The sequence below is a fragment of the Nocardia sp. NPDC102475 genome (assembly GCF_055584605.1).
This window is the reverse complement of record NZ_JBVJLS010000009.1, coordinates 112,269-167,223: the sequence shown is the minus strand read 5'-3', so window position 1 is coordinate 167,223 and position 54,955 is coordinate 112,269. Positions and strand designations below refer to the sequence as shown.

60 protein-coding genes and 4 tRNA genes (2 of these 64 only partly in view) are annotated in these 54,955 nt (G+C 65.6%); 24 read left to right on the top strand and 40 right to left on the bottom strand.

The genetic code is table 11. From position 1 onward, the window contains the following. The 8 genes from ACZ60G_RS18590 to rplJ form a co-directional block, all read right to left on the bottom strand. A protein-coding gene (locus tag ACZ60G_RS18590) for an MCE family protein (protein ID WP_433524645.1) crosses the window boundary here: on the bottom strand, positions 1-316 show its 5' portion. 695 nt of this gene lie to the left of the window's left edge; the window shows 316 of its 1,011 coding nt (coding positions 1-316); the start codon lies at positions 314-316; the stop codon falls past the left edge of the window. Then, entirely contained in the window at positions 316-1,383 is a 1,068-nt protein-coding gene (locus ACZ60G_RS18585) for an MCE family protein (RefSeq protein ID WP_465811386.1), read from the bottom strand. Before ACZ60G_RS18585 ends, ACZ60G_RS18590 begins: the two co-directional genes overlap by 1 nt. A gap of 8 nt (positions 1,384-1,391) precedes the next feature. Further along, on the bottom strand, positions 1,392-2,744 hold the full coding sequence (locus ACZ60G_RS18580) for an MCE family protein (RefSeq protein ID WP_465811295.1): 1,353 nt from the start codon (positions 2,742-2,744) through the stop codon (positions 1,392-1,394). 42 nt (positions 2,745-2,786) lie between these two features. Continuing rightward, positions 2,787-3,587: an MlaE family ABC transporter permease gene (locus tag ACZ60G_RS18575; protein WP_433208158.1), complete on the bottom strand. Its 801-nt coding sequence runs from the start codon at positions 3,585-3,587 to the stop codon at positions 2,787-2,789. 69 nt (positions 3,588-3,656) lie between these two features. Beyond that, positions 3,657-4,418, bottom strand: a complete 762-nt coding sequence (locus ACZ60G_RS18570; RefSeq protein ID WP_063045457.1) for an MlaE family ABC transporter permease — start codon at positions 4,416-4,418, stop codon at positions 3,657-3,659. A gap of 44 nt (positions 4,419-4,462) precedes the next feature. After that, entirely contained in the window at positions 4,463-5,539 is a 1,077-nt protein-coding gene (locus ACZ60G_RS18565; RefSeq protein WP_465811294.1) for an ABC transporter ATP-binding protein, read from the bottom strand. A gap of 240 nt (positions 5,540-5,779) precedes the next feature. Further along, entirely contained in the window at positions 5,780-6,160 is a 381-nt protein-coding gene (gene rplL, locus ACZ60G_RS18560) for a 50S ribosomal protein L7/L12 (protein WP_043698929.1), read from the bottom strand. A 67-nt stretch (positions 6,161-6,227) separates the two neighbouring features. Further along, entirely contained in the window at positions 6,228-6,767 is a 540-nt protein-coding gene (rplJ, locus tag ACZ60G_RS18555; protein WP_364358575.1) for a 50S ribosomal protein L10, read from the bottom strand. Between the two features lie 429 nt (positions 6,768-7,196). On the opposite strand from rplJ, the gene ACZ60G_RS18550 reads away from it, so the two are divergent. Beyond that, entirely contained in the window at positions 7,197-8,795 is a 1,599-nt protein-coding gene (locus ACZ60G_RS18550) for an MFS transporter (RefSeq protein ID WP_465811293.1), read from the top strand. A gap of 70 nt (positions 8,796-8,865) precedes the next feature. Here ACZ60G_RS18550 and ACZ60G_RS18545 read toward each other — a convergent pair whose 3' ends face one another. The 11 genes from ACZ60G_RS18545 to ACZ60G_RS18495 all read right to left on the bottom strand — a co-directional run bounded on the left by ACZ60G_RS18545 (position 8,866) and on the right by ACZ60G_RS18495 (position 14,973). Continuing rightward, on the bottom strand, positions 8,866-9,399 hold the full coding sequence (locus ACZ60G_RS18545) for an NADPH-dependent FMN reductase (RefSeq protein WP_465811292.1): 534 nt from the start codon (positions 9,397-9,399) through the stop codon (positions 8,866-8,868). A 188-nt stretch (positions 9,400-9,587) separates the two neighbouring features. Then, positions 9,588-10,301: a 50S ribosomal protein L1 gene (gene rplA / locus ACZ60G_RS18540; RefSeq protein ID WP_354960268.1), complete on the bottom strand. Its 714-nt coding sequence runs from the start codon at positions 10,299-10,301 to the stop codon at positions 9,588-9,590. Between the two features lie 78 nt (positions 10,302-10,379). Continuing rightward, a complete protein-coding gene (rplK, locus tag ACZ60G_RS18535) occupies positions 10,380-10,814 on the bottom strand; it encodes a 50S ribosomal protein L11 (RefSeq protein ID WP_062983809.1) in 435 nt (144 codons plus the stop codon). Positions 10,815-10,865: 51 nt separating this feature from the next. Continuing rightward, entirely contained in the window at positions 10,866-11,645 is a 780-nt protein-coding gene (gene nusG / locus ACZ60G_RS18530) for a transcription termination/antitermination protein NusG (RefSeq protein WP_465811385.1), read from the bottom strand. Between the two features lie 104 nt (positions 11,646-11,749). Then, positions 11,750-12,130, bottom strand: coding sequence for a preprotein translocase subunit SecE (gene secE, locus ACZ60G_RS18525; protein ID WP_465811291.1), 381 nt, complete (start codon positions 12,128-12,130; stop codon positions 11,750-11,752). 106 nt (positions 12,131-12,236) lie between these two features. Then, a tRNA-Trp gene (locus ACZ60G_RS18520) sits at positions 12,237-12,309 on the bottom strand. A gap of 231 nt (positions 12,310-12,540) precedes the next feature. Beyond that, on the bottom strand, positions 12,541-13,605 hold the full coding sequence (locus tag ACZ60G_RS18515; protein WP_465811384.1) for a fused (3R)-hydroxyacyl-ACP dehydratase subunits HadA/HadB: 1,065 nt from the start codon (positions 13,603-13,605) through the stop codon (positions 12,541-12,543). A gap of 263 nt (positions 13,606-13,868) precedes the next feature. Continuing rightward, positions 13,869-14,039 carry a 50S ribosomal protein L33 gene (gene rpmG / locus ACZ60G_RS18510; protein ID WP_011211653.1) on the bottom strand — a complete coding sequence of 57 codons (171 nt, stop codon included), beginning with the start codon at positions 14,037-14,039 and terminating at the stop codon, positions 13,869-13,871. 43 nt (positions 14,040-14,082) lie between these two features. Then, a tRNA-Met gene (locus ACZ60G_RS18505) sits at positions 14,083-14,158 on the bottom strand. 73 nt (positions 14,159-14,231) lie between these two features. Next, a tRNA-Thr gene (locus ACZ60G_RS18500) sits at positions 14,232-14,304 on the bottom strand. 177 nt (positions 14,305-14,481) lie between these two features. After that, entirely contained in the window at positions 14,482-14,973 is a 492-nt protein-coding gene (locus ACZ60G_RS18495; RefSeq protein ID WP_465811290.1) for a YajQ family cyclic di-GMP-binding protein, read from the bottom strand. 205 nt (positions 14,974-15,178) lie between these two features. Between ACZ60G_RS18495 and ACZ60G_RS18490 the strand changes: the two genes are divergently transcribed. Next, positions 15,179-15,261 (top strand) — tRNA-Tyr (locus ACZ60G_RS18490). 62 nt (positions 15,262-15,323) lie between these two features. Here the strand turns inward: ACZ60G_RS18490 and ACZ60G_RS18485 are convergent. Continuing rightward, positions 15,324-15,635 (bottom strand): hemerythrin domain-containing protein, encoded by a 312-nt coding sequence (locus ACZ60G_RS18485; RefSeq protein ID WP_465811289.1) that lies wholly within the window; start codon positions 15,633-15,635, stop codon positions 15,324-15,326. 16 nt (positions 15,636-15,651) lie between these two features. After that, positions 15,652-16,071: a nitroreductase/quinone reductase family protein gene (locus tag ACZ60G_RS18480; RefSeq protein WP_465811383.1), complete on the bottom strand. Its 420-nt coding sequence runs from the start codon at positions 16,069-16,071 to the stop codon at positions 15,652-15,654. A gap of 26 nt (positions 16,072-16,097) precedes the next feature. Here ACZ60G_RS18480 and ACZ60G_RS18475 point away from each other — a divergent pair, with 26 nt between their 5' ends. Beyond that, positions 16,098-16,562 carry a MarR family transcriptional regulator gene (locus tag ACZ60G_RS18475; protein WP_465811288.1) on the top strand — a complete coding sequence of 155 codons (465 nt, stop codon included), beginning with the start codon at positions 16,098-16,100 and terminating at the stop codon, positions 16,560-16,562. Positions 16,563-16,580: 18 nt separating this feature from the next. Here ACZ60G_RS18475 and htpX read toward each other — a convergent pair whose 3' ends face one another. After that, the gene (htpX, locus tag ACZ60G_RS18470; RefSeq protein WP_465811287.1) at positions 16,581-17,462 is read right to left on the bottom strand and encodes a zinc metalloprotease HtpX; all 882 of its coding nucleotides are present in this window, start codon (positions 17,460-17,462) and stop codon (positions 16,581-16,583) included. A 110-nt stretch (positions 17,463-17,572) separates the two neighbouring features. Beyond that, on the bottom strand, positions 17,573-18,595 hold the full coding sequence (locus ACZ60G_RS18465; protein WP_327094004.1) for a polyprenyl synthetase family protein: 1,023 nt from the start codon (positions 18,593-18,595) through the stop codon (positions 17,573-17,575). Positions 18,596-18,789: 194 nt separating this feature from the next. Here ACZ60G_RS18465 and ACZ60G_RS18460 point away from each other — a divergent pair, with 194 nt between their 5' ends. The 3 genes from ACZ60G_RS18460 (at position 18,790) to ACZ60G_RS18450 (ending at position 20,992) form a co-directional block, all read left to right on the top strand. Continuing rightward, positions 18,790-20,070 (top strand): geranylgeranyl reductase family protein, encoded by a 1,281-nt coding sequence (locus ACZ60G_RS18460; protein WP_465811286.1) that lies wholly within the window; start codon positions 18,790-18,792, stop codon positions 20,068-20,070. A gap of 1 nt (position 20,071) precedes the next feature. Then, positions 20,072-20,485, top strand: a complete 414-nt coding sequence (locus tag ACZ60G_RS18455; protein WP_364389587.1) for a helix-turn-helix transcriptional regulator — start codon at positions 20,072-20,074, stop codon at positions 20,483-20,485. Between the two features lie 72 nt (positions 20,486-20,557). Then, the gene (locus ACZ60G_RS18450) at positions 20,558-20,992 is read left to right on the top strand and encodes a VOC family protein (RefSeq protein ID WP_063045424.1); all 435 of its coding nucleotides are present in this window, start codon (positions 20,558-20,560) and stop codon (positions 20,990-20,992) included. A gap of 48 nt (positions 20,993-21,040) precedes the next feature. Here ACZ60G_RS18450 and ACZ60G_RS18445 read toward each other — a convergent pair whose 3' ends face one another. After that, positions 21,041-21,547, bottom strand: coding sequence for a DUF2505 domain-containing protein (locus ACZ60G_RS18445; protein ID WP_465811285.1), 507 nt, complete (start codon positions 21,545-21,547; stop codon positions 21,041-21,043). Positions 21,548-21,587: 40 nt separating this feature from the next. On the opposite strand from ACZ60G_RS18445, the gene ACZ60G_RS18440 reads away from it, so the two are divergent. The 4 genes from ACZ60G_RS18440 (at position 21,588) to ACZ60G_RS18425 (ending at position 28,499) form a co-directional block, all read left to right on the top strand. Continuing rightward, positions 21,588-22,070, top strand: a complete 483-nt coding sequence (locus ACZ60G_RS18440; RefSeq protein WP_465811284.1) for a DUF3592 domain-containing protein — start codon at positions 21,588-21,590, stop codon at positions 22,068-22,070. Positions 22,071-22,159: 89 nt separating this feature from the next. Continuing rightward, on the top strand, positions 22,160-23,302 hold the full coding sequence (locus tag ACZ60G_RS18435) for a glycosyltransferase family 4 protein (RefSeq protein ID WP_465811283.1): 1,143 nt from the start codon (positions 22,160-22,162) through the stop codon (positions 23,300-23,302). 148 nt (positions 23,303-23,450) lie between these two features. Further along, positions 23,451-24,164, top strand: a complete 714-nt coding sequence (locus ACZ60G_RS18430) for a demethylmenaquinone methyltransferase (RefSeq protein WP_387294381.1) — start codon at positions 23,451-23,453, stop codon at positions 24,162-24,164. Positions 24,165-24,314: 150 nt separating this feature from the next. Next, on the top strand, positions 24,315-28,499 hold the full coding sequence (locus ACZ60G_RS18425) for a molybdopterin-dependent oxidoreductase (protein WP_465811282.1): 4,185 nt from the start codon (positions 24,315-24,317) through the stop codon (positions 28,497-28,499). 64 nt (positions 28,500-28,563) lie between these two features. On the opposite strand, the gene ACZ60G_RS18420 is transcribed toward ACZ60G_RS18425, so the two are convergent. Continuing rightward, entirely contained in the window at positions 28,564-29,598 is a 1,035-nt protein-coding gene (locus tag ACZ60G_RS18420; RefSeq protein ID WP_465811281.1) for an aldo/keto reductase, read from the bottom strand. Between the two features lie 82 nt (positions 29,599-29,680). Here ACZ60G_RS18420 and ACZ60G_RS18415 point away from each other — a divergent pair, with 82 nt between their 5' ends. Continuing rightward, a complete protein-coding gene (locus ACZ60G_RS18415) occupies positions 29,681-30,322 on the top strand; it encodes a TetR/AcrR family transcriptional regulator (protein WP_465811280.1) in 642 nt (213 codons plus the stop codon). Between the two features lie 29 nt (positions 30,323-30,351). Here ACZ60G_RS18415 and ACZ60G_RS18410 read toward each other — a convergent pair whose 3' ends face one another. Then, the gene (locus ACZ60G_RS18410) at positions 30,352-30,819 is read right to left on the bottom strand and encodes a MarR family winged helix-turn-helix transcriptional regulator (RefSeq protein ID WP_465811279.1); all 468 of its coding nucleotides are present in this window, start codon (positions 30,817-30,819) and stop codon (positions 30,352-30,354) included. Between the two features lie 63 nt (positions 30,820-30,882). Between ACZ60G_RS18410 and ACZ60G_RS18405 the strand changes: the two genes are divergently transcribed. Beyond that, positions 30,883-31,383, top strand: a complete 501-nt coding sequence (locus ACZ60G_RS18405) for an SgcJ/EcaC family oxidoreductase (RefSeq protein WP_465811278.1) — start codon at positions 30,883-30,885, stop codon at positions 31,381-31,383. Here ACZ60G_RS18405 and ACZ60G_RS18400 read toward each other — a convergent pair whose 3' ends face one another. Beyond that, entirely contained in the window at positions 31,384-31,962 is a 579-nt protein-coding gene (locus tag ACZ60G_RS18400) for a TIGR03086 family metal-binding protein (protein ID WP_465811277.1), read from the bottom strand. Positions 31,963-32,072: 110 nt separating this feature from the next. On the opposite strand from ACZ60G_RS18400, the gene ACZ60G_RS18395 reads away from it, so the two are divergent. Then, a complete protein-coding gene (locus ACZ60G_RS18395; protein WP_040696132.1) occupies positions 32,073-32,309 on the top strand; it encodes a hypothetical protein in 237 nt (78 codons plus the stop codon). Between the two features lie 149 nt (positions 32,310-32,458). Next, positions 32,459-32,689: a hypothetical protein gene (locus ACZ60G_RS18390; protein WP_465811276.1), complete on the top strand. Its 231-nt coding sequence runs from the start codon at positions 32,459-32,461 to the stop codon at positions 32,687-32,689. Between the two features lie 13 nt (positions 32,690-32,702). Here ACZ60G_RS18390 and menD read toward each other — a convergent pair whose 3' ends face one another. From menD to ACZ60G_RS18375, 3 genes are all read right to left on the bottom strand, one after another. Then, positions 32,703-34,346, bottom strand: coding sequence for a 2-succinyl-5-enolpyruvyl-6-hydroxy-3-cyclohexene-1-carboxylic-acid synthase (gene menD / locus ACZ60G_RS18385; RefSeq protein ID WP_465811275.1), 1,644 nt, complete (start codon positions 34,344-34,346; stop codon positions 32,703-32,705). A gap of 316 nt (positions 34,347-34,662) precedes the next feature. Next, entirely contained in the window at positions 34,663-35,106 is a 444-nt protein-coding gene (locus tag ACZ60G_RS18380; protein WP_063045408.1) for a DUF6918 family protein, read from the bottom strand. An 85-nt stretch (positions 35,107-35,191) separates the two neighbouring features. Next, on the bottom strand, positions 35,192-35,788 hold the full coding sequence (locus ACZ60G_RS18375; protein WP_465811382.1) for a PaaI family thioesterase: 597 nt from the start codon (positions 35,786-35,788) through the stop codon (positions 35,192-35,194). 272 nt (positions 35,789-36,060) lie between these two features. Here ACZ60G_RS18375 and ACZ60G_RS18370 point away from each other — a divergent pair, with 272 nt between their 5' ends. The 5 genes from ACZ60G_RS18370 (at position 36,061) to ACZ60G_RS18350 (ending at position 40,905) form a co-directional block, all read left to right on the top strand. Continuing rightward, positions 36,061-36,954, top strand: a complete 894-nt coding sequence (locus ACZ60G_RS18370; protein WP_465811274.1) for a 1,4-dihydroxy-2-naphthoyl-CoA synthase — start codon at positions 36,061-36,063, stop codon at positions 36,952-36,954. A 1-nt stretch (position 36,955) separates the two neighbouring features. Next, positions 36,956-37,348 carry a VOC family protein gene (locus ACZ60G_RS18365; protein ID WP_465811273.1) on the top strand — a complete coding sequence of 131 codons (393 nt, stop codon included), beginning with the start codon at positions 36,956-36,958 and terminating at the stop codon, positions 37,346-37,348. 357 nt (positions 37,349-37,705) lie between these two features. Then, the gene (menE, locus tag ACZ60G_RS18360; RefSeq protein WP_465811272.1) at positions 37,706-38,866 is read left to right on the top strand and encodes an o-succinylbenzoate--CoA ligase; all 1,161 of its coding nucleotides are present in this window, start codon (positions 37,706-37,708) and stop codon (positions 38,864-38,866) included. A gap of 216 nt (positions 38,867-39,082) precedes the next feature. Further along, positions 39,083-40,069: an ATP-binding cassette domain-containing protein gene (locus ACZ60G_RS18355; protein ID WP_465811271.1), complete on the top strand. Its 987-nt coding sequence runs from the start codon at positions 39,083-39,085 to the stop codon at positions 40,067-40,069. Beyond that, positions 40,066-40,905, top strand: coding sequence for an ABC transporter permease (locus ACZ60G_RS18350; RefSeq protein WP_465811270.1), 840 nt, complete (start codon positions 40,066-40,068; stop codon positions 40,903-40,905). The genes ACZ60G_RS18355 and ACZ60G_RS18350 overlap by 4 nt, the downstream gene beginning before the upstream one ends. A 24-nt stretch (positions 40,906-40,929) precedes the next feature. On the opposite strand, the gene ACZ60G_RS18345 is transcribed toward ACZ60G_RS18350, so the two are convergent. Continuing rightward, entirely contained in the window at positions 40,930-44,529 is a 3,600-nt protein-coding gene (locus tag ACZ60G_RS18345; RefSeq protein WP_465811269.1) for an AfsR/SARP family transcriptional regulator, read from the bottom strand. A gap of 46 nt (positions 44,530-44,575) precedes the next feature. Between ACZ60G_RS18345 and ACZ60G_RS18340 the strand changes: the two genes are divergently transcribed. Then, positions 44,576-45,052, top strand: coding sequence for an SRPBCC family protein (locus ACZ60G_RS18340; RefSeq protein WP_465811268.1), 477 nt, complete (start codon positions 44,576-44,578; stop codon positions 45,050-45,052). Between the two features lie 45 nt (positions 45,053-45,097). Then, positions 45,098-45,970 (top strand): 1,4-dihydroxy-2-naphthoate polyprenyltransferase, encoded by an 873-nt coding sequence (locus tag ACZ60G_RS18335; protein WP_465811267.1) that lies wholly within the window; start codon positions 45,098-45,100, stop codon positions 45,968-45,970. A 41-nt stretch (positions 45,971-46,011) separates the two neighbouring features. Here the strand turns inward: ACZ60G_RS18335 and ACZ60G_RS18330 are convergent, their stop codons facing one another. The 5 genes from ACZ60G_RS18330 to ACZ60G_RS18310 form a co-directional block, all read right to left on the bottom strand. Continuing rightward, positions 46,012-46,398: a phage holin family protein gene (locus ACZ60G_RS18330; protein ID WP_465811266.1), complete on the bottom strand. Its 387-nt coding sequence runs from the start codon at positions 46,396-46,398 to the stop codon at positions 46,012-46,014. Between the two features lie 77 nt (positions 46,399-46,475). Then, the gene (locus ACZ60G_RS18325; protein ID WP_465811265.1) at positions 46,476-47,054 is read right to left on the bottom strand and encodes a Clp protease N-terminal domain-containing protein; all 579 of its coding nucleotides are present in this window, start codon (positions 47,052-47,054) and stop codon (positions 46,476-46,478) included. Further along, positions 47,054-47,275, bottom strand: a complete 222-nt coding sequence (locus ACZ60G_RS18320) for a hypothetical protein (protein WP_040696163.1) — start codon at positions 47,273-47,275, stop codon at positions 47,054-47,056. Before ACZ60G_RS18320 ends, ACZ60G_RS18325 begins: the two co-directional genes overlap by 1 nt. 103 nt (positions 47,276-47,378) lie before the next feature. Further along, entirely contained in the window at positions 47,379-48,464 is a 1,086-nt protein-coding gene (gene cds1 / locus ACZ60G_RS18315; RefSeq protein WP_465811264.1) for an L-cysteine desulfhydrase Cds1, read from the bottom strand. Beyond that, positions 48,461-48,811, bottom strand: a complete 351-nt coding sequence (locus tag ACZ60G_RS18310) for a DUF4229 domain-containing protein (protein ID WP_063045384.1) — start codon at positions 48,809-48,811, stop codon at positions 48,461-48,463. Before ACZ60G_RS18310 ends, cds1 begins: the two co-directional genes overlap by 4 nt. Before the next feature lie 254 nt (positions 48,812-49,065). On the opposite strand from ACZ60G_RS18310, the gene ACZ60G_RS18305 reads away from it, so the two are divergent. Both ACZ60G_RS18305 and ACZ60G_RS18300 read left to right on the top strand, forming a co-directional pair. After that, positions 49,066-49,275 carry a BldC family transcriptional regulator gene (locus ACZ60G_RS18305; RefSeq protein WP_062983746.1) on the top strand — a complete coding sequence of 70 codons (210 nt, stop codon included), beginning with the start codon at positions 49,066-49,068 and terminating at the stop codon, positions 49,273-49,275. Between the two features lie 127 nt (positions 49,276-49,402). Beyond that, entirely contained in the window at positions 49,403-49,600 is a 198-nt protein-coding gene (locus ACZ60G_RS18300) for a hypothetical protein (protein WP_465811263.1), read from the top strand. Positions 49,601-49,998: 398 nt separating this feature from the next. Here ACZ60G_RS18300 and ACZ60G_RS18295 read toward each other — a convergent pair whose 3' ends face one another. Next, on the bottom strand, positions 49,999-50,619 hold the full coding sequence (locus ACZ60G_RS18295; RefSeq protein ID WP_465811262.1) for a DUF8020 domain-containing protein: 621 nt from the start codon (positions 50,617-50,619) through the stop codon (positions 49,999-50,001). Positions 50,620-50,911: 292 nt separating this feature from the next. Between ACZ60G_RS18295 and lppU the strand changes: the two genes are divergently transcribed. Further along, a complete protein-coding gene (lppU, locus tag ACZ60G_RS18290) occupies positions 50,912-51,577 on the top strand; it encodes an LppU family putative lipoprotein (RefSeq protein WP_465811261.1) in 666 nt (221 codons plus the stop codon). Between the two features lie 43 nt (positions 51,578-51,620). Here lppU and ACZ60G_RS18285 read toward each other — a convergent pair whose 3' ends face one another. The 3 genes from ACZ60G_RS18285 to resB all read right to left on the bottom strand — a co-directional run. Further along, the gene (locus ACZ60G_RS18285) at positions 51,621-52,652 is read right to left on the bottom strand and encodes an MspA family porin (protein WP_465811260.1); all 1,032 of its coding nucleotides are present in this window, start codon (positions 52,650-52,652) and stop codon (positions 51,621-51,623) included. A gap of 160 nt (positions 52,653-52,812) precedes the next feature. Continuing rightward, positions 52,813-53,781 (bottom strand): c-type cytochrome biogenesis protein CcsB, encoded by a 969-nt coding sequence (gene ccsB / locus ACZ60G_RS18280; protein WP_465811259.1) that lies wholly within the window; start codon positions 53,779-53,781, stop codon positions 52,813-52,815. A 2-nt stretch (positions 53,782-53,783) separates the two neighbouring features. Further along, on the bottom strand, positions 53,784-54,955 hold the 3' portion of the coding sequence (gene resB, locus ACZ60G_RS18275; RefSeq protein ID WP_465811258.1) for a cytochrome c biogenesis protein ResB. It continues 466 nt past the right edge of the window; the window shows 1,172 of its 1,638 coding nt (coding positions 467-1,638); its start codon lies beyond the right edge, outside the window — the gene reads right to left on this strand; it ends in the stop codon at positions 53,784-53,786.

The window sequence follows — 54,955 nt, the reverse complement described above, 5'->3', positions numbered from 1 at the left end:
GCACGGTCTTGATCTGGATGGAGGCGGTGGTCTCGTTGCCGACCCACGCGTCCTGGGTGCGGAAGTCGACGAGCACCTTATTGCCGTCGAGCCGGACATCCGATACCGCACCGACCTTCACACCCGCGATGCGAACCTCATTGCCCTTCTTGAGACCCGCGGCCTCGGAGAACTGCGCGGTGTACTTGGTGCCCGCGCCGATGATCGGCAACTTGTCCAGGAAGAACGCGGAGATCGTCACGAGCAGCACCATGGCCAGGCCGAGCACACCCAGGAACGCGGGGCTGCGCTTGCCGAGCAGGATCCGGTCGTCCATCAGTGACCACCCTTCCCCTGGCAGCGCGGCGCGGCATTGGTGTAGAGCGGCTGGTTGACCGTCGGCAACCCGGCGGGGAGGTTGAGCTGCGGTGCATCCACCGCGCCCGGTCCGATCACGATGTCGATACCGCACAGATAGAACTGGAACCAGGAGCCGTAACTGCCGGCGCGGCCCAGCTTCTCCATCTTGATCGGCAGATTCGTCAGCGCCGTATTCACGTCGTCCTTGCGCTCGTCGAGAGTGCCGGTGAGCTGGCTGAGCCCGGCGATCGAACCCTGCAGCGTCGGGCGGGTCGGCACCAGCAGATCCGCGGTGGCCGAGGCCAGATTGGCGAGCGAGGTGACCGAGCTGCCGATGGTGTCACGTTCGGCGGCCAGCCCGCTGACCAGTGCCTCGGTATTGACGATCAGCTGATCGAACTGGCCCTCGCGTTCGTTGACCGCATTGAGCACGGCCGTCAGGTTGCGCACCAGATCACCGATGACCGCGTCCTTGTCGGCGATCTTGTTCGTCAGGTTCGCGGTAGTCGCCACCAGATCGTGGATGGTGCCCTGCTCCCCCTGGAAGACCTGGATGATCTCGTAGGACAGCTTGTTCACGTCATCGGCGGTCAGTGTCTGGAACAGCGGACGGAAGCCGTTGAACAGTGTGGTCAGGTTCAGTGCGGGCCTGGTGTGCTCGAGCCCGATGGTCGCACCCTTGTTGAGTTTGCGGCCCTGCTCGCCCGTGCCCTGTTCGAGCGCGATATAGCGCTGGCCGACCAGGTTGCGGTACTTGATGGTCGCCGTCGTGGACGCGGGCAGCCAATCGCGGTCGGTCAGTTCGAATCCGACCTCGGCCTGGCGCTTGTCCACGATCTTGACGCTGGTGACCTTGCCGACCCGGACACCGGCGATGCGCACCTCGTCACCTTTATTGAGCGAGGTGACATCGGAGAAGCGCGCCTTGAACGCGGTGCCGCCGCCGGTGTAGTTAGCGATCGAGAGCCCGAGGATCGTCGTCGCCAACAGCGTGACGACGATGAAGATGATGAGTTTGGTCAGCGGCCCGCCGAGGCCGCGCATCGTTTCCTTCATCGCACGCTCACCTCGCTGCCACGGAATGCGGGTGCACCGATCCTGGTGACCCAGCTGGGCACCTGGTCGGGCGAAACACCGTTCGCCGCACCGTAGATCGTGCCGAGCGTCTGCTGTTCGGCGGGCGAACCGGCCGTGGTCGGCACATTCGCGGCCGGGTACATGCCGAACTGCGGCACCGGTAGCTTGCCGCTGTCCTGGTCACCCGGATTGCGGCTCGGCACCTGGTAGGAACCATCGTTGATCGGTCCGCCGGTGTACTGACCCGGATCGGTGAAGACCGGGTATTCCGGCAGGCACCAAGGCCCGCGGGTGTCCAGCCAGCGCGGCTCGTCCTGGTTGGGCAGGTACTTGCCGCGGGTGTTGGTCAGCTCGATGCTGACTCGCGAGCCGGGCCGCTTGGTGCCCATACCCATGAGCTGGTCGATGCGCGGCTTCATCTTGGCGAAGTTCGCTATTGCGCAGGTGTAGGTCGGCGAGTAGGTCGCCAGCTGTTCCAGCGCGGGCCGCGAGTCGGCGGCCACATCGATGATGTTGTCGCGGTTGGCGATCAGGAAGTCCGCGGTGGTGGCCGCGGTCGGATTCAGCGTGGCCAGCAGGGTATCGATCTGCGGGCGGCGCTGCACGATGGTCGCGTTGGTGGTGCGCAGGTTGTCGAATGCGTCGACCAGCTGCGGCAGCGCATCGGAATAGGTGGCGGCCACATCGGCGAAGCTCACCAGATCCTGCTTGAGATCCGGCATGACCCCATTGACCTCACGGAAGATATGATCCAACTTCTCCACCGTCTCACCGAGCGCCAGACCCTGACCCGAAAGCGCTTGGGACAGTGCGCCGAGCGTCGAGGCGAGATCCTGCGGCGGAATCGCCTGCAGCAGTGGCAGCACATCGTCGAGCAGCTTGCTGATCTCGATGGCATTGCCGCTGGTGTCCTGATGCAGGGTCACGCCCTCGGTCAGGTGCTGCTTACTCGGCTCGTCCGGGATGACCAGATCGACATATCGCTCGCCGAACAGCGTCTTCGGCAGCAGCCGGGCCGTCGCATTGACCGGAATCTGCTCGGCCTTACCGGGATCGATCGCGAGGTCGAGGGTCACCTTGCCGCCCTCGGACCGGCTGGACCTGACCTCGCCGACATTGACGCCGCGCACCTTCACATCGGCATTGCGGGTCAACGCATTTCCCACGCTGTCGGTGATCAGTTCGACCCGGACGGTATCGACGAACGCCTTGTTGTAGATCGCGACCGTGGTGACCAGGAATAGTGCGCAGACCACGAAGAATGCGATACCGAGCAGCCGGACACGCAATTTCTCCGTCGCGCGCAACATCTGCACGCGATTACTCATGACGGCACCTCACTGCCGCTCCCAATTCGATGATCCGCGCGCTCATCCGGCAACCCGCACTGTCGTAGTAGTTCCCCAGATTGCGAGGCTCAGGAAGAAATCGAGCACATTCACGAGCACGATCGCCGCGCGCACCGCGCGACCCACCGCGACGCCGACACCGGCCGGTCCGCCGGTGGCATTGAAGCCGTAATAGCAATGCACCATGATGATTACGAATGCGAAGACCAATACTTTGACGAATGAATACAAGACGTCTTCTGGTGGCAGGAACAGACCGAAATAGTGGTCGTAGGAACCACTGGATTGTCCGTTGAACCAGATGCTGATCATTCGCGACGCCAGGAATGTGCCCAGCAGGCCCACGATGTAGAGCGGGATGACCGCGAGGAAGCCCGCGATCACCCGGGTGGTGACCAGGAACGGCACACCCGGCACCGCCATCACCTCCAGCGCATCGATCTCCTCGGAGATCCGCATCGCGCCCAGCTGGGCGGTGAAACCACAACCCACCGTTGCCGATAGCGCGAGCGCCGCGACCAGCGGCGCGATCTCGCGGGTGTTGATGTACGCGGTAAGGAAGCCGGTCAGCACCGAGCTGCCGAGCGAATCCAACGCCTTGAAGCCCTGCAGGCCGACGACGACGCCGACCGAGCCGGACATGAACACGATGACACCGATGGTGCCGCCGATGACAGCCAGCGCACCACTGCCGAAGGTCACCTCGGCGAGCAGCCGCATGACCTCCTTGCGGTAGTGCACCGCGGTGCGCGGTATCCAGGCGATGGCCTTGGAATAGAACGACATCTGATCGCCGGCGCGATCGATGACATTCACCGGCATGCGCGCGATCTCACGGACCCGGCGGGCGGATTTCGCCAGGACCGGGGGACGGTACGAGGTAGCCACGGGTCAGGCGCCCTTGGCGGGGACGACCTGCAAATACACCAGTGTCAGGATCAAGTTCACGAAGAACAGAACCATGAAGGTGATAACCACGGATTGGTTCACCGCGTCTCCGACTCCTTTCGGGCCCCCTTTGGGATGCAACCCCTTGTACGCGGCGATCACGCCTGCGATCAGACCGAATACCAAGGCCTTGATCTCGCCGATCCACAGGTCCGGCAGTTGGGCCAGCGCGGAGAACGAAGCGAGGTAGGCGCCGGGCGTACCGCCCTGCAACCCGACATTGAAGAAATAGCCGCCGGCGATGCCGACCACCGATACCAGTCCGTTGAGCAGCAGCGCGACCAGCATCATGCCGAGTACGCGCGGCACCACGAGCTTCTGTACCGGATCGACGCCGAGCACCTCGAGTGCGTCGATCTCCTCACGGATGGTGCGCGAGCCGAGATCAGCGGCTACCGCCGATCCGGCCGCGCCCGCGATGATCAACGCGGTGACAACGGGGGCGGCCTGCTGGACAGTAGCCAGGACGCTGGTTGCGCCGGTAAACGATTCGGCGCCTAGTTGTTTGATCAAAGAGCCGGTCTGCAGCGCGACAACCGCACCGAACGGGATGGCAACCAGTGCGCTCGGCAAGATCGAGACACTCGCGATGAACCACGACTGCTCGATGAATTCGCGCAACTGGAAAGGCCGTTTGAACGTCTTACGCATAACGTCGATGAACAGCGCAAAGATGTTGCCGGCCTGGCCAAACCCCGACTCCATTGGAGTCCGCAATCGCGCCAGGGTGGAATTCACGATCGCAGATGTTACCCGTTAGTTGTGTTGTGGCGCACGGTAGTGTCGAATGACCCACCCTCGTATCCGCCCAGCTCCCCATTCTGGTACGCCATCACCTGCGTATCGTCGCTCTGCTCGAGTGACTCACGGATAGCCGCCTGGGCCGCGTGCGGCAGGGTGTGCATGATTTCGCGGACGCGCGCCTGACGGCGAAGCACGCCCTGGCGCACCGGCATACCTGGCGTGGCCCGCATCTGCGGGATGATGCCCTCGACCTCTTCGGCGCCACCATGGTGGTGCCCGGCGTCGACGAGGGCCTGCTCGCGCGCCATCTGCGCCTCGTCCTTCTCCTCCGACATACCGATCGGACCGATCATGCGACCGTTGAGGAACTGCTTGACCACCGGCTCCTCCGAGGTCAACAACACCTCACGCGGACCGAACATCACCAGCGAACGCCGGAACAGCATCCCGATGTTGTCGGGCACCGTGCGCGCCAGGTTGATGTTGTGAGTCACGATCAGGATCGTCGCGTCGATCTGAGCGTTGATATCGATCAACAGCTGCGACAGATACGAGGTACGCACCGGGTCCAGACCCGAGTCGGGCTCGTCGACCAGGATGATCTGCGGATCCAACACCAGGGCACGCGCCAGACCGGCGCGCTTGCGCATACCACCGGAGATCTCACCGGGCAGCTTGTTCTCCGCGCCGAGCAGACCGGTCAGCTCGAGCTTCTCCATCACGATCTTCTTGATGTCGGACTCGGACTTCTTGGTGTGCTCACGCAACGGGAACGCGACGTTGTCGAACAGGTTCATCGACCCGAACAGCGCGCCGTCCTGGAACAGCACACCGAACAGCTTGCGGATTTCGTAGAGCTCCTTATTGGAGCAGGTGGTGATATCGGTGCCGTCGATGAAGATCGAACCGCGCTCCGGACGCAGCAGACCGATCAGCGACTTCAGAAAGACGGATTTACCGGTACCCGAGGGGCCGAGCAGCGCGCTGACCTCACCCGAGGGCAGCGTCAGTGAGACGTCCTGCCAAATTCGCTGTGAACCGAAGGATTTGGTAACACCCTCGGTCCTGACCTCGACGCCCACGCCAACCTCCACAAATTCTCAGCGAGCCACCCACCGGCGAACCGCGCTATTCGGTATCACGGTGTGTCGCATCACAGTGGGTGCGGTCACTGTAACCCATGAGCATGACGCGGCACACCCTTACCTGACCGAAGAGTAACCCCGAATCACTCGCAATATTCGCATTACCGTCGCACGCGTCATGACAACGCAAACGGGCGGCCCCAATGGGGACCGCCCGTTCGGCGAGTTACTCGCGAATTACTTCACGGAGACCTTGGCGCCGGCCTCTTCCAGCTTCGCCTTGGCAGCCTCGGCGGCATCCTTGGCGACCTTCTCCAGGATCGGCTTCGGGGCGCTCTCGACGAGGTCCTTGGCCTCCTTCAGGCCCAGGCCCGAGACGATCTCACGGACCACCTTGATGACCTGGATCTTCTTGTCGCCGGCACCCTCGAGGACGACGTCGAACTCGTCCTGCTCCTCGGCGGCCTCGGCCGGAGCGGCAGCGCCACCGACGGCGGCGACGGCGACCGGAGCAGCCGCGGTGACCTCGAACTTCTCCTCGAACTTCTTGACGAAGTCCGACAGCTCGAGCAGGGTCATGTTGCCGAAGGTCTCGAGCAGTTCGTCAACGTTGGCCATTGTTGTTTCCTTTCGGTAGTTGATTGTCTATGTGGGCGAAGCGCACGCGATCCACCCGCATGGGGTGTTACTCGGCGGCAGCTCCGCCTTCTTCGGCCTGCTTCTTCTCCTGCAGCGCGGCGGCCAGGCGGGCCACCTGCGAAGCGGGAGCGTTGAACAGACCGGCAGCCTTCGCCAGGTTGCCCTTCATCGCGCCGGCCAGCTTGGCCAGCAGCACCTCGCGGGACTCCAGGTCGGCGATCTTCTCGACCTCGGCAACGGACAGCGCGGCGCCGTCCATGTACCCGCCCTTGATGATGAGCGCCTTGTTGTCCTTGGCGAAGGTCTTGATGGCCTTCGCTGCGTCGACCGGCTCGCCCTTGATGAAGGCGATGGCGGTCGGTCCGACGAACAAGTCGTCCAGGCCAACGACGCCCGCTTCCGCAGCCGCCCGCTTGACCAGGGTGTTCTTGGCGACGGAGTAGGTAGCGCCTTCGCCGAGCGCGCGACGCAGATCGGTGAGCTTACCGACCGACAGACCACGGTATTCCGTGATGACGGTGGCCGACGAGCTCTTGAACTGCTCCGTGATCTCCTCGACCGCGGTGACCTTCTCGGGTTTTGCCATACTTCGCCTCCTCTCTGGATGTCGGTTCGTATTCGAACTGCCGAGTACCAGGGGCCGGCGATAAAGCAAACGCCCCGAACGCAGAGCGTTCCGGGGCGCAATAGGTGATCGACCCAGGCAGTGCCCAGATCGAATCCCAGCCTCGGTCCTCCCTGCGTGGGCCGCCGGCTCGATGCCGGACCTTCGACCACGCCCGAATGGGCGCAGCGACCAACGGTCTTCGGTAGAACGGATTGGGTAGTCATCGAACTCGTCGATTACTTCGATCCAGAGTAGCCGAACCCGCCCCCATCTGCCAAAACGGCTACGAACGGAACCCTTGCGCGCCCGAATTGTTGTGGCGCAGCTCACAATTCGGCCCAATATGTGTCGGACGTCGCCGCAATAAAGTGTTACCAAGAGTCACAGTTACTGTTTGACTAGCCAACTATGGCAACCTCCATAGTCGATCCACCGGTGCTGTTGGAACGACGCACCAGGCGCTTCATCGCTCTCGCCGTCATCTGTCTGGCGGAGCTGCTGGTCGTCCTCGACAACACCATCGTGAATGTGGCCCTGCCCTCCATCGGAGTGGAATTGGCCACCGGCGTCAGCGGCCTGCAATGGGTCGTCGACGCGTACACCCTGACCTTCGCCGGATTATTGCTGGCCTTCGGCAACCTCGGCGACCGCTACGGACGCCGCCGCGTCATGATGATCGGCCTGGTCGGCGTGGCCGTCATGTCGATCGGCGGGGCGCTCGCGGAATCCATGGGCAGTGTCATCGCCGCCCGCGCCGCGATGGGAGTCTTCGCCGCGGCCGTCTTCCCCGCGACGCTGGCGCTGATCATCAATATCTTCACCGATAAGCGCGAGCGCGCACTCGCCATCGCCGCCTGGACGGCCATGGCCGGCTTCGCCATCGCGATCGGCCCGATCTCGGGCGGCTGGCTGCTGGAACACTTTTCGTGGCATTCGGTCTTCTGGATCAATGTGCCGGTGGCGCTGATCGCCCTGGCCGCCACCCTGATCTGGGTGCCCGAATCGCGATCCGCCCAGGTGGGGCGGCTCGATCTGCCGGGTATCGGATTGTCGGTCACCGGCATCACCGCACTGGTGTGGGCCATTATCGAAGCGCCGCGCCACGGCTGGCTTTCCACGACCACACTCGGCGTCGGCGCGCTCGGCGTCGCACTGCTCGCGGCGTTCATCACGTGGGAATTGCGTACCAGCGCACCGATTCTCGATATGCGGCTGTTCCGCAATCGCCGATTCTCCATGCCCGCCTTGGCGATTGCGGTCGGCTACTTCTCGATGTTCGGATTCCTGTTCCTTATTACTCAGTACTTCCAAGGGGTGCGGGAGTACACGCCGCTCGAATTCGGTATCGCCTCACTGCCGTTCGCGTTCTCGGTGGCGATCGGCGCACCGATCGCGACGCTCATGGCGACCCGCATCGGCACCACGCCGGTGATCGTATTCGGGTTGTTGCTCACCGGGGTCGGGCTGTATCTCGGCGGACAGGTCACGGTGGACAGCAGTTACGTCATCGGTGTGCTGCCGTCCATGGTGTCGATGGCGCTCGGTCTGGCCATCGTGCAGGGCCCGGCCACCGAATCGATCATGTCGGCACTGCCACTGGACGAAGCGGGCGCCGGATCGGCGGTCAACGACACCACCCGCGAGATCGGCGGCACCCTCGGCGTCGCGGTACTCGGCTCGATTGTGGCCTCGTACTACACGACTCGCATCGCCGCGCGCATCGATGCGGTGCCGAAGGGGCTGATGAGCGATAACGAGAAGAGCCTGGTGAAGGCCAGTCCGCTCAGTGTGCTCGAAATGCGCAAGCGCCCGCTGGCGCCGTTCTTCGAAAGCCAGCGCGAAAACCTCATCGTCGCAATGAAAACCGCGGCACTGCAGGGTTCCCACGCAGCATCACTGGTCGCCGCAGGCGCGGTCATGGTCTGCGCCGTAATCGTCGCCATCTTCCTCCCCTGGGCCCCACCGGAAGGCGAGTCCGTCCTCCTCGGCTGGCGCAAAACCGACTGACCGTCGAGGCGAGTCGAAAGGTGGTTCGGATGTGCTCCGGCAGCCACCTTTTGACTCGCCTCGGCGACGGTCAGATGTGCGCGGCCTGGCGGGCCAGGAGGGTGAGGGCCGTCAGGGCGCCGGTTCGGAATTCGGGGGTGGTGACCAGGCCGTTGGTGTCCATGGCATCGCGTGCTACGGGGAGGCGGGGACAGTTTGCCGGGTCGACCACCGCGCCGACGTAACCCAGGACCGTAGTCAGGGTCGCGGCCGCACCTTCGCCGCGGCCCTGGGCGGCGACATTGAGGAAGGCGGTCGGCTTTTCGTAGAGGTCGGCGGAGCCGACGGTCCAATCGAGCAGGTTCTTGAAGCTGCCCGGAAGGGTGCCCGCGTATTCGGGGGTGCAGAGCAGGACGGCGTCGGCGCGGGAAAGGTGTTCGCGCAGCGCGAGAACTGAGGGGTGGGCGGTCCCGTCGTCGTCCGGACTGAAGGCGGGGAGTTCGGAAAGCCCGTCGTACCAGAAGGTATCGATGCCCTCCGGCGCGATCGCCGCCACCGTGCGCAGTGCGGCGGTATTTGTCGAAGCACTGCGCGTGCTTCCGGAGATGAGCAGAACAGCGGTCACCTGAGGGGCAACGTCTCCGACAAGTCGATTAGTCCGGCGCGACCGTACGGAATCTATGTCAGCAGTTCCCAGTTCGCATGATCCGGGTTCGAAAGCACAAAGGGCGGGAACGCGATTCGCGTTCCCGCCCTTTGTGCTGGTACTCAGCGTCCGAAGAGGCGCCAATGCTCCGAAGAGCCGGGTGCTACTTACGCATCCTCGTCGAGGAGGTTGCGGGTGCGGTTCGGGTCCACCGGGATGCCCGGTCCGGTGTTCGTCGAGACCGTCACCTTTTTGACGTAGCGGCCCTTGGCGGTCGACGGCTTGGCACGCAGGATCTCGTCCAGCGCGGCGCCGTAGTTCTCCACCAGCTTGGCATCGTCGAAGGATGCCTTGCCGATGACGAAGTGCAGGTTGGCCTGCTTGTCGACGCGGAAGTTGATCTTGCCGCCCTTGATGTCGTTGACAGCCTTGGTCACATCGTTGGTCACCGTGCCGGTCTTCGGGTTCGGCATCAGGCCGCGCGGGCCCAGGACACGCGCGATCCGGCCAACCTTGGCCATCTGGTCCGGGGTGGCGATCGCGGCGTCGAAGTCCAGCCAGCCGCCCTGGATCCGCTCGATCAGATCCTCGGCGCCGACGGCGTCCGCACCGGCGGCCTCGGCCTCGGCGGCCTTCTCACCGGCCGCGAACACGATGACGCGGGCGGTCTTACCGGTGCCGTGCGGCAGGTTGACCGTGCCGCGGACCATCTGGTCGGCCTTGCGGGGATCCACACCGAGACGAACGGCGACCTCGACGGTCGCGTCGGTCTTGGTGGTTGCGGTCTCCTTCGCCAGCCGCGCGGCGGCCAGCGGGGAGTAGAGCTGAGTGCGATCGACCTTCTCGGCCGCGGCGAGATACGCCTTGCTTCGTTTTGCCATGATTTTCTGTCCTTAGTGTGGTTCAGAAGTGGTTATCGGGTCTGGCCGACCCTCCCACCGGAATTTCGGAGCCGAAACTCACGCCTCGACGGTGATACCCATCGAACGCGCGGTGCCCGCGATGATCTTGGCCGCCTGGTCGATGTCCTTGGCGTTCAGATCTTCCTGCTTGGTCTTGGCGATCTCCCGGACCTGGTCCATGGTGACCTTCGCGACCTTGGTCTTGTGCGGCTCGGCCGAGCCCTTCTGCACACCGGCGGCCTTGAGCAGCAGCTTGGCGGCGGGCGGGGTCTTCAGCTTGAAGTCGAAGGACCGGTCCTCGTACACCGAGATCTCGACCGGAATGACGTTGCCACGCTGCGACTCGGTCGCGGCGTTGTACGCCTTGCAGAACTCCATGATGTTGACGCCGTGCTGACCGAGCGCGGGGCCGACCGGAGGGGCCGGGTTCGCCTGGCCGGCCTGGATCTGAAGCTTGATGATCCCGGCGAGCTTCTTCTTCTTGGGGGGCATCTTTCTTTCCTAGGGTTTTTGTGTCCTTGCTCTTTGCAAGATTCGGGGGTCCTAGATCTTCGCGACCTGGGTGAACGCCAGCTCGACCGGAGTCTCGCGACCGAAGATCGACACGAGCACCTTGAGCTTCTGCTGCTCGGCATTGACCTCGGAAATGCTGGCGGGCAGCGTCGCGAACGGGCCGTCCATCACGGTCACCGACTCGCCGACCTCGAAGTCGACCTCGATGACCGGCTTGGGCGCGATATCGGTGGAGGTCGACGCCGCGGCGGCGGCCTCGGCAGCGGGCTTCTTCTGCTGCTGCGCGGCCGGGACCAGGAACTTCACCACGTCGTCGATGGAAAGCGGCGACGGGCGCGAGGTGGCGCCGACGAAACCGGTGACACCGGGGGTGTTGCGCACCGCGCCCCACGACTCGTCGTTGAGTTCCATCCGGACCAGGATGTAACCGGGCAGCACCTTGCGGTTGACGTGCTTGCGCTGACCGTTCTTGATCTCGGTGACCTCTTCGGTCGGCACCTCGACCTGGAAGATGTATTCCTCGAGGTCCAGGTTCTGCACACGGGTCTCGAGGTTGGCCTTCACCTTGTTCTCGTAACCGGCGTACGAGTGAATTACGTACCAATCGCCGGGGGCCCGCCGCAGCGCGGCCTTCATCTCGGCAACCGGATCGGCGGGTTCGGCATCGACAGGAGCGGCCTCGACAACTTCGGCGTCAGCGGCGTCGGATTCGTCGACAACAGCTTCCTCGACGGCCGCGGACTCCTCGACGGTCTGCACCGCTTCGTCGACCGGGAACTCGTCGGTTGTGTCGTTCTCCGGGGTGCTCACTGGGGCACTCGCTTCCTGTGTCGTCACGTACATCCTTTGCGTACCGGGCGGGCGCGCTGTAACGCGCCGGCTCGGGGTCGGCTACCGGCGTCGGCGGCGATCAGCTAGCCGAACAGCCAGTTGACACCCTTGATGAACGCCAGATCCAACCCGCTGATGAACGCGACCATGAAGATCACGAACACCAGAACAACGCTCGTATAGGTGACCATCTGCTTCCGGTTGGGCCAGATCACCTTGCGCAGTTCCGCGACTACTTCGCGCAGGAACTTGATCAAACGCTTGAACGGGTTACCCGTCTTGCGTTCGGCCCGATCGGTCTTTTTGGCTGCCTTGCCCGATGTGGGCCGATCGATCGTGGCGACCGAGCCCGAATCGGCATCGCGACTGCGCCGCGCGGACCGCTTACCGCTCGGCCGAGCCACCGCGGCGGTGTCGTCGTCCTCGGCATGCGCGCCGTGGCGATTATCCCGCTCGTCGCTCACGCCGTCACCTCGCTACGCTCGGCGCCGCCGTGCGCGATGCGCGCTGTGCCAATGGCTCGCTCGCTACGCTCGCTCACGTCGATCCTTTCGTCGCTGGCATCCAGGGCAGGGGCGACAGGACTTGAACCTGCAACCTGCGGTTTTGGAGACCGCTGCTCTGCCAGTTGAGCTACGCCCCTTCGGTCGGACGATCCAGCTGTCCAACCACTGTTCTGTGTTCAGTTGTCGTTCTTCCATCTGGTGTCACACAACACGCGCGCCACTCCGGCAGTTGCCGGCCCCGTCGGCGAATCCTTGCGGACTCACCTGGAACCAGCCCTTGCAGAGCAGCGCGCAGCGGCTGGTGACCCCAGAAATCTGAGTGTACGTTACCGCCTGCGGCATATGCCAATCAGGGTCGCTCGACCAGGTCAGGCCAGTTGGACCGTCGCGGTGGCGCGTCCGAAGATCTTCCTGCCCGCCGACTTCGCCACGATGGCGACGACCGCGGTCCGGGTCTCCGAATCCACCGACTTCACCTTACCCGTGAACTCGACCTCCGCAGGCTCCTCGGAGCCGACGTAGACCGGGCTGGTGAAGCGGACGTTGTACTCCTTGACCGCGCCGGGATCGCCGAGCCAGGAGCTGACGAAACCGCCGCCGAGGCCCATGGTGAGCATGCCGTGCGCGACCACGTTGTCCAGACCGACCAGCTTGACGACCTCGTCACTCCAGTGGATCGGATTCGCGTCGCCGGAGACGCCCGCGTAGTTCACCAGATCGCCGCGGGTCAGCCGGACAGTGCGCGGGGGCAGCTCGTCGCCGACGGCGATGTGCTCGAAGTTGATCGCGTGCTTGCTCGGCACGATCGCAGGCACCACGGGCGCAGGCGCCGCGAGTGCATCGGTGGTGGCGCCGGTGCGCGGATGGTGGCTCGGCGCGTCCTCGTCGATGCCGTGCATGAGCACATTGCGGACCGCGCCCTGCAGATTCGGATCGATATCGCCGCCGCTGCGCCCGATCAGCGTGGTGTAGGTGGTGAGCACCACCTCGTTCTGCGCGGTGACGATGTTCTTGGTGACGATGATGTCGCCACCGAAGGCCTGCCGGAACGAGTGCAGATAGACATCGCAGACCAACTGGTCGCCGACCTTGATCGGCCGGTGGAATTCCAGGATCTGATCGGTCTGCATGATCTGGCTCAGGTCGTAGCCCGTGACGATCTGCTCGAAGAGTTTGCGCTGGGCCAGAATCCCGACCAGAGAGATGAAGGTGACCGGGGCGAGCAGGCTGTCGTAGCCGTACTCCTGCGCGGCGTCTTCATCCCAGTGCACCGGGTGGTAATCCTGCACGGCGCGGGCGTATTCACGCACCTTCTCGCGGCCGACCTCGTAGTAGTCGTCGACGCGGTAGTGATGACCGACCATCGCCGCGGCGTGTGCCGCGGGGTCGAGTTCTTCGTCCGCTGCGACCGCTTCGTCTGTACCGGTGTTGATTGTCACGGGAGGACTGTACCTATCTGACCCCGAGCCCCGGAGTCGACGGAGCGTTCACGACTGCGCCTCGCTAGCGCTCGGCTCCGTCGTGCCCGCTTGGCGGCTGTGTCGATCGGTTACTCGCTTCGCTCGCAACGCCCACCGCACTCGAGTCGTAAAACACGTCAGGGCCGGACATATGTCCGGCCCTCGCAAGTGTCACGACCCGAGAATCCGGGACCAACCCGGAAGCCAATCAACGCGGCAGCGGCACGCGTGGTGGACTAGCGGGATTCGCGGTGCGCCCGGTGGGTGCCACAGTTCGGGCAGAACTTCTTCAGCTCCAGCCGATCCGGGTCGTTGCGCCGGTTCTTCTTGGTGATGTAGTTGCGGTGCTTGCACTGCTCGCAGGCCAAGGTGATCTTTGGCCGGACATCGGTGGACTTCGCGGCCACGATATTCCTTCTTTCGGGTCAACCAGATGGTCTGATCGGTCTTTGGTAGCGATGGCCGGACTTGAACCGGCGACACAACGATTATGAGTCGTTTGCTCTACCGACTGAGCTACACCGCCACGGGTCGCATTGCCTGGTGATGCCGCGCCCAACCTTGGAGATGCCGAGTCGGTCACCACCGGCAATCCGGCGAGCCCCCTAACGGAATCGAACCGTTGACCTTTTCCTTACCATGGAAACGCTCTGCCGACTGAGCTAAGGGGGCATGACTAGCTCCGCGCCGTGACCAACGTTCAGGACTCCGGCGCGGCGAAGTCTTGAACGAGGTTACACACTCACCGGTCGCACCTCCAAACCGGGTGGTCAGAGCGGTTTTTGCGGCCACCCGCGGCGGGCCGCCAGCGACTGCTCGCAGGTCGCTCGAAAAGATCAGCCACGACGCCTACCGATAATTGACGAACTGCAGCGCGATGCCGAAGTCCTCACCCTTCAGCAATGCGATCACCGCCTGCAGATCGTCGCGCTTCTTACTGGAGACGCGTAGTTCGTCACCCTGGATCTGCGCCTTGATGCCCTTGGGCCCCTCGTCACGGATCTTCTTGGAAATTTTCTTCGCATGCTCGGCGTCGATGCCCTGCACCAGTGTGCCGGTGATCTTGTAGGTCTTGCCGGAGGCCGCGGGCTCGCCGGCATCGAAGGCCTTGAGCGAGATATCGCGGCGAATCAGCTTTTCCTTGAATACGTCGAGCGCCGCCTTGACCCGCTCTTCGGCCTCGGCACTGAGCACGATCTTGTCCTCACCGGACCATTCGATACTCGCGCCGGTGCCACGGAAGTCGTAGCGGGTGTTCAGCTCCTTGTCCGCCTGATGCAGCGCGTTGTCGACCTCCTGACGGTCGACCTTGCTGACAACATCGAAAGACGAATCGGCCACACTTCGCTCCTGTCCTGGCGGTCCAACGGGTCCTGGCTGACCCTTTCGAGCGACCTGCAAGCAGTCGCCGACGACCAGATGATCCGGTCACCGTCAGTTCTACCCCGGAGCGCGACCGTAGTCCCGTCGCATGGCCGATGGCCAGCCGGTTTGCATTCAGGGTGCAGGTTCGTTGTAAGCTGCTCTGCGCGCCGAGAAGCGCGACGGCAGGTTGCCCGAGCGGCCAATGGGAGCAGACTGTAAATCTGTCGGTGAAAGCCTACGTAGGTTCGAATCCTACACCTGCCACCGAAAGCCCCCGTCGATCATCATGATCGACGGGGGCTTCTCATTTCTGCGGGCATTTATCGCTATCGAAGTGCGGCCGGGTCGGTCGCATTCAGGGTTGCCACGAGTTCGTCCTCTTCGTAACTGAAATGGGTTTCCAATTCATTTGCGAGACGGTCGAATTCGTTGCGCAACTGGGCCGCGTCGGCACTGTTCGGCAACTGTTGCAATTCGGCGAGTGCCGTGGCGACCACACCGTGCTCACGCTGCAGCCGCTCGACCACCGGAGCCAATTCGGGATGCTGGCGGACCAGCGCCGGAAAGACACCGTCCTCATTGGTGTGGTGCTCATGCAGCGCACCACAGAATGCGACAAAGTGGCTGCGCAGATCCATTGGCAGACTTGGGATTTCACTCGATTCGTCGAGCTCGTCGAGTTGCGTGCGGACCGTCGCCGACCTCCACGGTGACGGCCGGATTCCGCCGCACGTTGTAGAACCACGCCGGATGGGTGTCGGCGCCGGCGTTCGAGCCGAAGATCAGTAGACGATCGCCGTCTCGGTAGTAGACGACCGGCGTCGTGTGCTGGCGTCCGCTTTTCGCGCCGACCGTGGTCAGCAGGATGAGCGGCACCCCCTCGAACATCGCGCCGACCGACCCCGCGTTCGCGCGGAACTCCTCGATGATCGCCGCATTGAAATCCGCCGCCGAAGTCGGCTGCGCATCTGTAATGTCCCGCGTCCTTCCGGATCGCCGGGCGGACCGGCGACCGCTGGTACTAGCCTTGCCTGGGAGATTAGATTTTGCTTTGCAAGCAAAATTGCTTTGCAAGCAAAGATTATTTGGAGGTGTGCGGGATGTCAACGGGTGCGCGTGGCATCGGGGTGGACGAGGGCATTCGGAGTCTGCTGCTGCTCATGCCGCGGGTGGTGGGGCGGGCCAAGAAGATGCGCGTTCCCGAAGAGCTGCAATCGTTCTCGCTTGCTCCGCGGCATCTGTCACTGCTGGCGAATCTGGTGTTCGAGGGGCCGATGACGGTGAACGAGCTGGCTGGACGGCTGGAGGTCGCGCCGACGACCGTCAGTCTGATGGTGGGCGATCTGAGCCGTCAGGGGGTGCTGGAACGCCGCTCGGATGCGGCGGATCGCCGTCGGACTATCGTGGCCATCGCGGCGGCGCACGAGAAGTCGGTCAATGCCTGGCTCGGTGGCAGTGCGCGGGCCTGGCGGAAGGTGCTCGAGCCGTTGAACGCCGAGCAGCGGCGGATGTTCGTCGAGACGCTACGGGCCTACGAACAGGAACTCGCGGCCGAACACGATTGAGCGCGTCGGGTCCGCCGATCAGTAGTTGCGGGGCCCGCCCGCCATTTCCTCGAGACGGGCGATGCGATCGGCCATCGGGGGGTGGGTGGAGAACAGGCGTGCCGCACGCTCACCGGCCCGGAACGGGTTGGCGATCATCAGGTGCGACTGGGCCGTCAGCTGCGGCTCAGGGGGCAGCGGGGCGGCCTGTACGCCGCGCTCCAGCTTGCGCAGCGCCGAGGCCAGGGCGAGCGGATCGCCGGTCAGCTCGGCGCCGGATTGGTCGGCTTGATATTCGCGGGAGCGGGAGACCGCCAATTTGACCAGGGTCGCGGCGATCGGGCCGAGCAGCGTCACCAGGATCACGCCGAGGATATTGGGGCCCTCGCCATTGCGGTTGCCGCCGAACATCGAGGCGAAGAAGGCCAGGTTGGCCAGGCCGGAGATGACCGCGGCCAGTGCGCCCGCGATCGAGGAGATCAGAATGTCGCGGTTGTAGACGTGCGATAGCTCGTGGCCGAGTACCGCGCGTAGTTCGCGCTCGTCGAGGATCTGCAGGATGCCGCTGGTACAGCAGACGGCGGCGTGGCGCGGATTGCGTCCGGTCGCGAAGGCGTTGGGGGCGTTGGTCGGGCTGATATAGAGCCGCGGCATCGGCTGACGCGCCGTGGTCGCGAGCTCGCGCACGATGCGATAGACGACCGGGGCCTCCAGCTCACTGACCGGCTGGGCGTGCATGGCCTTGAGCGCGATCTTGTCGCTGTAGAAATAGGCGTAGGCATTCATGCCGACGGCGAGCAAGATCGCCAGGAAGAGCATCATCGGGCTGCGAAACAACGCCCCGGCGAACACGATCAAGGCCGAGAGGCCGACCATGAGCCCGAACGTCTTCAGCCCATTCGCATACCCGTGCCCGTGCATACGCCTCCTTGCCCACTCCCCCGTCCGTCGAGTGTCCTACGGCAGATCAACGATAGAGATCGGGGGCAAAGTTCCGGATGTGATCCAGTCCGGCGCGCCGGTGCGAACCATCAGCCGACGCGTTCGATGGTGTAGCGGACCAAGCGCTCGAGTGCGTCGTTGGCCGGGCCCGACGGCAGCGCGGAGAGTTCGGCGTGTGCGATATCGGCGTAGCTCTGCAGCTTCTCCTTGGCCAGCACCATGCCGCGGGAGTGGGCGAGCAGAGACAGCGCCTCCTCGACCTCGTCGTCGGTCTGCAGCGGGTGGGCCAGCAGTTTGCGCAGGCGGTCGCCCTCGGCGCCCTCGTCGCGCAGTGCGTACAGCACCGGCAGGGTGTGCACGCCCTCGCGCAGGTCGGTGCCCGGCGTTTTGCCGGATTGTTCGGCGGCCGAGGAGATGTCGATGATGTCGTCGGAGATCTGGAAGGCGGTGCCGACCGCATCGCCGAGCCGGGCCAACCGCTCGACGTGTTCGGCATCAGCGCCGGAGAAGGTGCCGCCGAAGCGTCCGGCGGCCGCGATCAGCGAGCCGGTCTTCTCCCAGACCACGCGCAGGTAATGCTCGACCGGATCCTGGGATTCGCGGGCGCCCATGGTTTCCCGCATCTGACCGGTGACCAGTTCGGCGAAGGTTTCGGCGATGATCCGCACGGCATCGGGGCCCAAAGTCGAGGTGAGCCGTGACGCGTGCGCGAAGAGATAGTCGCCGGCGAGGATGGCGATGCTGTTGCCCCAGCGCGAATTCACGCTCGGGGCGCCGCGGCGCATCGGGGCCTCGTCCATCACGTCGTCGTGGTAGAGGGTCGCCAGGTGCACCAGTTCGACCACGGTGCCCGCCGTGATCAGCGCCGGATCGGTGGGGCGCGGACCGAGCTGGCCGGTGAGGATGGTGAACAGCGGGCGGAATCGCTTGCCCCCGGCCTTGGCCAGATGCAGCGCCGCCTCCTGTAGGAACAGCTCGCCGTCGGACAGCTCATCGATCAGGAGTTTTTCGACATCGATGAGGCCATTGCGCACGGTCTCCGCGAGCTCGGTATCACCGAGATCGACTCCGGCCACCACCGTGCTCTCATCACTCACAGCCGATGTGCTCATCTCTTCTCCCAGCGATGCGTCCGACCCCACGGTAGAGAACCTAGCGTGTCCCCGCCGCGCGGCCCATGAACACCGTCACTATGCGGTGTATCAGACACTTTTCCATATCGTTTTCCGACCTCATCGATCGCATGGTCTGCGCCACGGGCAGGCTCCATCGACACGAACCGAATGCTCCTGCGAGTATTGAGCGCATGGGTTCACCGGATGTCACCCCCGTCGGCGGGGACGGGGAGACGCAGAGCGCGATTCCCACACAGACCGAAGTGCTCGTGGTCGGTGCCGGGCCGGCCGGATCGGCCGCCGCCGCCTGGGCCGCGCGGGCCGGTCGCGATGTCCTGCTCATCGATTCCGCCGTCTTCCCACGTGACAAGACCTGCGGCGATGGACTCACCCCCCGTGCGACCGCCGAATTGGAGCACCTCGGGCTCGGCGACTGGCTGCGCGCGCACACCGTGAACCACGGCCTGCGGCTGACGGGTTTCGGCCGCGAGGCGCTGCTGCCGTGGCCGGGCGGTTCCTTCCCAACGTATGGAAGTGCCGTTCCCCGAACCGAACTCGACGACAAGCTGCGTGAGACAGCTGTGAAGTCCGGGGCCAGGATGCTGGATGGCACGAAAGTGATCGATGTCATCCGGGAGGGTGTTCGCGTCACGGGTGTGACGGTGAAGACGGCGGAGGGCACCCGTTCGATCGGATGCAGGACGCTCATCGTCGCCGACGGTGTCCGCTCCCCGATCGGCAAACTGCTCGGACGAACCTGGCATCGGCAGTACGCCTATGGCACCGCGGCCCGCGCCTACATCAAATCCGCGCGCAGCGACGACCAGTGGATCACTTCGCATCTGGAGCTGCGCAATGCCGATGGCGACTTGGTGCCCGGCTACGGCTGGGTGTTCCCGCTGGGCAATGGCGAGGTGAATATCGGCGTCGGCTCGCTGGCCACCGAGCAGCGGCCCTCGCATATCGCGCTGAAACCGCTACTGGAGCACTACACCTCGTTGCGCCGCGAGGAGTGGCAGTTCGAGGGTTCGCTGCGGGCGCTCGCGTCCGCACTGCTGCCGATGGGCGGGGCGGTGTCGAATGTCGCGGGGCGCAATTGGGTGCTGATCGGCGATGCCGCGGGCTGTGTGAATCCGCTCAACGGCGAGGGCATCGACTACGGACTGGAGGGCGGGCACATGCTCGCCGAACTGCTGGACGAACCGGATCTCACGAAGGTGTGGCCGGAGCTCTTACGCACCCGCTACGGTCGGACGTTCTCGGTGGCGCGGCGGATCGCCGGTCTGGCGACCCACCCCAGGATGGTGCCGATGGGCGGGCCGCCGGTGATGCGGTCGAAGTATCTGCAGCGCACCGCGGTTCGAGTGATGGGGAATCTGGTCACCGACGAGGATCTGGATCTGACGGCCAGGGCTTGGCGGGCCGCGGGCCGGGCGTCCTACCGCTTCGACCAACTCGCACCCTTCACCTGAGATGACCGGATTACCCGCGCTCTACCTACTTCCGCATCTGCGGCGGGCGCGGGATCTTGCGGACCGGAACTATGCCGAGCCGTTGAATCTGGACGAATTGGCCGCCGCCGCAGGGGTTTCGAAGTATCACTTCCTGCGCGCCTTCGCGGCCGTATACGGCGTGACGCCCGCGGCATATCTGGCGCAGCGACGGATCGAGCGGGCACAGGACTATCTGCGGGCCACCAACCTCACCGTGACCGAGGTCTGCATGCTGGTCGGGTACAGCAGTCTCGGGTCGTTCAGCAGTAAGTTCCGGCAATTGGTCGGGGTGACGCCGTCGGAGTATCAAGCCAAATTCGCGGATGGCGCGCCACGGATTCCCGGCTGTTATGTGTTCATGCACGGGCTGTCGGATCGCAAGCCGCGGGGCTGAGTGCTCAGCGGTTCGCACAACTCAGCAATTTCGGAGAAGCGCCCAGGTCGACGGGCTTCCTAGCCTTTGGGCATGACTATTACCAATGTCTCGCTGGTCACCGTGTATGTCACCGACCAGGACGCGGCCAAGCAGTGGTACACGGAAAAGCTGGGGTTCGTCGAGACCAGCGATGTGACGATGGGCGACAACGGATTCCGCTGGGTCAGCGTGGCACATCCCGATCATCCCGAACTCGAAATCACCCTGATGATTCCGGGACCGCCGCTGGATGACAATCTCGCCGACGCCATCCGCCGGGCCCTGGCCAATGGCACCAACGGCGCGCTCGGCCTGAAGACCGACGACTGCCAGAAGACCTTCGAGGAATTGACCGCCAAGGGCGTGGAGTTCATCCAGCCGCCTGCCGAACGACCCTATGGCACCGAGGCGATCATCCGGGACAACTCCGGCAACTGGCTGGTGCTGGTGGAGCCCAAGGAATTCAGCCCGGAGGATTTCGCCTAGCCGATGAGCCCGGCACGCCCCGGCGAAAGCCGGGACGTTCGGAACGGGTCAGGCGCTCGCCTGCGCGGCGACCCACTCCTCGATATGTTTGCGCTCGCTCTCGAGCACCCGATGATGCAGCTGTTCGGCCAGCGGTTCGATGGCACCGCCGACCAACCGGACCTTGACCCGCACGGTGCCGACGACCTCGATCTCGGATCCCTCGACAGTCGGGCGCAGTTCGTAGGTGCCCGACATTTCGCTGCTGATGCCGCCGGTGGCGCCCTCGAAAGTACCCTTGGCGATTTCGCCGTCCAATGGCTGCCAGTTGTCGGTGCGCGAGAGCACCAGTTCGCTCTTGAGTATCTTGCTCACGATGCCGGGAACCTTGTCATCGCTTGCCTTTTCGGTCATATGTATGCGGATGGTGCCCGTGCCCTGCGGATGCGAGAGATCGAGGGTGGCAGTCGGCGAACCGGCGAACCGGGACTGCCAGACGTCATCGGTGGTGAGTGCCCGGTGAAGATCTTCGACCGGGACGGTGTAGGGCACGGTGAAGCTGAATTTTCGGGACATGGGCGCAAACGGTATCGGAGGTGGCAAGTAGCCTGTTGTGGTGTCGGAAACCAGCCAGTCTGAAAGGCGTTCGAACCGCCTGCGGCGGGCCAGGATCGGGGTACTGACGGCGGCCGTCTTCCTCAGCGCCCTTGTCGTGCTGCTGGTGCTGGCCGCCTGGCGCAACGACTATCTGATCAGCTCCGACAAGGGTGTGACCTCCGCCGAGGTGCTCTCGGCCGGGCGGCTGCGTTCGGCGGTCATCTATGTCACACCGGACGGAAAGACGCACAATCCCAAGGTCGGGGTGCTGTATCCGACCAACCTCACCGCTGGTGAGCGGATCAATGTGGAGTACAGCCGCAAGGATCCGGATCTGGTCCGGGTGGCCGGACGTGACGTGCGGGTCGCGATTCAGCCCGCGCTGTCGGTGATCCTGGTGGTGTGGGCGGTCGCGCTGCCCGTGATGTGGCTGCTGCTGCGGGCACAGCGCCGTACGCCTGGCCCGGTGAACGGACCTCGCGCGGCGGCCGGCGCCGCCTGAGGCGAGCAGCCCCGACAGTTCGCCGGATCTTTGCGTATCGGTCATTTCGACGTGACGGCGTGGCGCGTTGCACGGGTCAACCTGAGATGGTGCGAGTAGCCATCGTTTCGGAGTCGTTCCTGCCGAATATGAACGGCGTCGTCAATTCCGTGCTCCGGGTGCTGGACCACCTGGACCAGCACGGGCACGAGGCGCTGCTGATCGCGCCGGATACGCCGCACGGGCTGCCCGCCGCGCCACGGGTCTACAAAAGGTTCCCGGTGCATCTGGTACCAGCGGTGATGGTGCCGAAGGTCAGCTCGCTGCCGGTGGGCCTGCCGCAGCCCGGGATCACCGCCGCGATCGACGAATTCGATGCCGATGTGGTGCATCTGGCCTCGCCCTTCCTGCTCGGCGCGGGTGGTCTCGGTGCGGCGATGCGGTTGGATCTGCCGACGGTCGCGATCTATCAGACCGATGTGGCCGGATTCGCGAAGAGTTATGGGCTCGGACTGGCCAGTCGAGCGGCTTGGGCCTGGACGCGACGGATTCACGAGGGCGCGACACGGACGCTGGCACCGTCTCGCGCGGCGGCCGAGGATCTGGGGCGGCACGGTATTCCGCGGGTGCACCGCTGGGGCCGCGGTGTCGATATCGGCCGGTTCACGCCGTCGGCGAAGCTGCCGGAGCTGCGGGCCTCCTGGCTGCGCGGGCAGGACAAGCTGCTGGTTGGGTTTGTCGGGCGGCTGGCTCCGGAGAAGCATGTGGAACGGCTGGCGGTGCTGGCGAGCGATCCGGCGATCCAGCTGGTGATCGTCGGGGACGGGCCGGAGCGGGCCCGGTTGGCGCGGATGATGCCCACCGCGATCTTCACCGGTGAGCTCGGTGGTGACGAGCTGGCGCAGGCCTACGCGAGCCTGGATGTGATGGTGCACGCGGGTGAACACGAGACGTTCTGTCAGGGTGTGCAAGAAGCCCTGGCCGCCGGGGTTCCGGTGATCGGGCCGGACGCGGGCGGACCGCGCGATCTGATCGCGCACTGCCGCAACGGCTACCTGCTGCCGGTGGATCGCTTCGCCGAGCTGTTACCCAGTGCGGTTGCGGCGCTTCGTGATCCAGTACTGCGGGCGCGATTCGCCGCGGCCGCTCGCAAGTCGGTGCTGCACCGGACCTGGCCCGCCATCTGCACCGAACTGATGGGCCACTACGCCGACGTCACGGGGATTCGGACGCAGTTGCCGCATACCGCATAACTCGTCTGTGAGTTTCGCGACCTCCGAAAACCGATTACGGGGTGTGACCATGGAAAAGCCCGGCGCGTCCGATGGTGACACGGATTGTCTGGGCCAGTTCGGCGCGGGAGTCTCGCCCGGCATGTGTTACGCGCGGTAGGTTCGGGGCGTGGCGAAAACAGAGCAGCGGGAACCGGTTCGGGCTTCGCTGGACAAGCAGCCGCACGAGGTCGCGTCGATGTTCGACGGGGTCGCGAAGCGGTACGACCTGACCAACACCGTCATCTCGTTGGGACAGGACCGATATTGGCGCTGGGCGGTGCGCAAGGCAGTTGCGCCGCGGCCGGGTGAGCGCGTGCTCGACCTCGCCGCGGGCACCGGCATTTCGACGCTGGACCTGGCGAAATCCGGTGCCTGGTGCCTGGCGGCCGACTTCTCCCAGGGCATGCTCGCCGCGGGCAAATTCCGCAATGTGCCGATGGTGGCCGCCGATGCGACCGCACTGCCCTTCGCCGACGATTCGTTCGACGCGGTGACCATCTCCTACGGTCTGCGCAATATCTCCGAGACCGATGCCGCGCTGCGCGAGATGCTGCGGGTCACCAAACCGGGCGGGCGGATGGTGATCTGCGAGTTCTCCACGCCGATCGTGCCGATCTTCAGCACGATCTATCTGGAGTACCTGATGAAGGCGCTGCCGAAGGTCGCGGTGGCGGTGAGCAGTAATCCGGATGCCTACGTCTACCTCGCCGAATCCATCCGAGCCTGGCCGAATCAGCGGCAGTTGGCGCTGCGAATCGCCGATGCGGGCTGGTCGTCGGTGAAATGGCGCAATCTGACCGGCGGGATCGTCGCACTGCACCGCGCTTACAAATTGGGCTGACCGCCGAATCGAGCTGAGCCCCTGGTCGCGGCATATTTTCGTGGCGTAGGCCACACCTCACGGGGGAAATTTGCTGCGGCGAGGTTAATTGTCATCTGTCGATAACGTTGGGTAAATCGGCCGCAATCGGCGGTGCGCATGATCGGTGGCATGACCGATGCGGGCACCGATCGCGCGAGCACCGCCAGAACGGCGTGCTCGTACTGCGGCGTCGGCTGCGGCATCGTCGTCGAGACCCGCGCGGGTGCGGACGGTGCGCCGGTCATCGCCAAGGTCCGCGGTGACAAACTGCATCCGACGAATGCGGGCCGGCTGTGCACCAAGGGCGCGACCCACCAGGAGTTGATGGCGGCGCCGGGGCGGATGGAGACCGCGTACCGGCGGCCCGAACGCGGTCAGGTGCCCGTGCCGGTGCCTGTCGACGAGGCGGTGCACGAGGTGGCCACCCGGCTGCGGGCGATCCTGGACGAACACGGACCGGACGCCATCGCGCTATATGTCTCCGGGCAGATGTCGCTCGAGGCGCAGTACCTGGCGACCAAGTTGGCCAAGGGGTATCTGCGGACCAAGCACATCGAGGCCAATTCCCGGCTGTGCATGGCCAGCGCCGGGACCGGCTACAAGCAGTCGCTCGGCGCGGACGGGCCGCCCGGCTCCTACGACGACTTCGAACACGCCGACCTGTTCTTCGTGACCGGCGCGAATATGGCCGACTGCCATCCGATCCTCTATCTGCGCATGATCGACCGGGTCAAAGCGGGGGCAAAGCTGATCGTGGTGGATCCGCGGCGCACCGATACCGCGGCGCGGGCCGATCTGTTCCTGCAGATCGCGCCGGGTACCGATCTCGCCCTGCTGAACGGGCTACTGCACCTGCTCGTCGAAAACGGTGATATCGACTCGGACTTCATCGCCGAGCACACCGAGGGATGGGCGGCGATGCCCGAATTCCTCGCCGATTACCCGCCGGACCAGGTCGCCGCGATCACCGGGCTGGCCGAGAACGATATCCGAACAGCCGCGCGCTGGATCGGCGAAGCCGGTGAATGGATGTCGCTATGGACCATGGGACTCAACCAGTCCACCCACGGCACCTGGAACACCAACGCGCTCTGCAACCTGCACCTGGCCACCGGGGCTATCTGTCGTCCCGGCAGCGGGCCGTTCTCGCTGACCGGTCAGCCGAATGCCATGGGCGGGCGCGAAATGGGTTATATGGGTCCGGGTTTGCCCGGGCAGCGCAGCCTGCTCTCCCCCACCGACCGCAGCTTCGTGGAGACCGCATGGGGCGTCGAGCCGGGCACGCTGCGCACCGAAGCCGGACCGGGCACGATCGAGATGTTCCGCGAGCTGTCCGAGGGGCAGATCAAAGCGGCCTGGATCATCTGCACCAATCCCGTTGCCACCGTCGCCAATCGGAAGACGGTGATCGGCGGCCTGGAGGCGGCCGAGCTGGTCATCGTGCAGGACGCCTACACCGATACGGCCACCAACTCCTACGCCGACATACTGCTGCCCGCCACGCTGTGGGCCGAAGCCGATGCGGTGATGGTGAATTCGGAGCGCAATGTCACGTTGCTGCAGCGCTCGGTGGATCCGATCGGCGATGCCCGGCCGGACTGGTTGCTGATCGCGCAGGTCGCCACCGCGATGGGCTTCGCGGGTTTCGAATACGCCTCCAGTGCCGAGGTTTTCGACGAGATCAAGCAGTTCGCCAATCCGGCCACCGGATACGACCTGCGTGGCATGAGCTATGAGCGGTTGCGCGAGGGGCCGATGCAGTGGCCGTGCGCCGAGCCCGGCCGCGCGCGCAACCCGATCCGCTACCGCAATGACGGTGTCAGCCAGGAACTTTTCGTCGACGAGGCCGGGCACCAGCCCCGGTTGTCCTTCGCGACGCCGAGCCGTCGCGCGGTGTTCTGGCCGCGCCCGCATCTGGCGCCGGAGGAAATGCCCGACGCCGACTACCCGTTCATGCTCAATACCGGCCGCCTGCAGCATCAGTGGCACACCATGACCAAGACCGGCAAGATCGACAAGCTGACCAAATTGACCGGCCGGCCGTTCGTCGAGGTGCATCCCGAGGATGCCGAGCGGATCGGGGCCGAGGCGGGTGACCAGCTCGAAATCGCCTCCCGGCGTGGTCGAGCAGTGCTGCCGGTGCAGATCAGCGACCGGGTGCGGCCCGGTGATTGCTTCGCGCCGTTCCATTGGAATGACGAGCAGGGCGAATATCTGACGATCAATGCCGTGACCAATGACGCCGTGGACCCGGACTCGTTGCAGCCCGAATTCAAGGCCTGCGCGGTGTCGTTGCGGCGGGTCGCGGTGATGCCGAAAGCGGCCGAAAGCCCATCGGCGAGAGTGCCGGAAACGGCCGCGAACCATGGTTCACACCCGCTGGCGGTCATGCTGGGGCTCGACGCGGGCACAGCGCCGACGCTCAGTGAGACCGAGCGGATCTATCTCGCCGGATATCTCTCGGCGCTGCAATCCCTTCCGGTGACCGGTCAGCCGGTGCTGCCCGAATCCGCGCCGCTGGCCAAGAACAGTCGGCTGTGGATCGACGGACTGTTGGCCGGTATGTATTCGCGAAGCGCGGCAACAGAATCCGCGTCCATCGATCATGTTCCCGACGAACCGACCCGGCCGATCACCGTGCTGTGGGCCTCACAGACCGGAACCGCCGAAGAGTTCGCGGCGACGACGGCCGCTCGCCTGGCCGAATCCGGTTTCGCGCCGCGGCTGCTCGATATGGACTCGTGCGAGCTGCACGAACTCACCGGCGATGTGCTGGTGATCAGCAGCACCTTCGGCGACGGCGGACCGCCGGATAACGGCACCGACTTCTGGGAACGCCTGGACGACAGCGTGTTCCGATTGACCGGCATGCGGTACGCGGTGTTCGCACTCGGCGACTCCTCCTATGACGACTTCTGCGGCCACGGTCGCAAACTGGACGCGAAACTGACCGAACGCGGGGCCACCCGTCTGCTCGCACGCGTCGACAGCGAACCCGATTACGAGGAAGCGGCGGCGCGCTGGCTCGACGAGGTGCTCGCCGCACTTGACGGCGGTGCGCCCCAGACGAGTCCTTCCGATCCCGGCGTAGCCCGGATACTCGAGCGCTCCACCGGCGGCACGATGGTGCTGACCCGCACCGCACCGGCCGTTGGGACCCAGACCGCCGGACCGGCGTCGTTCACCCGCAACGCGCCGGTGACCGCACCGCTGGTGCGCAATGAGCCGCTGTCGCATGCCGGATCGCCGAAAGAAGTGCGCCAGTTCGGCTTCGACCTGCGCGGACTGAAAGCGAATTACGAGGTCGGCGATTCGCTCGGGGTTTGGCCTGCGAATGCCGAGTCGATGGTGGCCGAATGGCTCGGCGCGACCGGGCTGGACGGCCGTCGCGTCATCGAACTCGACAACCAGGAATTGTCGCTGGCCCAGGCGCTGCGGACCCGCTTCGACATCACGAAGGTCAGCCACGATCTGCTCACCTTCATCGCCGAACGCAATCCCGACAACCGCCTGGCGAAACTGCTGCGCCGCGATAATCGCAATGAACTCGACAACTACCTGTGGGACCGGCAGGCGGTCGACGTGCTGCGCGAGTTCCCGGTGCGCGCCGATCTCGTCGAATGGCTCGGCACGCTGAAAAAGCTGCAGCCGCGCCAGTATTCGATTTCGTCGAGTCCGCTGGTCAGTCCCGACGAGGTGCAGCTCACCGTGGGTGTCGTCCGGTACGGCGATCCGGCCGCGACCGGATCCGCCGCGCGGCGCGGTGGGGTGTGCTCGACCTTCCTCGCCGACCGCGCCGACGCCGCCGAATCCGCGGTGCCGATCTTCCTGCAGCGCGCCCCGCACTTCCGGCCGCCGCTCGATCCGACCGCGCCGATGATCATGGTCGGCCCCGGCACCGGCATCGCGCCCTTCCGCGGCTTCCTGCAGGAACGCCGTGCCCTCGGCTGCGGCGGCCGCAACTGGTTGTTCTTCGGCGATCAGCATGCCGCCCAGAATTTCTACTACCGAGCGGAATTGGAGGATATGTTCCGCTCGGGCTTCCTCACCCGACTCGATCTGGCCTTCTCCCGCGACCAGCGTGAGCGGATCTACGTGCAGCACCGGATGATCGAACACGGCGCCGAGCTGTGGTCCTGGCTGCGCGACGGCGCGCACTTCTATGTGTGCGGTGATGCGGCACGCATGGCCAAGGATGTCGACGACACCCTGCTGGCCATTGCCAGGATCCACGGCAAGCTCGACGAGGACGGGGCGCTGGCGTTCCGGAAGCAGTTGGTTGCCGAGAAGCGCTACGTTCGTGACGTGTACTGAGGGTGGTTGCCTCAGCACCCGATCCCGCGGGTTCTGAGGAGGAATGGCGCAGTGGCTGATCCCCTCACACCGCAGGAGCACTCAGCCGCGCAAAGTCCGGCAGCCGGTAGTACGGGTAGTAGGGGTACGCCGGGGTAGTCGCGCCGGCCTTGTCGAGGCGCGCGATCTGCTCGGCATCGAGTTCCCAGCCGACCGCGCCGAGGTTCTGGCGCAGTTGCTCCGCATTGCGTGCGCCGACGATGACGGTCGACACCGTTGGACGGCGCAGCAGCCAGTTGAGGGCGATCTGCGCGACGGTCTTACCGGTCTCCGCGGCGAGTTCGTCGAGGACGTCGACCACGTCGTAGAGCTTGTCGTCATCGACCGGCGGACCTGCCTCGGCGGTCTGATGCAGACGGCTGCCGTCCGGAAGTGGTTGGCCGCGGCGGATTTTCCCGGTCAGTCGGCCCCAGCCGAGCGGGCTCCACACCACCGCGCCGACACCCTGGTCCAGGCCGAGCGGCATGAGCTCCCATTCGTAGTCGCGACCGACGAGTGAGTAGTAGACCTGATGGGCGACATAGCGGGTCAGGCCGTGCCGGTCCGCCGCGGCAAGGGATTTCATCAGCTGCCAGCCCGCGAAGTTGGAGGCGCCGAGGTAGCGGATCTTGCCCGCGCGCACCAGATCGTCCAGTGCCGCAAGGACTTCCTCGACCGGAGTATGCGCGTCGAAGGCGTGCAGTTGGAACAGGTCGATGTAGTCCGTGCCGAGTCTGCGCAGCGAGCCCTCGACCGCCTTGATCAGGCGCGAACGGCCGGAACCCGCATCGAATGGGCCGGGACCGGTCGGCAGGCTCGCCTTGGTGGACAGCAGCAGTTGGTCGCGCCTGCCCTTGATGGCCGCACCGAGCACCTCCTCGGAGGCGCCATCGGAATAGACATCGGCGGTATCGAACATGGTGACGCCCGCGTCCAGGCTGATATCGACGAGTCGGCGCGCCTGCTCCGCATCGGTATCGCCCCACGCGCTGAACAGTTCGCCCCGCCCGCCGAAGGTGCCCGCGCCGAAACTCAGCGCCGGGACGAGCAGACCTGATGCGCCGAGCCGCCGGTACTCCATGATGACTCCTAAAGGGTCTATAGTTCCGTTAACAACCCGAACCATACACCCGTCACACCGCAAATGAAACTGGAGTTCCTTTATGGAGTCTCACAATGCCGCCCCCGGCTCGGTTCGCCCCGGTGGACGCACCGCACGCGTTCGCGAGGCCGTGCTGCAGGCGGCGGGTGATCTACTTGCCGAACGCGGTTTCGCACACCTGGATCTGACCGAGGTCGCTGCGCGCGCCGAGGTCGGCAAGACCACGGCCTACCGCCGCTGGCGCAACTCCACCGGACTCGTCGCCGACCTGCTCGTCGATATGGCCGAACAATCGCTGCCACACGCGGATACCGGCTCCCTACTCGGCGATCTCACCGCCAACGCCCACCTGGTCGCCAAAACCCTCACCGACCCCCGCCAAAGCCAGCTCTTCCAGGCTGTCATCGCCGCTGCCACCTGCGACGAGACCGCCGCAGCCGCCCTACGCCGCTTCTACGACATCCGCCTCACCGAGTGGACCCCCTGCATCGACGCCGCCATCGCCCGCGGCGAAATCCCCGAAAACACCGACGCCCGCGCCGTCCTGACCGCCGTCTCGGCCCCCCTCTACTACCGCCTCCTCGCCAGCGGCGACCCGATCGACGACGCTGCCGCCCGCACCGCCGCCGCAGCCGCCACCCAAGCCGCCTCGGCAGGCATCTTCACGAAGTCATCGGGCGATACCGCCACAGATTCCACCTGATCTTGATCGAGCAACTTGTTGCGAGCTATTCAGCGGGGGTTCAGGGCGGCTAGCTGGCGGTCGGTTTGGGCTCGGTGGACTTCCAGCGCGGTGCGCAGGAAGTCGAGGATCACGTCCAGTTGGTCGGAGTTGTAGCGGGCCAAGGCTTTTGCGCCCGCCTGACCGACTGGGCCGAAGATTTCAGCCGCCGTCGCCTGCGCGGCCTCGGTGGCTTCGACCAGGACACGGCGACGGTTGGCCGAATCCTGGCTGCGGGTGACGAATCCGGCGCGGACGAGTCGATCGATGACGGTAGTGGTCGCGGCGGGGCTCAGTTTGAGCTGAGCACTCAGCTCGCCGGCCGCGAGCGGGCCGCGACCGAGCACGACGTCGAGGCAGCGAGTATCGGTGCGATTGAGGCCGAGACGGGTGGCGACGGCCTCGTCGAAGGCATCGAAGCTCTCCTGCAGCAGGCGCAGCTGCATCCCGATCTCGCCGATGGTTTCATCTTTCGACATTCGAAGCTTTCTGTTATCGTATATTTCGTTCATCGAAACGATAGCACAGAAAGAACCGCCACTATGGATGAGACCCTCGATCGCACCGGCACCGACAACGCACAACTCAGCGCGGTCTTCCAGCAGGTCATGCAGACCTGGACCGATAACGATGCCGCGGCATTCGGCGCGTTGTTCACCGACGACTCCGATTACGTGTCCTACGACGGCACTCGCGCCAGCGGCCGCAAGGAACACCAGGCCAACCACGACAAGCTCTTTCGCGGTGTGCTCGCCGGTTCGGCCCTGGTCGGCGAATTGGAGTCGATCCGGTACGTGACGCCCGATGTCGCGATCCTGCACGGCACCGCGTCGGTGCTGATGCCGTGGCGGTCGCGGCTGCCCGAGCGCCGCCTGTCGCGGCAGACCCTGGTGCTGGTCCGAACCCCCGGGGGATGGCGGGTCACCGCGATTCACAACGGCCGTGTACGACCGGTCACGGTTCCGGAGCCGGATTCGTTCCCGGCCAGGATGTCTCAGCTGATGGCCCGCATCGCGCGCAAGCTCGGTCTCGGCCGCAGGTGATCAGCGGGCCCAGGAGGGGTCGCGGCCGGTGAGTCCGACGATGCGGTCCAGGGGCGGGGCGGTGTCGGGGACTCGGACGACAGGGCCGAACATGCCCGGGGTGCCATCGGGCGGTGTGTCCCTGAGGAATTCGAGCAGGACGGTCAGGTGCACCGGGTCGACAGTCAGTTGCTGATCGGTAGCGCGGGCGAGATCCCAACTGTGGACAACGATTTCGTCCAGCGCGATGGTGGCCATGACGACCGCCGGGGCGGATACCCCGCCCGCTTCGGTTTCGCCGTCCCAGGCCGCCGGATCGCGCCAGGCCTCGACGAGTGCCTTCAGTTGGGCCGGAATGTGGGAACGCCAGTCGGCGGGCAGGGTGCTGTCCGAGCCGACGGCGGGCGGGACCGAGCGGCCGACCGCTTCCTTGGTCGCGGCCTGCCGGAAGGCCTCGGTGAGTCCGATGACGTGGGCGAACAGGTCGCGCACGCTGGTATCGGTGCAGGGTGTCGGCGCGCTGAGCTGATCGTCGGTGACGGCGCCGACCACCGCCTCCAGGGCGGCGGCGGCCGGTTCGAGATCGAAATTCGGGTGCATCGGGTCCTCCTCGGCAACAGACGTCAACGATTGAGACGGCGCGCACCGTCGGAATTCATCGCAACCAAGTCGTAGCGGCGAAAAGTGCTGGAAAAGCGGAGAATTGGTAGATGAAGGGCGATCGGGTGGAGATCGTCGTCGATTTCGGCGACGGGTCTCGCAGTTATGAAGTGGTCGCGACGCGGGCCGGGCGCAAGGTCGAGGTGCGCATCGCGCGTGGCGTGGTCGAGGTCAGCGAAGTGACGCGAACGGGCGTCGCGGTGCGGACGGCGCGGTTCATGGCGGGGCGCACATTGGCGCTCGTCGAATTCCCGGCGAATGGTTCGGGTCCGGTCGACGGCGAGTAGCAGGTGGGTTGCCGCGCGGCCGGACTAGGAGCATTCTCAACAGTGTTGGACTGGTTGTCCGCCTGCGCTGTGATTCCCGCAGCACCTGGAGTTCGCTCGGCAGAGCATCGGGTACCCAGCCGAAAAGCACGCGCGGAGAGGAATGAACGATGACCGATCCAAGCACGTCCCGCACCATCGACGCGGTTTCGGAAGCCGATTACGTCGAGCAGAACGTCCCCGCCTACCCCGAGATCGTCGATGACACCGACGAAAGCTCCGACCGCGAGCTCGCCGCGGCGGTCGATCGAGATGCCTTCGATGCCAATCCGGCCGATGTCGTGGAACAGTCGATCCCGGTGCCGCTCGACGACGATCGCGATTCCGAGCCGGGGTACTGATCGGCCCGTCAGCTCACGGCGCGATCTTGGCCCGCACCGTCGCGTGCAACTCCCGCAGACTGGAACGCTCGGTCGCGACTTCGAGCACCCGCAACCCGTGCGCGTGGCCGGCCAGCTCGACCGCCAACCGCTCGGTATCGACCTGCTTGTGCGGAATCCGGTAGGCGGCGCACAGCGCGGCCAAATCCATTCCGTGCGGCGTACCGAAGACGCGCTCGAAAACACCGGCGTACTGCGGATCGCCCTGTTCCAGTAGTTCGAAGATGCCGCCGCCGTCGTCGTTGGCGACCACGATGGTCAGATCGGCGGGGCGGGGTTCGCCGCGGCCGATGAGCAGGCCGGAGGCGTCGTGCAGGAAGGTGAGGTCACCGATCAGCGCAATGGTACGGCCGGTGTGGTGCAGTGCCGCGCCGACGGCCGTGGAAACGGTGCCGTCGATACCGGCCACGCCACGATTGGACAGCACCCGGACACCCGGCCGCGGCGGCGACACCAGGGCCGCGTCACGCACCGGATTGGATGCCCCGAGCAGCAACTGATCGCCCTCGCGCAGCGCGTCCATCACCACCGCGGCGACGTGCAGCCCGGTCGGCTTCGGATGGTTGGCCAGTTCGGCGCGAACGACCTGAACGGCCTTCGCATCGAGTTCGCGGCAGTACGCGAGCCAGTCCGCACTCGGCGCACCCGTGGTAACCGCCCTGGTACCGGTGCCGACCACATTGCCGGAGACATCTGGCCAGCGCGGACCGGTGGTGAGCGCGTAGACGGTCACGGCCGGATCCGCGAGCACCTTCGCGACCTGACGATGCAGCGTCGGACGCCCGGTGATAATCGCCTGCCGCGGCTTCAGCAGCGGCAGGGCCAGCGGATGCAGGGGCGGACCGTGCATCGGGGCCGTGGGTTCGGCCAATGTCGGTAGCTCGGCCAGTTCCGGCCGCAGGCCCGCGCCGTGGCCGGAGATGACGACCGTATCGGGCGTCAGGTCGAGATCGAGCGGCACGTCGAGCGTCGCGTACCGGGTGCACGTCCACGCCTCGCCGCCGGGGCGGCCCTGGGGCGCCCACTCGTCCGGCGTGTGATCCGGCACCAGCGGCTCGCGGAGCGGAATATCGAAATGCACCGGCCCGGCATTGCCGGAACGGGTGCCACGGGCCGCCGCGAGTACCCGGCAGACGGCCGAACGCCATTGACTGTTCTGCTGGCCGTAGGGCACGCCGCCATCGGTGTCCGGCTCCTCCTCGGCGAGTCCGAGGCTGATCGAGGCACGGACCTGGCTACCGAACAGCCCGAACTGCTCGACGGTCTGATTGGCGCCGGAACCGAGCATCTCGTAGGGCCGGTTGGCGCTCAGCACCACCAGCGGTACGCGGGCGTAGTTCGCCTCCAGCACGGCGGGGCCGAGATTGGCGACGGCGGTCCCCGAGGTCATCACGACTGGAACCGGCAGTCGACTGGCGATGGCGAGACCGATGGCCAGGAAGCCCGCGGTTCGCTCGTCGATGCGCATGTGCAGGCGGAGTCGGCCGGCCGCGTCGGCCGCCTGCAGCGCGAATGCCAGGGGCGCGTTTCTCGACCCCGGGCACAGAACGACGTCTCGCACACCCCCGCGCGCGAGCTCGTCAACGACCACTTGCGCCTGTGCTGTAGACGGATTCACATCTCCAGGCTCTCAGACAGTTGCTTCGACGTCTTCGTCACCCTGCTCACATTGGCACCTCGGTAGCGCTCGGCACCGGGGGTTGGCGGAAAATTCGCCCCGCGTCCACCACCGGACGCGGGGCGCTCAGCGCCCGTGGTCGGCCGAATCGCCGTGCGCGACAATGAGCGTCGCCGGCGCACCCACCACGGAGCGAGTCCCATGAGCGAACGCAGTGAGCGACAAAAAACACAGCCGCTCACGCGGTCATGCCGGAGCCGAGCGCTAGCGAGGCGCAGGCATGGGCGCGATGCGGCGCCGGGCGCCGCAATCCGACTCAGGCGTGCCGCTGCACGAGGTCGCCCAGCCGCGGCAGGGCCTCGATGACGTTCTTCTTGGCCGAGGAACGCATCGACGAGTAGACCTTCTTCAGCGCCGGACGCGTCGAGGCGTCGGCACGCGCGTCGGTCACCGCGAGCAAAGCCTCGGCGACCTCGTCCGACTTGGCGACCAGCAGGTCGGCGAACTGGCCGGACCCCGTCGCCGAGTATTCCTGCCAGAACGGCTCCAGCTGCGAGACGAGCTTGGGCGCCAAGGACTCCAGCGCGTCCGGCACGATGGACGGGCTGATCTTCTTGACCGCCGCGTAGCCACCCTTGACGGCCAGGCCCGACGCACCACCCTTGTCCGACACCTCGGCGTCCAGAACCTCCTTGGCATCGGCAAGGAAGGCCGTGCGCTTTGCGTCGTCGAGCAGGGATTCAGACAGTGCTGCAACCACTTTCAGGTTCCTCCGGGATCGATTCGATGAACGAGCGCACGTCACTATACGCACTGGTGCGCAGACTCACACGGCACTCATCGGGCTACGGCTGCCACGGCAGCAATTGGACCATCAATCCTTCACAATCCGCGAGGACATTGCCCTGCTCATCGGCTAGTTCCGCGGTGATGAAGGTCTTTCGGCCTTCGATGCGGTCGACGCGACCCCGCACGGTCAGCGGCGTCTGCAGCGGAGTGATCTTGCGATAGTTCACATGCAGATAAGCGGTGCGACTGATCGGCCGTCCGGCGTAGTGCACGATCATGCCGAGCAGATCGTCGAAGAGCAGTGGGAGCACGCCGCCGTGTGCCGCACCGTTGCCGCCGAGATGGAAGCGACGGAATTCCCCGGTCATCACGATGCCGTCGGGTCCGGCCTCGACCACCTGCCACGGCAGCAGCAAAAGGCTGCCGCGCCCGGGCAATTCGACCGCGCGGCCCGCCGGGCCCTGCAGTTCGGGTGCGCGATACGGCTCGAGCAGATCGATGAGTTCGCGCGTCCGGTCGAGTGCCTCGCCGTAGATTTCATCGGGGGCGTCCACGGAGACGACCAGATCCTGCAGCGTGCGCATGGCCTCGACGAACGGGGCGAAGTCGGCGCCGACTCGCGCGTGGGACACCTTGGGGAAGCCGCCGTGCATCTCGTACCGGGATTCGTCCACCGCGCTGTTGTCGATGCGCGGACCGGACCGCCCGACAACGCGTCCTGGAACCCGTTTCACTGCCTCACGCCCGCCCGTCACCCGACCGCCGCCCCTCATAGAATCGCTTCGCGATGCTCTCTCCATCCCTGCACGGTATCGCGTTGTTATACACCGTCAAGTCGTACCGTCGAGTAATGGAATCGGCACCGTAGAAGTTCGCATGGAAGTCGCTGGCATCCGAAACATCGGTGGGGGCAATAATCACTGGGGTGACGTTCAATCCGAAGCTGTGGCGGCCCGTTCCTGGGTTCGAGAACCTGACCGACATCACCTATCACCGGCATATCGAGCAGGGCACCGTCCGGGTGGCCTTCGATCGGCCGGAGGTGCGCAATGCGTTCCGCCCCCATACGGTCGACGAGCTCTATCGCGCGCTCGATCACGCCAGGATGACCCCGGATGTCGGCGCGGTGCTGCTCACCGGCAACGGCCCCAGCCCCAAGGACGGCGGCTGGGCCTTTTGCTCGGGCGGCGACCAGCGCATTCGCGGCCGCAGCGGCTACCAGTACGCGGACGGCGATACCGCGGACACCGTCGACCAGGCGCGCGCGGGCCGCCTGCACATCCTCGAGGTGCAGCGGCTGATCCGCTTCATGCCGAAGGTTGTCATCGCACTGGTCAACGGCTGGGCCGCGGGCGGCGGGCACAGTCTGCACGTGGTCTGCGATCTGACCCTGGCCAGCCGCGAGCACGCCAGGTTCAAGCAGACCGACGCCGATGTCGGCAGCTTCGACGGCGGTTACGGCAGCGCCTATCTCGCGAAAATGGTCGGCCAGAAATTCGCGCGGGAAATCTTCTTCCTCGGCCGTCCCTACACCGCCGAGGAAATGCATCAGATGGGCGCGGTGAACAGGGTCGTCGATCACGCCGAACTGGAAAATGTCGCACTGGAGTGGACCGCCGATATCAACGGCAAATCCCCACAGGCCCAGCGCATGTTGAAGTACGCGTTCAATCTGCTCGACGACGGTCTGGTCGGTCAGCAGCTCTTCGCGGGCGAGGCCACCCGGATGGCGTATATGACCGATGAGGCGGTCGAAGGCCGCGACGCCTTCCTGGAAAAGCGCGAGCCGGACTGGACCCCCTACCCCTGGTACTTCTGACATGGACATCCTCAGCAGCCGGGTCATCCTGCGGCCCGCCGACTACCAGGCAACCCTCGCGTTCTACCGCGACGGACTCGGCTTGGCCATCGCGCGCGAGTATCCGGGCGGCACGGTTTTCTTCGCTGGACAGTCGCTGATCGAGGTGGCCGCGCACGGCGGATCGGGCAAATCGACCACCTTCGAAGGCGCGCTCTGGCTGCATGTTCGCGACATTTCGGACGCGGCGGCGGAGCTTGCGCTGAAGGGGATCCGCATCCAGCGCGAGCCGGTGCGCGAGCCGTGGGGACTGATCGAAATGTGGGTACACGATCCGGACGGCGTGCCGATCGTTTTGGTCGAAATTCCCGCCGAGCATCCGATCCGGCGGGATTCGCGCTGGTCACCGGACTGATCACGCCGGCAGCGGCGGCGTGGCCGGTCCGGCTCGAGTTGCCAATGCCGACCCCGGCGAGGACGATAACCACGGATGACCGCCCGACCGCCGACGTCCGGGTGAGCACCGACTGAGTACCGTCCTCCGAGTGAATCGCAGTCTCGATGTCCGGCGTACCCGACTTCTTCTCCCCTGACGCGGCCGAACCCCCAGCGCGCCGCCCCAGCAAACCGACCCCTGCCGCGTGCGGTCGTGTCGACATGACACGATCAGACTCGTGAGGGAGCGCAGCGAGCGAACCATGAACACAGCGCGCCTGCGCACGACGGCGCCGAGCACCAGCGGGGTGCGGTCGCGCATGACGGGGGCGAAATCATGAGTCGCACCCTGCGGACGCTGCCGATGCCGACCGGATCCGGGCTCGGCGATGTCATGCCGCATCTGCGAGAAGTGTTGGAGGGCAACGGCCCCGCGTGGTTGCCGATACCGACCAGCGACCGCCGGGAGGCCAGGCGACTGAGCGATGCACTCTCGCCCGGCGAGCTGATCGATGACGAGGCGGCACTGGTCGTGACCACCTCCGGCACCACCGGTGTGCCGAAGGGCGCCATGCTCAGCTCCGCCGCGCTGCGGGCCAGCGTGACTGCCACACACGATCGACTCGGTGGTCCCGGCACCTGGCTGCTGGCCCTGCCGACCCATCACATCGCTGGCATTCAGGTGTTGCTGCGTAGCATTCTGGCCGGTACCGAACCCAGCGTGCTCGACGTTTCCGGCGGATTCCTACCCGAGGCGCTGGCCGGCGCGATTTCCGGTATGCGCGGTGAGCGCCGCTACACCGCGCTGGTGCCGACCCAGCTCATCAAGGCGCTGGAGGCGCCCACCGCCGCGACAGCACTTGCCCAGTTGGACGGCGTGCTCGTCGGCGGGGCGGCCACTCCGGCGCCGGTCTACGAGCGCGCGAAAGCGGCCGGTATCAACGTCGTTCGCACCTACGGCATGAGCGAAACCTGCGGCGGCTGTGTGTACGACGGAGTTCCGCTCGACGGCACCGAGATTCGCATCGAGGACGGTCGCGTGCTGCTCGGCGGCGCGATGATCGCCATCGGCTACCGCGGCCAGCCCGACCATCCTGCGTTCGCCGAACCCGGCTGGTTCCGTACCGAGGACGCGGGCACGTATGAGAACGGTGTGCTCAGGATCAGCGGACGGCTCGACGAGGCCATCGTGACCGGCGGACTGCTCGTCATCCCGCAGGTCGTCGAGGCCGTGCTGATCACCCATCCCGGCATCAGCGAATGCGTGGTGCTCGGTCTGCCCGACGATCGGCTCGGCCAGCGCGTCGCGGTCGCGGTGGTCCCCGCCCCCGGCGCCACCCCAACCCTCGAGGAACTGCGCGATCACGTCGTGCGCGAACTCGATTCCATCGCCGCACCGCGCGAGCTGGCGCTGCTGGACGAGCTTCCGCTGCGCGGCCCCGGCAAACCCGACCGCGTCAAACTCCGCGAACGCTTGTCCGCCTCTCCGCGTATTTAGGCGCCAGACCCAGGTGCGACCACAGTTGCGTCGGCGACCGGCGATGACGTCGTTACCGAGTTAGCCCGTACCCGACGAGTTACCCATGTTCTCCCGAAATCAGTTGTTACGTTTGCCGCGTTGACCTAGCGGTGCATGAGCACGCGATCGTGGTGCAAGGTCGCGCGACATTGTGATGCAAGGGCCGTGCAAGACGGCGGCCCCAAAGTCTTGTGCATGACTTCTTACACACCCAATTCAGCGCTCGCCGTCGAGGCGGACAGCCTGGTCAAGGTGTTCGGGGAACAGCGCGCCGTCGACGGTGTGAGCCTGGCGGTTCCGCAGGGCTCGGTCTACGGCGTGCTCGGCCCGAACGGCGCGGGCAAGACCACGACCATCCGCATGCTGGCCACCCTGTTGCGCCCGGACGGCGGCAGCGCCCGCATCTTCGGCCGTGACGTCGTCGCGGAACCGACGGCGGTCCGGTCCCTGGTCGGCGTCACCGGGCAGTACGCCTCGGTCGACGAGGACCTGACGGCCACCGAAAATCTGATCATCTTCTCCCGCCTGCTCGGCCTCAGCAAGATCGATGCCAGGCGCAAGTCGGTCGAACTGCTGGAGGAGTTCGACCTCACCGAGGCGGCGAGCAAGCCGCTGAAGAACTTCTCCGGCGGTATGCGACGCCGCCTCGATCTGGCCGCCAGCCTGATCGCGACACCGCCGCTGCTGTTCCTGGACGAGCCGACGACCGGCCTCGATCCGCGCACCCGCGCCCAAATGTGGGAGACCATCCGCCGCCTGGTCCGCGAGGGCGCGACGGTGCTGCTCACCACGCAGTACCTGGACGAGGCCGATCAGCTCGCGGACCGGATCGCCGTCATCGACCACGGCAAGGTGATCGCCGACGGCACCGCCGACGAGCTCAAGGCCTCGGTCGGTGGCTCCTCACTGCATCTGACCCTGGTCGACCGGGCCCAGCTCGAGGAGGCGCGCCGGGTTGTCGGTGACTTCCTCGGCGTCGACGCCCAGATCACGCCGGAGGCCGGTCGGCTCACCGCGCCGCTTGCGGACGCGGGCATGACCGCCGATCTGCTGATTCGCCTGCGCGAGTGGGAGATCGCGATCGACGAGATCACCGTCACCAAACCCAGCCTCGACGAGGTCTTCCTCACCATCACCGGCCACCCGGCCGACGACAACGATTCGGAACGGAGCGCGGCATGACGACCATCACCGCCGAGAGCACCGCCGCGCGACATGCGGCACCGACCTCGATTCCCGAGGTCAGCAATAAGATCAGCCTGCAACAGACCGTGGCGACCTCGCTCACCATGGCCTACCGGGGCATCCTGAAAATCAAACACAATCCCGAGCAACTGTTCGATGTGACGATTCAGCCGATCCTGTTCACCGCGCTGTTCGCCTACATCTTCGGCGGGGCGATCGGCGGGAGCGTGTCGAACTATCTGCCGGTCCTGATTCCCGGCATTCTGGTGCAGACCGTGGTGCTGACCTCGGTTGTCACCGGCACCCAGTTGCGCGAGGATATGGACAAGGGCGTCTTCGACCGGTTCAAATCCCTGCCCATCGCCCGCATTTCGGTGCTGGCGGGTGCGTTGATCGCCGATATGGTGCGCTACGCACTGGCGACGACGCTGACCATCGTGGTCGGTCTGGCCATCGGCTACCGGCCCGAGGGCGGTGTGGCCGGTGTCGTGGTGGCCGGTCTGGTCATCGTGGTCTGCTCGTTCGCGGTGAGCTGGATCTGGGCGCTGGTCGGCGTCACCGGTAAGAGTGCCGCAGGCGTGCAGGGCATTTCGATGATGGTGATGTTCCCGCTGACCTTCATGTCCGGCGCGTTCGCTCAGGTGAGCACCATGCCGGGCTGGATGCAGGGGCTCAATCACGTGAATCCCGTGTACTACATGGTGAATGCGGCCCGAGCGCTGATGAACGGCAACGTCTACGGCAGCGATCTGGCCTGGTCGCTGATCGGCTCGGTGATCGTGATCGCGATCTTCGCGCCGCTGAGCATCAAGGCGTACATGCGCCGGGCGTGATGCACAGAAGTCGCGGTGGGTGAGTCACCCACCGCGATTTTCGTTGTCGCAGGACAGTTCCTGCAGGAGTTCGAGGATCCTGTCCGCCGCCTGCCGCCGACGCATTCCTGCGACACGGGTCAGTGCTTCGTCGAAGCGCTCGTCCCCCACCGTTGTTCGGTGCAGTGCCGCATGACGCCGCAATTCGGCCGACGGACTATCCTGTCGCCCCAGCACTTTGGTCGCCAGCGAGAGCAGCTCCAAGCCCACCTCCGTATCGCGTCCGACCGCGAGACAGAATGTTCCGACAGCGTTGCCGACAGCGCCGATCTGCGGCAGGTCGGGGAACTGCCCGAGTCGGCCGGCCGCGATGCGCAGCAGCGTCCGCGCGATATCGGCGGCCTCCGCCGCCCGTCCGTGCAGCACATGCGCGTCCACGGCCCCGCTCGCGGTCACCAGGATGCCCGGGCCGACCATCGGGGCGTCATCGGGCCAGCCGTGCAGGTCCAGTGCCCGCCGGTAGTAGTGCAGCCCGGCGTCGATATCGCCCTCGGCCAGTTCGAGTTCCGCCATTCCGACGACAACCGGCGCCAGGCGGTGGTTACGTCGGATGTGTGGGTCATCGATCGGCGTACCGTGTGCCGGATCGCCATCCGCGGCGCCGAGCGCGAAGCCCAACTCCCGCCGCGCCTCGTCGAGCCGGCCCGCGCCGATCAACGACACCGCGAGATAACTGGACATTTCGACGGCTTCTTCGTGGGCGTGCAACTCCCGCAACAGTTCCGCCGCCCGGCGGTAGTACCCCACCGCATCGGCATAGTGCGCGGTCTGTCCGGCGAGCTGCCCGAGATGCTGGGTGACCATCGCCGTGCCCCAGACATCGCGGCCCTCGATCAGCTGGAAGGCAGCCTTCGCGTCCCGGGCGGAGCCGTAGACATCGCCCGCGTTTTCCCGGATATTCGCGCGCATGAACACCGCCGCGCCGCGCACCACGGGGTCCGGCGACCGGGCGCCGTCCGCGAACTGCCTCGGTGTGTCCGAGCCCGAGGCATTCCCGCAGGCCATCGCGCCGAGAAAGCGCGCTCCACCATTGAGATCGATCGCGGTGCTGAGCAATCGACGGATCCTGGCCCGCGTGGTCGCCACCTCACGCAGGTCGGCGCCGAGGAACACGACGTGCATGCCGATCTGCAGGTGCGCGAGCATCTGCAGATCAGCGACCGGACCGCGCACCGGACCGGGTTCGGGCGGCAGGGTCAGAATCCGGCGCGCCCAACCGCTCAGCTCCATGTGCGCGCCACGCATTACCCATAGCGTGCCGGCAACCGGGAAGACCCGGTACACCGTGCGAGCGTCCCTGCGCTCCAACGCATATCGCAGCACCGCGACCAGGTTGTCGAGTTCCGCGCCGACCGAGAGCACGGTGGCCACTTGCTCGTCGGACAGATAACGGTGCACGGTAGCGATCGAATAATCACGGGCCCAGCGCGACATGCGATCCATCACCACGGGACGCTCGTCGACCGCTCCCGAAATGCCCGCCGCCGCATCGGATCCGGTCAGCGCGAGCTGTTCCTCACCGAATTCGCGAACGGTTTCCAGCATCCGGTAGCGGGTGCCGATCAGGCCCTCATCGTCGTCCAGGACGGTCAGCAGCGATTGGCCGACCAGTCCGTCCACAGCCGTGGCCACATCGTCGACATCGGGGCCGCCCGCCACCACTTCGGCCGCATCGAGGGTGAACCCGGCCGGAAAGCGGCACAGCCTGCGCAAGGCGATCTGTTGCGGCTCTTCGAGCAGATTCCAGCTCCATGCGATCACCGCGTGCAAGGTGCGATGGCGTTCCGGCGAGGAGCGATCTCCGCTACGCAGCAACGCGAATCGATGTTCCAGGCGGGTTTCGATTTCTTCGACGCTCATGGTCCGCACTCTGGCGGCCGCCAGTTCGATGGCCAGCGGCAGCCCGTCGAGTGTGGTGCACAGCCGGGCCACCACCTCGGGATCCAGGCGTACGGTCGGCCGCACCGCGCGCGCTCTGGCCATGAACAGCTCGGTGGCGGGCGATCCGGCCGCGTCGATTGCCAAGGGCGCCAGCGGATAGACCGTTTCCGCGGTGATCGCCAGCGGCGCTCGGCTGGTGGTGAGCACGCTGAGCTGATCGCAGCTGCCGACGAGATCAGCGACCACCTCGGCCACCGCGTCGATCAGATGCTCGCAGTTGTCCAAGATCAAGAGCGTCGGACGGGCGGCGAGCGCATCGCGCAGTCGGCGACCGGCATCGCTGTAGCCGGTGGAGCGCCGCCACGCCGTCTCCCGGACGATCTCGCCGAGACCGAGCGTGGTGCTGATCGCGGCCTCGATATCGGCGCGCGGATCGGCATCGGCGGCCGTATCGGCCCGCACCGAGGCCAACTCGACCAGCACCACGGATTCACTGCGCGCGACCCGTGCGCCCAATTCGTTGGCCACCCTGGTCTTTCCGGTGCCGCCGGGGCCGAGGACGGTCGTCACCCGCGAGCGGTGCAGCAGTTGCTCGAGCGCGTCCAGATCGGCGGCGCGTCCGAGCAGGGCATTGGGAGCCGCGCGCAGGCCGATCGCGGAGCGGGCACTCGGCGGCACGGCAGCGGCCGAATCCGAAACTCGTCCAATCGAATCCAGTGCCGTCGCATCCCGCCCTGCGGAATCCCGTGCGGCCGAATCCGACACCGCGGCCGATACCGTCGGATCGCGCGGTGTGACCGAATTCACGCCGGGCGTCGGCTTCGGTACGACCCCACCATGATCGGTCCGCGATGCGAATCCGGGCACCGGATCACCCCGCAGGATCGCGGTATTCAGCTCGACCAGCGCCGGGCCCGGATCCGCGCCTAGTTCTTCGACAAGTCGCCCACGGATCGATGCGAAGACATCGAGGGCTTCGTTGGGCCGACCGGCTGCGGCGAGCAATCGCATCAAGGTGGCGTGCGCGGCCTCGTCGAGCGGTTTGGCGGCCGCGGTGCGGCGGGTGATCGCCACCGCGCCGTCGAGATCACCGGCGGCGACCCGGGCGGCGACCTCGATCGCTTCTAGTTCGGACCAGCGGTGTGCGGCCGCGGCGCGCAGCTCGTCGGCGAGGTCGCCCGCGGGCAGGTCGGCACCGGGCTCGCCGCGCCAGAGCGATCTGGCCTGCGTCAGCACCTCTAGACATCCGGCGTGGTCGCCGTCGGCCTGTTTGGCGCGGGCCGCGCGCACCAGGTCGTCCGCGAGGGTCAAATCGACCTGATCGGCGGTCAGCGTGAGGCGGTAGCCCGCCGGGCCGATCTCCAGCGCCGCATCCGGCAGCGCCGCGCGCAGTCGCGACACCTGGGTGTGCAGCGCGTTCATCGGTGCGCGCGGCGGCTGCTCACCCCACACCTCATCGATCAGCGCCTGGGCACTGCGGCTGCGGCCGGGCCGCAGGGCCAGCGCGGCGAGCAGCAGTCGCGACCGTGCCCCGGGCAGCGCGGCGAGCGTGCCGTCTCGGCGTAGCGCGATTTCGCCCAGCAGGGCCACTACGACCGATTCGCCTGCGGGCGTCGTCAGGGTTTGACTTCGGCCGTTCGGGCCGCTCTGATCGGGAAACATTCCGTGGTTATCGTATGCGAGCAGTGCGTGCTGGGCTGACATGGTTTTTCGCCCCTGTTCGGACCGGTAGGTCGCCTACGCTGTGCGCATGGCTGAGTTCGAAATCGTTCGGCAGGCTGTGATCACGGCCGAGCCCGCGCGCATTCATGCGCTGATCGATGACTTCCACGAGTGGACCAAGTGGTCGCCATGGGAGGACGTCGATCCGCAACTGCAGCGGAAGTACTCCGGGCCGGACGCCGGAGTCGGCGCCCAGTACGCCTGGGACGGCAATCGCAAAGCCGGTCGCGGCAGCATGGAGATCACCTCCAGTGACGACCGGGAAATCGGTATCCGGCTGGCGTTCGAGAAGCCGTTCAAGGCCACCAATAAGACGACCTTCGAGCTGAACCCGGTCTCGGCCCTCGAAGGAGGAGAACCCCGCACCGAGGTGGTCTGGCGGATGAGAGGCCAGCACAAGGGCCTGATGGGCGTGCTCGGGAAGGTGTTCCCGATCGACAATATGATCGGCAAGGACTTCGAAAAGGGCCTGGACCGACTGAAGACCGCCGCCGAAGCCAACTGAACCGCCCGAGCGGACCGAACCGCGGCCGCGCATTAGGCTGCGAACATGGCTACTGCAGCGCAATGGATCGAGGGCGCACGGCCCCGTACCCTGCCGAACGCGATCGCCCCTGTCCTCGCCGGAACCGGCGCCGCCGCCTCCATCGATGGCGCGGTGTGGTGGAAAGCGATTCTCGCGCTGCTGGTTTCGCTGGCCCTGATCATCGGGGTGAATTACGCCAACGACTACTCCGACGGCATCCGCGGCACCGATGACGTGCGGGTCGGTCCGCTGCGGCTGGTCGGGCAGAAGCTCGCCTCGCCCGCCGCGGTCAAGAATGCCGCGATCATCAGCCTGGCCATCGGCGCGGTCTTCGGGCTGGTGCTCGTCATCGCGACGGCGTGGTGGTTGCTGCTGGTCGGCGTGGCCTGCCTGGCCGGTGCCTGGTTCTACACCGGCGGCAGCAAGCCCTACGGCTACAGCGGGTTCGGTGAGCTCGCGGTCTTCGTCTTCTTCGGTCTGATCGGGGTGCTCGGCACCGAATTCGTGCAGGCCGAGCGGGTCGAATGGGCGGGCCTGGTGCTGGCGATCGGAGTCGGGGCGTTCTCCAGCGCGGTGCTGGTCGCCAATAACCTGCGCGATATCCCGACCGACACCGAATCCGGAAAGGTCACGCTCGCGGTCAAACTCGGCGATCCGCGGACTCGCACACTGCACTTGGCGCTGCTCGCCGTGCCGTTCATCGCGACGCTGCTGTTGGTCGTCCGCACGCCGTGGGCGCTGGTCGGACTGGTCGCCGTGCCGTTGGCGGTGCGCGCCAATGCACCGGTGCGCTCCGGTAAGGGTGGGCTGGAATTGATTCCGGCGCTCCGCGATTCGGGATTGGCGCTGTTGGCGTGGTCGGCGGTTACCGCGTTGGCGCTGGGTATCGCCGGTTAGTAGCGCGCGGGCGACCAGGACGGTCGCCCGCGCCGCAGCTTTTAGTCGTCGCCGTCCGGGACCAGGATGCCGAGGACCCAGTTGACCACCGCGACGATGATGCCGCCCCATACAGCGGCCCAGAAGCCGTCGACGCGCAGGCCGTAGTCGGTGGTTTCGCTGATCTTCGCGGTGAGCCACAGCATCAGCGCGTTGATCACCAGCAGGAACAGGCCGAGGGTCACGATGACCAGCGGTAGCGATAGAAGTTTCACAATCGGTTTGATCACCGCGTTCACCACGGTGAAGACCACCGCGACGACCAGGATGACAATGACTTTGCCGCCATTGCCCTTGTCTGCGGGGCTGAGTATTTCGATCTTGTCGACCCAGAAGGCGGCCAGCCAGATGGCCACCGCGTTGATGATCAACCGAATCAGAAGCTGCATGCGCCAATGCTAGGCCCGACGGGCGGGCATGTGCTGCCACAAAACGTGAATCGAGCGGCGCGCACATGCCCGACCCCTCACGCGGCACGGTCGAGCAGCGCGTGCACCTTCGGCCGGAGCGCATCGATCGCTTCCGAACCGCCGAGGATGCGGGTGGTGGTCGCATTGGGCGCGCGCAGAATGCCGAGCAGCAGATGCCCGGATTCGATGGACCTGTCCTTACGGGCCAATGCTTCGCGCAGTCCCAGCTCCAACACCTTCTTGGCATCCCTGGTGAACGGGATGTGACCCCAGTTCCGATCACGGCCGCGGCCGAATCGGGACCGCTCCTCGGGCACGGCCCGTTCCAGCGCATCCTCGCCGAAGGTGGCCTCCAGACTCTCGCGCACCGCATCCAGATCGATGCCGATCGAGCGCAGCGCCTCGGCGTCCTCCGCGCCGAGCGGCTGGCCTTTAGCCTCTTGACCGAGGGATTCGAGCACCTCTCGGTGGGTGACCCCCGCCTCCTCGAGCAGTGTCTTCAATTCCGGCTCGCCCTGTGCCAGCAGACCGAGCAGGACATGCTCCACCTCGATCTTGGGTGCGCGCAGTTCGCGCGCGTCTTCCTGAGCGATGACGATCGCCGTCCGCGCCGACCTGCTGAACCGTTCGAACATCAGCGGTTCCCGCCTCTCCGGTTGTATTTCTGGTGGACCGCCTGCTTGCTGACCTCGAGCGCCTCCGCGATCGCCTGCCAGGACCAGCCCTGTTCGCGGGCATTGGTCACCTGGATCGCCTCCAGCCGTTCGAGCAGCCGACGCAGTGCGAGCACCGCGCGCAGCCCGACCTTGGGGTCCGGACTGCCCGCGGCGGCCGCCAGTGTGGTTGCTTCAGTCATGTCGTCAATTTTGATTGACGAACTCCGGAGTTGTCAACGAAAATTGACGAGGTTCGTCACAAAAGAAGCCCCGGCGCGGCGGCCGGGGTTGCGATATCGCGTACTAGCCGGACCAGATTCCGGTCGCGGCGAACTTCTCCAGGATCGCGGCGGGTTCGGTGAGGTTCATGCCCTGCGCCTCGACCCAGGAGTCATCGAAATACGTTCCGGCATAACGATCTCCGCCGTCACAGAGCAGCGTGACGACACTGCCCGAACGTCCGGCGGAGATCATTTCGGCGATGAGTGCGAACGCACCCCACAGATTGGTTCCGGTGGAACCGCCCACGCGGCGGCCGATTATCCGGCTCGCGAGCCGGGCAGTGGCGATCGATGCGACATCGGGCACCTCGATCATCCGATCCACCACCTGACCGATGAACGACGGCTCGACCCGCGGTCGGCCGATTCCCTCTATACGTGAAGGCATTCCGGTCTGATATCCGGCGTCGGCGGTTTCGTAGCCGCCGTAGAACGCGGAGTTCTCCGGGTCGACCACGGCCAGTTTCGACGGGTAGCGGTGATAGCGGATATAGCGACCGATGGTGGCACTGGTGCCGCCGGTGCCCGCACCGACGACGATCCAGTCCGGCACCGGATGCTCCTCCAATTCCATTTGCTGGAAGATGGATTCGGCGATGTTGTTATTGCCGCGCCAATCGGTGGCACGCTCGGCATGGGTGAACTGATCCATGAAGTGGCCACCGCATTCGGCGGCCAGCCGCGCCGCCTCGGTGTACATATCCGGTGGCCGCTGCACGAAATGGCAACGGCCGCCCTGAGCTTCGATCAACTCGATCTTCTGCGGCGAGGTGCTCTCCGGCATCACCGCGACGAAATCCAGGCCGAGCAATTTGGCGAAGTACGCCTCGCTGACCGCGGTCGAACCGGACGACGCCTCGACCACCGTGGTGCCCTCGGTGACCCAGCCGTTGCAGATCGCGTACAGGAACAGCGACCGCGCCAGCCGGTGTTTGAGGCTGCCGGTGATATGGGTCGACTCGTCCTTCAGATACAGCTGGACCTGCCATGCGGCGGGCAGCGGGTACCGGATCAGATGGGTGTCGGCGCTGCGCTGGGTGTCGGCCTCGATGAGCCGCACGGCATTGTCGACCCAGCCGCGTGGCGTACTGCGATCGCAGTACTTCACGAGGCCGCACCGGTCGGGTCGTCGTCACCACGCAGCCGGGCGCGCAGCTGCGCCTTGTCCTGGCGACGCTTCGCATCGACGACCGCGATGTCCTCGTTGACCCGAGCGCGCAACTTCTTGAACAGCGTCAGCGACAGCGGCATCGCGATGATCAACGCGAACAGCGCGGCGACCAACCACGGGACATCCACCGAGACGAGCCGGGCGACGCCGATGATCGCGGCGGCGATGACAACGACCAGCGCCAGCCTGGCGAGCGTGTACAGCGCCAGATTGCGGGCCAGCCGCGCGCCGACGCCAGCGGTTTGCTGTGCGGGTTCACCCTTCGGTGGCGTTGCGTCACTCACGTCGTCCAGCCTATGCGAAGCTATGGCCCGCCCTCGGCCATACCTCCGGTCGAGCAAAGCGGTAGCCTCTCCTGCGCTCGGCCAACCGCAAGAAACCAGAGGCGGACTACGTCCGACCGCGCCTGACCAGGGCTCATATCCGTTTTGTCTATTACTTCCCCTTTACCAACTGTAGGTGGTTCGAGTACCTAGGGGTTGCAGTGCAACGATGGCGCCATCTGATGAGGGAACTGTCGAGAACGGAGAGGTTTGCTATGACTGCGATCACCGTCGGCGGCCAGGACACCCTGCTGACACCGGGCCAAGTCGCCGCCATGTTCCACGTCGATCCGAAGACCGTTACCCGCTGGGCCCACGCCGGGCGCCTGGGATCACTGCGCACACCGGGCGGGCATCGCCGGTTCCGCGAATCCGAGGTACTTCAGCTGCTCAAGTCGCTCACCACCGAGGCCACCGCACGCTGAGCCTGGTCCGCGGGCCTGTAGCTGTGAGTTCGATCTTCCTGTCCAGGGGCCCGCACCCACCAATTTCGTGTCTGCGGTGTTCGAAGGCTACGCACGCGACTACCCTCGTTAGCAGGAGGTGAGCGACGTGACGTACCTGTTGGCACTCATCGCAGTTGTGGCAGTCGCGATGTTGTGCTGGAAGGCGTTCGGCCCCGAGAAGACAGCCGGACCGCCCACGCGTTCGCCGCAGCGCAAGCGCATCATGGGGCCCGACGACGACCCCGAATTCCTCTGGCGCCTTTCGCGCCAGCATCGCGATGGCGACGGGTCTACCGAGCGCTGAGTTTCATTGCGCTCGGTTCGCCGGGCGACATCCGGTGTGCGGATTAGCAGTGGCAGAACGAGCGCCTTGTCGTGCCCGCAGAAGGCTCGAATCCCTAGTCGCGCAACCCGAATCGTTAGCGCGGTTGTGCTGCTGCACCAATGACGAATCGCGCGCGATACCATGCGGCGCACACTTCATGCGTGGGCGCGGCCCGATCGCCGAGCGATGCTCCGGCAGCCCACATTGCATCAGCCCGCGAACCGAGCCAGCCAACATGTGTAACAACGATCACTCACTGCCATCGGCAGGCGCGCCACAGCACTTCCCGAGATCCGGAAGCGAAGTCCGCACCCCAGTGACTACCTCACATACAGACCTGTGCGAGGTAGTCCTCAGGGGTGCGAGAGCTCAAATGATCACGGCTCGCCGTTGATGACGGCCACGAGGGCGTCCATGAACGACTGGCCGCCCATGATGTAGCCGCCGGCGATCGCGCCGACTACCGCGCCGATCGGGCCGGTGATGATGCTGAAGAAAAAGACGCCGACGATGGCGCCGATGATGAGGCCGAGGACGCCGCCGAGGACCACGCCGACGATGTTCTTGTTGATTTCGTCGGTCAGGCGGGCCATGGAATTGACCGGCTGCATCTCGCCGATGTTCTTGGCGCTCAATTTCGGTGTGAGAGCGAGGGTTCGGCCGTTATCGGAGATCGTCTGGTCGACCGCGACCTTCGTGCCGGAGAGCTCGTAGGTCAAGGGGACTTCCGTCACCACAGCGCCCGCGTCGGACTTCAGCAAGACCTTGGTGCCATTGTCGGCGAGTTCGAACTTGCCGCTGTCGACCTCGGTGGTGAGAACGCGATCCCGGTGCCCATCCGAGATTTCGGAAGCCACTGTGTGGTAACCGATTCCCTGCTCGACGCCGGAAGCCGACACCTCTTTGGCAACTTCCGCTGGCTTCGCATTCGCGGTTCCCGCCGCGATTCCCACGGCGGCGATGGACACGAGAGTGACGGCGAACGTGCCGAACTTCATCAAGGTTTCCTTCTGACAAGCACCGGCCCCGGTAGCCGGTTGACGCGTCTAGCGCCACGTAGCTTGTTGCCCCGCACGGCATTTGGGAAACCCCAAACGGCCATTGTTATTCGATTGTTACCCCAGCATCCGACCTATGATCATTTCACACAAGTATCCTTTTTATCCTCGAAAATGGGTGACTCGACGCGCACACACCGGATGGTGTAGGCATGACGTGATCTCTCACCATTGCAACTTTCAACTTCGTATCTCGGCGCGCGAGTTCGAACAGCCCTGGAGGACGTCACAGGTGTCGCGTCAACGTGTCCGTGCGGGTCTCACCTTGACGGTCTTCATAGCTGTAACCGCGCTGGCCGCAGCCGTAGTGGCGGTGGCGGCGATGTCACTCAGCAACGAGAAGTCCACCACGAGCAGCCCATCGCCCGCGGCCCAGAACGATGCCGCGCCGACCACCGCGTCGGAACCGTCGTTCCCCGAGCTGCCCCTGACCACCCCCGAGGCCCCACCGACCACCTCCGCCATCCGCAGCACCTTCGACAAGATCGCGGGTGGCCTGAAGGTCGAGGTCGGTGACTGCGTCGAAATCGGCGGCAGCGGCGACAATCCCACCCTCGGCAAGGCCACCTGCGGCAGCGCGACCTCCAACTACAAGGTCATCGACAAGGCGTCCGAGAACGCGGCCTGCCCGACCGACGCCGACCGCTCCCTCAACGACACCCTGCACGGCATCAACCGCGCCACCCTCTGCATGGACATCGACTGGGTAATCGGCGGCTGCATGGACCCGAACAAAGACGGCCCCAAACGCCTCGACTGCAACACCAAGGGCGTCCCCAACGCCGTTCGCGTCATGGACGTCAAACTGAACACCACAAACGTGAACGTCTGCTCCTCCAGCGACCGCGGAATCGTCTACCAGCAACGCCAATTCGTAGTCTGCGTCCACCGCTTGTAAGTCGCACTATTCGGCCATCGAGAGCCGAGCGTCCCGAGTCGGATCAGAAGGTGAACTGGCTGCCATAGGCGGAGGTCTGCACCGTCTCCACCGCGGTACTCACCGTGGCGGTGACGAAGGGGACGGCCGATACCGGTGAGGCACACTGGCCGACGTTCAACGCGGCGTTGTTGAAAATGAAGTGATACGGGAACACGGTCTTGTTGTCCAGGTTGGTCGTCACTGTCGTGACGGTGGTGATCTGGCCCGGCGCCAAGGTGGCTTCCAGGACCTCGTTCAAGCCCAGGGTCCCGCCGACGGTCGGTCCGAGGCTCGCGCTGGGGGGACTCGGGGTCGTGGTCTCGACGCTCGGGGTCGTGGTCTCGACGCTCGGGGTCGTAGTCTCGACACTCGCGGACGTAGTGGCGGCACTCTGAGAGGTGGGCGCGGCACTCTGAGAGGTAGCGGCGGCACTCTGGGAGGTGGGCGCGGCACTCTGAGAGGTAGCGGCGGCACTCTGGGGGGCGGGCGCGGCACTCTGAGAGGTAGCGGCACTCCGGGGGGCGGGCGCGGCACTCTGAGAGGTAGCGGCACTCCGGGGGGCGGGCGCGGCACTCTGAGAGGTAGTGGCGGCACTCCGGGACGTGGTGCTGGCACTCGGCGGTGCGGCCACCGGCTTCACCGTCGTATTCGGCAGTCTGGCGGCAGCGTTCGACTGGCTGAAATCGGGGGAAATACTCGCCAACACCCCTTGATTCGGATCGATTCCGACGGTGAAGCCGTTGTCCAGAGTGAGCGCGCAGCCGAGGAGGAACCCCGCGACTGCCTGGCCGGACACGACTTCATCGCCCGCCACGTTCAGCGAGTAGTTGCCGGATAGCTGCGCGGCATGCGCGAACGTCATGAGGAAGTTCGGCATCCGGTCGCCCGGCGGGTCCACTCCGACGTTCTCCACCGATGTCGTCACATGAATCCCGGCACCGGAAACGTCAGCACCGGGCGGTTGGGCCCGGCTCGGCTCGGCGCCGGGCCACACAAACACAGCCACGACGGCCGCGACCACACCGGTCGCGATAACGACGAATCGAGGGCGCATATCTGATCCCGTTTCGAATCGGATGTACATCAGCGGCGGCGAAATCGCATGAACGGACCCACATAGCTAATATTCGGCAAGCATAGGTGGGATACCGGCCCGGCTCGTTCAGGCTGCGGGGCGTGTCGCGCACCGCCCCATTTCCGCTGGTAAAGCCCCTCTAGTTCAGCCCGGCATATGAGTGCAGACCACTGATCACGATGTTGATGATGAAGAGGTTGAACAGCATCGCTACGAACCCGGCGATGTTGATGTACGCGGCCTTGGTGTCGCGCCAACCCGAGGTGGCGCGGGCGTGGAGGTAGGCGGCGTACAGGACCCAGGCGATGAAGGAGCAGGTTTCCTTCGGGTCCCAGCCCCAGAAGCGGCCCCAGGCGGCTTCGGCCCAGATGGCGCCGAGGATTACGCCGGCGCCGAAGAGGGGGAAGCCGATGATGGTGGTTTTGTAGGCGAGGCGGTCCAGGGTCCGGGCGTCGGGGAGGCGGCGGGCGATGGTGCCGAGGATGTTGTCGGATTCGTCGCCTTCGGGCTGACGCAGGCGGTAGAGGAACAGCAGGCTGGCTATGCCGGAGACCAGGAAGACGCCGCTGCCGATGCTGACGATGGTGACGTGGATGGGCAGCCAGAACGACTTCAGTGCGGGCACAACGGGTGCCGCGTCGGCGTACAGCAAGGTGCCGGCCAGGAACAGCAGAATCAGGATCGGGACGAGCAGGAAGACCCACATCGAGCGGTAGCGCTGTTCACGCAGGAACACCATGCCGACCACGGCGGCGGCGGCGGTCGCCATGGTGACGAATTCGTACATGTTGCCGAGCGGGAAGCGGTGGGTTGCGAAGCCGCGCAACACGATCGAGGTCACATGCAGGGCGATGGCGACGAACAGCACCGAGAACGCCATATTGCCTGCGCGTTCGGCGAACGGCTTGGCCTGCGGCGTCTCGACCCGACCGGGTCCGGTGGGACGATCGGAACCACCGCCGGCAGTTACCAGTTCACGCGCGACGACCTTCTGCGTCCGCGCCGCCGCGTACTGCACGATCAGCAGCACCAGCACCAGCGCGTACACGACGATCGCCGATTTGAAGGCGAGATCGCTGTACTGGGCGATGGTCTCGTCGATCGGCATGGTCACTCTCCCGTGGCGGATCGGTCATCGAGCAGGCGCTTGCGCAGGCGATCGAATTCGCTGCCCCAGCCCGCCTGATCGGTTCTGGCGAGCCCGCCCATCTCTACTACGGTGCGTCGTTTGTCAACGGTACCCGCTTCGTCATCGGCCGGGTACACGCGGATCCAGATGCGTCGCCGCTTCACCAGCAGCGACACCAGCAGCCCGGCCATCATGGCCAGCGCGCTCACCAGCACCCACTGCTGCGCCGGATCGTGCGATACCTGCAAGTTCACGAATTCCTGCGCACCGTCGAAGGTGACCTTGGTGCCATTGGGCAGCGTCGACGACTCGCCGGGACGCAGGTTGACCCTGGCCTCCTTGGTCAGTCGCCCCTGCTTGACCTGCTCGGGATCCAGTGCGAACAGCGACTGCGGCTTACCGGTATCGAGACCGGTATCGCCGCGATAGATGTCCACCGCGACGGCCGGATCGTTCATGGTCGGGAACGAGGAGGTGAGCAGGCTGCCGTGCAGCAGCGCGGTCGGCGCGAACACACCCTCGATGGCGATCTGGTTCTTGCGGCGCTCCTCGTCGGTCGCGTACATGCCGCCGGGCGGATCGATCCGCAGCACACCGCTGGACAGGAAGGTCTGCGCATTGTCGGGCCGCCACTGGATGGTCTCGGTTCGGGTCTGGCCGTTCGGGAATGTCACCGTGAACGTCGGCGCGTAACCGTGGCCCTGCAGATACAACCGGTCCCCCGAGACGCGCAGCGGATGGTTCACCTGGATCTGCGCATCGCGCCAGGTATCGCTCTGCAGATCGCCGCCGGCCTGATATTCGATATGCGAGGTGAACATCTCGGCCTGACCGTTCTGCAGGTAATCGGCCTTGAAGTCCTTGACCCGCACGCACAAGGGCGCCATACCGGTGCCGTCGTTGATATTGCCCGCCTTGAACGAGTCGAAGACCGCGGGCGAGGTGGTGCAGAAGCCGGGCCCGTTGTTCGCGATGACGATCACGCTGCCCTCGTAACCGAACAGCTTGCCGACCGCGATCGCGACGAGCAGCCCGACCAGGGCCAGGTGGAAGACGAGATTGCCGAGTTCGCGGGTGTACCCCTTCTCCGCGGAGAGGGTGATCTCGCCTTCGCGAGTACCGTCGCGCACCTCGGTCCGCCAGCCGCGCAACT

What these genes read in the sequence shown, in the direction of transcription:
- ACZ60G_RS18585 (WP_465811386.1), bottom strand. Translation starts at nt 1,383, where the DNA reads ATGCGCGGCCTCGGCGGGCCGCTGACCAAACTCATCATCTTCATCGTC.
- ACZ60G_RS18580 (WP_465811295.1), bottom strand. Translation starts at nt 2,744, where the DNA reads ATGAGTAATCGCGTGCAGATGTTGCGCGCGACGGAGAAATTGCGTGTC.
- ACZ60G_RS18575 (WP_433208158.1), bottom strand. Translation starts at nt 3,587, where the DNA reads ATGCCGGTGAATGTCATCGATCGCGCCGGCGATCAGATGTCGTTCTAT.
- ACZ60G_RS18570 (WP_063045457.1), bottom strand. Translation starts at nt 4,418, where the DNA reads ATGGAGTCGGGGTTTGGCCAGGCCGGCAACATCTTTGCGCTGTTCATC.
- rplL (WP_043698929.1), bottom strand. Translation starts at nt 6,160, where the DNA reads ATGGCCAACGTTGACGAACTGCTCGAGACCTTCGGCAACATGACCCTG.
- rplJ (WP_364358575.1), bottom strand. Translation starts at nt 6,767, where the DNA reads ATGGCAAAACCCGAGAAGGTCACCGCGGTCGAGGAGATCACGGAGCAG.
- ACZ60G_RS18550 (WP_465811293.1), top strand. Translation starts at nt 7,197, where the DNA reads ATGGCAACCTCCATAGTCGATCCACCGGTGCTGTTGGAACGACGCACC.
- rplA (WP_354960268.1), bottom strand. Translation starts at nt 10,301, where the DNA reads ATGGCAAAACGAAGCAAGGCGTATCTCGCCGCGGCCGAGAAGGTCGAT.
- rplK (WP_062983809.1), bottom strand. Translation starts at nt 10,814, where the DNA reads ATGCCCCCCAAGAAGAAGAAGCTCGCCGGGATCATCAAGCTTCAGATC.
- ACZ60G_RS18485 (WP_465811289.1), bottom strand. Translation starts at nt 15,635, where the DNA reads ATGGATCTGCGCAGCCACTTTGTCGCATTCTGTGGTGCGCTGCATGAG.
- ACZ60G_RS18475 (WP_465811288.1), top strand. Translation starts at nt 16,098, where the DNA reads ATGTCAACGGGTGCGCGTGGCATCGGGGTGGACGAGGGCATTCGGAGT.
- htpX (WP_465811287.1), bottom strand. Translation starts at nt 17,462, where the DNA reads ATGCACGGGCACGGGTATGCGAATGGGCTGAAGACGTTCGGGCTCATG.
- ACZ60G_RS18465 (WP_327094004.1), bottom strand. Translation starts at nt 18,595, where the DNA reads ATGAGCACATCGGCTGTGAGTGATGAGAGCACGGTGGTGGCCGGAGTC.
- ACZ60G_RS18460 (WP_465811286.1), top strand. Translation starts at nt 18,790, where the DNA reads ATGGGTTCACCGGATGTCACCCCCGTCGGCGGGGACGGGGAGACGCAG.
- ACZ60G_RS18455 (WP_364389587.1), top strand. Translation starts at nt 20,072, where the DNA reads ATGACCGGATTACCCGCGCTCTACCTACTTCCGCATCTGCGGCGGGCG.
- ACZ60G_RS18450 (WP_063045424.1), top strand. Translation starts at nt 20,558, where the DNA reads ATGACTATTACCAATGTCTCGCTGGTCACCGTGTATGTCACCGACCAG.
- ACZ60G_RS18445 (WP_465811285.1), bottom strand. Translation starts at nt 21,547, where the DNA reads ATGTCCCGAAAATTCAGCTTCACCGTGCCCTACACCGTCCCGGTCGAA.
- ACZ60G_RS18425 (WP_465811282.1), top strand. Translation starts at nt 24,315, where the DNA reads ATGACCGATGCGGGCACCGATCGCGCGAGCACCGCCAGAACGGCGTGC.
- ACZ60G_RS18420 (WP_465811281.1), bottom strand. Translation starts at nt 29,598, where the DNA reads ATGGAGTACCGGCGGCTCGGCGCATCAGGTCTGCTCGTCCCGGCGCTG.
- ACZ60G_RS18415 (WP_465811280.1), top strand. Translation starts at nt 29,681, where the DNA reads ATGGAGTCTCACAATGCCGCCCCCGGCTCGGTTCGCCCCGGTGGACGC.
- ACZ60G_RS18410 (WP_465811279.1), bottom strand. Translation starts at nt 30,819, where the DNA reads ATGTCGAAAGATGAAACCATCGGCGAGATCGGGATGCAGCTGCGCCTG.
- ACZ60G_RS18405 (WP_465811278.1), top strand. Translation starts at nt 30,883, where the DNA reads ATGGATGAGACCCTCGATCGCACCGGCACCGACAACGCACAACTCAGC.
- ACZ60G_RS18400 (WP_465811277.1), bottom strand. Translation starts at nt 31,962, where the DNA reads ATGCACCCGAATTTCGATCTCGAACCGGCCGCCGCCGCCCTGGAGGCG.
- ACZ60G_RS18395 (WP_040696132.1), top strand. Translation starts at nt 32,073, where the DNA reads ATGAAGGGCGATCGGGTGGAGATCGTCGTCGATTTCGGCGACGGGTCT.
- ACZ60G_RS18390 (WP_465811276.1), top strand. Translation starts at nt 32,459, where the DNA reads ATGACCGATCCAAGCACGTCCCGCACCATCGACGCGGTTTCGGAAGCC.
- ACZ60G_RS18375 (WP_465811382.1), bottom strand. Translation starts at nt 35,788, where the DNA reads ATGCACGGCGGCTTCCCCAAGGTGTCCCACGCGCGAGTCGGCGCCGAC.
- ACZ60G_RS18365 (WP_465811273.1), top strand. Translation starts at nt 36,956, where the DNA reads ATGGACATCCTCAGCAGCCGGGTCATCCTGCGGCCCGCCGACTACCAG.
- menE (WP_465811272.1), top strand. Translation starts at nt 37,706, where the DNA reads ATGAGTCGCACCCTGCGGACGCTGCCGATGCCGACCGGATCCGGGCTC.
- ACZ60G_RS18355 (WP_465811271.1), top strand. Translation starts at nt 39,083, where the DNA reads ATGACTTCTTACACACCCAATTCAGCGCTCGCCGTCGAGGCGGACAGC.
- ACZ60G_RS18350 (WP_465811270.1), top strand. Translation starts at nt 40,066, where the DNA reads ATGACGACCATCACCGCCGAGAGCACCGCCGCGCGACATGCGGCACCG.
- ACZ60G_RS18345 (WP_465811269.1), bottom strand. Translation starts at nt 44,529, where the DNA reads ATGTCAGCCCAGCACGCACTGCTCGCATACGATAACCACGGAATGTTT.
- ACZ60G_RS18340 (WP_465811268.1), top strand. Translation starts at nt 44,576, where the DNA reads ATGGCTGAGTTCGAAATCGTTCGGCAGGCTGTGATCACGGCCGAGCCC.
- ACZ60G_RS18335 (WP_465811267.1), top strand. Translation starts at nt 45,098, where the DNA reads ATGGCTACTGCAGCGCAATGGATCGAGGGCGCACGGCCCCGTACCCTG.
- ACZ60G_RS18330 (WP_465811266.1), bottom strand. Translation starts at nt 46,398, where the DNA reads ATGCAGCTTCTGATTCGGTTGATCATCAACGCGGTGGCCATCTGGCTG.
- ACZ60G_RS18325 (WP_465811265.1), bottom strand. Translation starts at nt 47,054, where the DNA reads ATGTTCGAACGGTTCAGCAGGTCGGCGCGGACGGCGATCGTCATCGCT.
- ACZ60G_RS18320 (WP_040696163.1), bottom strand. Translation starts at nt 47,275, where the DNA reads ATGACTGAAGCAACCACACTGGCGGCCGCCGCGGGCAGTCCGGACCCC.
- ACZ60G_RS18305 (WP_062983746.1), top strand. Translation starts at nt 49,066, where the DNA reads ATGACTGCGATCACCGTCGGCGGCCAGGACACCCTGCTGACACCGGGC.
- ACZ60G_RS18295 (WP_465811262.1), bottom strand. Translation starts at nt 50,619, where the DNA reads ATGAAGTTCGGCACGTTCGCCGTCACTCTCGTGTCCATCGCCGCCGTG.
- ACZ60G_RS18285 (WP_465811260.1), bottom strand. Translation starts at nt 52,652, where the DNA reads ATGCGCCCTCGATTCGTCGTTATCGCGACCGGTGTGGTCGCGGCCGTC.
- ccsB (WP_465811259.1), bottom strand. Translation starts at nt 53,781, where the DNA reads ATGCCGATCGACGAGACCATCGCCCAGTACAGCGATCTCGCCTTCAAA.